Genomic DNA, 57,671 nt, shown 5'->3' on the forward strand with positions numbered 1-57,671 from the left:
CATCGGAACATTGCCATAGGGTCTTTGATATGGATGATAATACATTTTCTTCAATCCCTTCACGATTTATCGTATTATCATATGCTACTGTTTTGGGAACGTCCCTAATCAAAATTGCAAATGACGGCGATTTCGCTCATTCTAAAAAACAAAAAGCCGAATCAAAGTTCAGCTTAAAAAAATGTTGTTGTTCAGATTGGTTCCTAAATTTAAAATGCCTTTCCGAAGGAGGTTTAAAGTGTTCTTTTCGGAACCAATTTGTTAATCTATATGATTCTTTGTTTGATTGCCGTGTACCTTTTTTTTTATTTTTCATAAAATACAGAGAGAACTTCGAATAGGAGGGTTAATGGATGACGAACGGCCAATTTAATCTAATCAATTCCAATTCAAATAACCGTGATGCTAATTCCTCTTCAAATAATGAAATTACTGTGGCAAAATTAGCTGTCCTTGGTGGATTACTAGCTACAATAGGTGATGGCATCTCTACACTGGCTGCAGTCCTTGCGCTAGAAGAATTGCAACAAACACAAAATAACAGTAACAATAACAACGATAGAATAAGTGAACTAGAAAAACAGATTAAATACTTAACAAAAGAAATCAATCAACAAAAAAATATGAGGAGATAGAAGAGTACGTTACTATTCCAATAGTAGTACCCCTCCGATCTCCTATAATTTACAATGCTATTGATGATGGAATTTAATCAAACTAACATTCTCTCCCAGAAGCGATGGGCAGCAATTGCCTCCACAAATTCCCCGATGTCAGTCCCTACGATTACTCCCGGTTTTCCTTTAAAATCATTTATCTCCAGCCATTTGATCCCTACACCCGTCGCACCAATCGGCTTATAGTGTGAGAATGCTTCATCAATGAAGTAGGCTGCATCCTTGTTAAACTTTTTATTTTTGACGCTTCCCCTTACCATATAGACAGCATCAAATAACACCGACTTTGCAGTTAAAAAGGTATGTTTAGCTCTTAACTTAACTCCATTTGTACCCTGCACGGTTCCAATATTTTCACTGATGATTTCCGGCATAAGACCTTCTGTCATTAGGCTGTCTAACACATATTTCACCTCTGGACCATTGAATCCATCGGTTAGTATTACAGCGACCTTCCGTGTTTTTGCAGTTTTTGGGGTGTTTTCTTGACTGAGAGCCGGGGAAGATTTTGTTATAGTCGAACCGTCCCCTTTTGGGGGATTGGCCCCGACATTTACTGCAAATGCGGTCGCTAATTCCAGACTCACATTGGCAAACATATCCACCACCTGCTGTTTTACCGATTCGCTTTTGACTTTCCCCAGTTCGAAGCTGAACGCTTCAATGATATGCATTTTTTCAGGTAAGCTCATGCTGTTCCAAAATAGGGTGGCCTGAGAAAAATGGTCTGCAAAACTCTCACTTCGTGCGCGAATTTTCCGACCTTCAACCTTTTCCTGATAGGAGGCATATCCCCCTTCGCCCTCACTTACAGGGGCAGGGGTGTCACCAGCCAAAGAGTTTCGATGATAACTCACTTTCCCGAGATTGATGGTCTGGCGATGGTAGCCCTCGCGTTGATTGTTATGGAACGGTACAACCGGTCTGTTAATTGGTATTTCATGAAAGTTAGGTCCGCCCAGACGGATTAATTGGGTATCTAAATATGAAAACAGGCGTCCCTGCAATAATGGATCATTGGTAAAATCGATTCCGGGTACAACATTGCCCAAATGAAACGCAACTTGTTCGGTTTCGGCAAAGAAATTGTCTACATTCCGATTTAGAGTCATCTTCCCAATAATAGTTACTGGAATGTCTTCTTCCGGCCAAAGCTTTGTTGCATCCAGTATGTCGAACCCGAGACTGAATTCGTCCTCTTCGGCAAGAATCTGAACGCCCAGTTCGTATTCCGGGAAAAACCCTTTTTCAATCGCACCCCATAAGTCATTACGGTGAAAATCTGGATCGATGCCTGCCAGTTTATGGGCCTCATCCCAGACGAGGGAATGCGTTCCTAATGCCGGCTTCCAATGGAATTTCACAAAATGGGCTTTCCCATGATCATTGACAAGGCGGAACGTATGGACGCCAAATCCTTCCATCATCCGGAAGCTTCGTGGAATGGCACGATCTGACATAATCCACATAATCATATGTGCAGATTCCTGGTTATTCGCGACAAAATCCCAAAACGTGTCGTGGGCAGTGGAGGCTTGCGGGATATCATTATCAGGCTCCGGTTTGAAGGCATGCACGACATCCGGGAATTTAATGGCATCCTGTATGAAAAAGACAGGGATATTATTTGCAACTAGATCATAGTTTCCTTCCTCCGTATAGAATTTAGTCGCAAACCCTCTGGCATCTCGAACCGTGTCCGCAGATCCGCGAGCTCCATTGACAGTAGAAAATCGGACAAATACGGGAGTCTTTTTGGATGTATCCTGCAGGAACTTCGCCCTTGTATACTTTTTCATGCTTTTGTATAACTGAAACTCCCCATGCACGGCAAAACCACGAGCATGAACGACCCGTTCTGGAATTCGCTCGTGGTCAAAGTGCGTTATCTTTTCGCGAAAATGAAAATCCTCCATTAGGGTCGGGCCCCGTTCACCCGCCTTTAGGGAAAATTCATCTTCTGACACTTTTAACCCTTGATTGGTTGTAAGTGTCTTGCCTTTATCATCAACCCGAAAAGAATCTAATTGCTCGTCTTTGCTGTTCTTCCTACTATCATTAAGCTCATCGGCCATCTAAATCCCTCCCCATTACTTAAAATGGTATGAGTTACCCTCGGGAATTATTCATAACGGTGTGTATCAGTAATAGAGCCAATCGGTATTTGGTATAGACCTTAGTATCTAACTTTTTATGTAATGAAAACTATAATGAATAGATATCAGTTATAAGGGATCTGGCCGTTGCTAGTTCCATTCTTACGTTTGTCGTATCCTCCTCTTTTGCGGCTGCAATAATGTTATTGATGCTTTCATTTAATCGCTCATATTCCCCTTCATCGCCGAGCAACTGTAATTTCCATTTGTTATCTTCATAAATACTTTTCAGTTGATCGGCCTGTAGTGTAATTTGTTCCCATTTCGGATGGTCCAATGCCTGTTCAAGCTGATCCATGTGGTCAAAAAAGAAATCTCCGCCAATTTTAGTAGCACATCCAGAAAGCAGGATGAATAGCGACATATAGATAATGGTTTTCTTTATCAATGATATTCCTCCCAACAGTGTGAATAATATTACCTATATTGCCCAATAATGGAGAAAGATTACATAATAAAAATGCCGATAGGGGAAATTTGTCATGCCCGAACTTGTAGTAATTTTGATTCGATCAATAATTGCATTTCTGTTGTTGTTAATTTTGACCCGAATTATGGGGAAAAAACAAATTTCTCAGCTCACTTTTTTCGATTATTGTGTGGGGATTACAATCGGATCCATTGCCGCAACCATGTCTGTCGATCAGAATGTCAAAGCACTAAACGGAGTTCTGTCATTAATTGTATGGGGACTTTTTCCAATCATCCTGGCATATGTGAGTTTGAAGTCTATGTGGTTTACAAAATTGATAGATGGTAAAGCAACGATAATGATAAAAAACGGTGAAATACTGGAAAAGAATTTGAAAAAGAATCTTTTTACCATGGATGAATTGATGCTATCACTCCGGGAAAAAGGGGCTTTTAAGGTTTCTGATGTGGAAATGGCCATCTTGGAGACGAACGGCCAGCTTAGTGTCATGCTGAAGACAGATCAACAGCCGGTTACACCTCATACATTAGGGATTCCCGTCGAGCAGGAACATGGGCCAACCATTCTAATTATGGATGGTCAATTGCTTGAAAAGGGATTGAAGGAACGCGGTTTTTCCAAAGAATGGTTACTAGGTGAGGTACAGAAGCAAGGGGCTGAGGGTTTCAAAGAGGTATTCCTTGCCCAGATAGATTCTCGTGGGAATGTATATGTAGATTTATATGAGAATAAAGAAAAACGTCATATAGCTGAAGAAAGGCCACTGCAGGGCGCAATCTTGAAAAAAATACAGGCTGATTTGGAAAGCTTTTCGCTGCAGACAGATAATCCAGAGGCCAAAAAGTTATATGCAGAGCAGGCAGCTAATCTTCAAAAGACAATCGATTCGATAATACCGTATTTGAAGTAACGGCTATCCTGATATCTACAAAAAAATTGTGGCCACAGAGTTTCGCAATACAATGCTTCTTGTTATCATTCCAATCTACTTTTATTTTACCATTAACATTCAGAATACCCTATAAAATCAGGTAAATAAATGATTGATGATTACTTATAATAAAACGCACACTAAATTGCGCACTTACTAAAAATGACTACCAAATCAGCATACAATTTGGTAGTCACTTTCACTCACATTTTTAATGTTTGCGATAGGTAACGGAATCCGTTGGTATTATTAACCATCCCTGAAACTCACTTCGGAAGCCACTCCCCATATCGCTTCATACTAATATTTTGCGTATATTCATCCAAATCCCTCAATTGTTTCACAACAGTAGCTACATCTAACCCTTCAACAATTTCATTGATCGCTGCGACACCAGATTTGGCATAGGCTTTACGCTCATCTGCTGTTTTCAGTAATGGTGTATATAAGTGGTCGGAAGCATGGTCAAAATAATAGCCAACCGCACCGGATTGTAGTGCATATTTTCCAAGGTCTGATGCTGGATTGTCCGCATTTGCCTTCATTACTTTTTCCACATCATAGCTAACCGAATTGGACTCTGGTACGTTAAGTGGAACATCTTCCAATCTGCCTAAAATGTCATAGGCACCTATTGCCATATCATTGAACTTCTCAAAGAAGTTAAACGATAAATCTTTCACAGTTCCAATCGTCACCATTAAGTCCATATAAAGAATAGGTGCTTTGGTTCGATCAAAAAAGTCGCGGATCATTGGACCAACTGTTAAATATGCTGGTCCATGTAAAGTAACATAAACTTGTCTCCTGAATCCTTGATTAAGTAGTGACTGTGCAATTCGATCTAAGTATGCTGCACCATCTTTTGTTGTCATTTGTACGGTCCCACGTCCAGTAGGAGTTGCTCCTGCAAAGAAATATGGGAGATTATGAAGAACCAGTCCATCCGCAGCTTCCGCCATTTTCAATGCAAACGCTTCTGCCAAAACCGTTTCTGAATCTAGTGGCAATGCGCCATGTGTTTCTGTTACGCCGACTGGAATAAAAATAAGATTATTTTTATCTAGATACGCTTCTACTTCCCCGTTTGTTAATTTCGATAAAAATCTTGTACGCATGTTTATCTCTCCTATCTATTTATTGCTAGAGGAAGCCTACGAATAGATTCCTCTAGCGTAAATGAATTATGATGACTTTCTTCTTAATTCTAGCTCCTCATACATCGCATTTGTCTTCTTACCGTTTAAGTTAAAGATGAACAATAAACCAATCAACATGAGTGCAAACGCGATAATTGGCAAGCCATTGTACATACGAAGAACACCTTCTGCCACTTCTTGTGATTGCGAAGTAGATCCAGTAGCATATCCTACCCAACCGAGGGAATAACTACCTAATGCAGATCCAACCCCCATACCGACTTTACGGGAGAAGGAATAAATCGAATAAAGCGTTCCGTCATATCGTTTTCCAGTTTGCATCTCTGTATAATCCAAAGCATCTGCTACAAGTGCCCAAACAATCATAACAAAAACACTATTCGCTAGCATGCCGATATTATAAACCGTAATATAAAGATAAACGTTTTCAATTGTTAACAAGGTTAGGAATGCCATTGCAATGATACTAAAAGTAGATGTTGCAATCACTAGATTACGCTTTCCAAATAATTTCACTAATTTTGGTAGGAAAAGGAACAAGATTAACATAATCCCTATTTGTACAAAGGAGTTAATCGTAAAGGCACTTGGACTACCAAAGTACTCTGCAAATACAATCGGTGCTAATTGGGTTACCCCATTGATAACAATTAACGAACCAACAGAAGCAACCATCATCCCGACTAATTGTCTATTTTTCAGTGCTGCTGTTAAAGCATCTTTAAATTTATAGTCTATTTTCTTACCAACTGGATTGTCATCTCTTACACGTTCCGTTGAAAGCTTCACCAGACCTGTGTAAGCAAGCAATGAACAAACCGCAAAGACAATCGAGATAATAAAGAATGCATCTGGAATTATTGCACCATTACTATCATAGATAAACATTGGTACGAAAGAAAGTGCCCCAATTCCAACAATCAATCCACCAACCGCACGTGCACGCGATAATTTTGTACGTTCAATTGGATCTTGCGTAATAACCGCTGCAAGTGATCCATAAGGAATCGAATCCGCAGTATAAGCGATGCCGTAAAATAAGTACACAAAGACTACCCAAACATGAGTCGCCGTTGTACCCCAACTTGATACATCTGCAAACGCTAACAATACTGCTGCAGCTAAGAACCATTTGGATATACTAATATATGGTAAGAACTTGTCCCCACTTTTACCGATTTTCCAGCGGTCTGGAATGCTTCCCATCATAACATCGGTAAACGCATCAAAGACTCTGGAAACTAAGAATAAGGTCCCCATGAAGTATGGACTAACTCCTAACACGGAGGTTGTAAATAATAGAAAGAAACCTCCTATATATAAATTAACAAAGCTACCTCCAATATCTCCTAAAGCGTAGCCTACTTGGTCTCGCACGCCAAACTTTCTCTGTTTCATCTTGAACCCTCCTGTTAATAGTTAATTTTTCTATCTACGCGTGTTTATTACTTTGTTTTGTATATAAAGTAATAAACATTTGATATGAAAGCGCTTAAAATCTATAAGACTATTATATTGTAAATGCTTACATAAGTTTTAATCTAAAATTACCTATTTTTATACTAAAATTGCATTTTAATATGAAAAGGAAACCAAGACGCAAAACAAACTATTCCTCCAAACTGTTTAAATGTGCTTTCCTGAAGGCTTTTGGCGTAACTCCTTCTTCTTTCTTAAACATTTTAGAAAAATACTGAGAGTTACTAAATCCAACCATGATAGCAATATCTGTCATCGAAAGATTTGAATGAATAAGCAGCTCTTTTGCTTCTTTTATTCGCTTTTGATTACGCAAATGGCTAATCGTAGTCCCCTTCTCTTTCTTAAACGCACGCATAAGGTGGGATGGGTGGACGTGTAAATCATGCGCCATCTCTTCTATCAAAAACTCTTCAGCAAAGTTGGCCTCAATATAGTGAATAGCTTTATCCACGATACTAGGATTCGTGATTTTGTCGTAACGAATGGAGGGGTCTGCATATTCATCAATCATGTTCAGATGGATCGTATCAAGTTTAGAAATTTGCTCGGTATGCTCAATCATAATTGCATACTTTTCCGAGATAAAGTGGGATTGCGCAGCGTTGAGCCCTCCTTTTTCAGCACAATAACTATAAAGGGAATTATGTGACAGTAGGAAATTCTTATAAGAACGAAGCATGTTCCCAGGTACGCGTTTAAAAATATTCAAGGAATCCTCTTTCAAGACCTTCAATATTTCCTGCTTATAGTAGTCTATTTTCTTTGTATCGCAAGTTAGAATTGCTTGAAGAAAAGCTTCTCTACTTTGATGATCCTGTTCAATTCTTTGATTCATGGGGCTGCTATTCACTTCCATAGATATATTCTCCCTGCTATATGGTTGTTTAAATAAAACGATCTTTAATTGTCTATACACATATTACAATAAAAACCCTAACTAGATGCATAGAAACATAATAACGGGAATATAAAAGAGAAAAATATTAAATAGCTATTGAAAAGCAATATGTATAGATGTTTTTAATAACGCATCTTGGCTTTTAAAAGGATGGGGATAAGGCCAATAGGGGAGTTCACCACCGTTTAATACTTTAAGGTGTGGGGGACTGCACTTGAAGCTGTTGTCGATATTTCCCAGGAAATGAAAAATATATTACCATTACTTGTCTAAATTTGGTGAAGCCTTGAGCTTACTAGTTGAAAAAGAGTCCCACCACGACATAATGCTGCCTCTTTATTTTCTTCTTGAATACGAATTTGGTTCAAATGTACTTTTAATTTATAGACTTCCTCTATATTGGATGGGGAAAGAAGCAGGTTAATTTTGTTATAAAATCCGTAACCAATTTAACTTGTTCACCTAATTCCCTGTTAAGCCGGGAAGCTAGTTGATGCACATATATATCTAGATATTGGAAATCAGTCCTTTCCTTAGAAACTTCTTGAAAATTGGTGCCAGTCCCCCACCGCTTTGGTGACCGTGTAGCAGTTGAACCAATCATTTATTGTGAGAATGTGAATACGGAGCTGGAAACTATAATCTTTGTGAGGTGGCAAATGCCGCCTTCTTAGGTTTAAAGTACAATTGGGGGCTTTGCCGAGTTTGTGGTTACAGAAGCATATCGATTGCATAAATTACCGGAAAGCGTGTCACTTGTAGAAGGTGCACTTGTTGAACCGACAGCAGTAGCGTACCACGCGGTTAAAAAGAGTGGACTTAAAGTAGGACAGACTGTAGCGATTTTTGGAGCAGGCCCAATCGGATTGTTAACTCTATTATCTGCTCAAGCAGCTGGAAAAATAGATGTTAAAAAAGTAATGACGAACAGGTAATAATGGATACTCTCATTGAAGATGTTCTTGAGTTATTACTTGTCCCCGCGGACCCACGATTAATACCCTACAATTTATTTTGGACTCACCAAAATCTTCGCCTGACTCTTATCTCCAATAATCCACTCTAGTTTAAAGTAATGGGCATTTAACTGGCGAATCATTTTATCTTTAACTTTCTTTATTGCCGTTCTATTTGTTAAAAAGTAGTTGAAGCTAGTTAAAAAATATTCTATCTTTCCAATCCAGCAATTCCAAATCCACCTGGACCAGCGTGGGTAGAGATCATCGCACCGGCTTGCATCCATTTAATATTTTCAAATCCATGTTCTTTTGCGATATTGGTCATTTTCTCTTTAATACTTTCATCAAGGCCGATGGAGTATATTAAATAAATACCTTCTTTATTTATATCGTATTGATTTAAATATTCATGTATTAGTTTTTCTGAAACCATGCTCATTTTTCCACGGTATTTTTTGGTAGAAACAAGTTTTCCATCTATTAATTCAATACGAGGCTTGATTTTTAACAGTGCACCTCCTAGATAAGCAAGATTACTTACCCTTCCACCCGCTTTTAAGAACTCTAAACTACCTGGAACAAAAGCTAGCTTCGATTTCGGAACGATGGATTCAATTTTTTCTACTAAGGATTCAGGTTCAATCGTAGATTCTCTCTCCAATAAGTCTACTGCATACATCACAACTGCAGCTAATCCTCCTGTTACATTTAACGCATCAATGAGGTAAATATCATTCATCTCTTCCGTTGCAATCATTGCATTTTGAAAAGAAGAAGATGCCTTCGAAGTATATCCAATATGTATAATGACACAACCTGGATCGTTCGCTTTTATTTGCTTAAAGAACTGCTCATATTCATGGACATTCGTTGCGGTTGTAGAAGGAATTTTTTTCGTTTGCTCATGGTATTTATATATTTCTTCTACCGGCAACGAACCGTCTAAATAATCTTTTCCGTCCATAATAACGTGCATCGGTACCACTTGAACCGCATGTTTCTCAACCACTTCAATTGGTAAATCTGCTCCGCTCTCCGTTGTTAAAATAATTCTATTCATTTATCTAACCCCTTTCGTTATAAAAATCCCTTTTTAAACAAACCTTCCAAATTATTCAATAACCTAACCCAATATTATCATAATTTTAAAAATATAGTTCAGACGATCGGAAATCTTGCACCATATTTTAGCAGCAGAACCAGATCAGACAAGAAGAACTCAGTGGATAACAGAAACGTCCACTCGAGTTCTTCTTGTTCTTTATTATTTATATCTAGAATGTGTTGTCTTCTTCGACTCTTTCAACTTTAATTTTTCCGTCATTTTTTCATTTCTTGCGGCTTTATAGAATGAAATAGCCATAAGCAGAATGACAAAGGAAAATGGAAATGCCGATATGATCAGCATGTTTTGTAGTCCTTGTGTCCCACCAAAATAAACGATAATCGCGGCCATAGCGGAGAGTATAATTCCCCACGTGATTTTCACGCTTCCTTTCGGCGAAACCGAACCTCTGGAGGTTAACATTCCTAATACAAATGTGGCAGAGTCCGCTGATGTAATAAAGAAGATCGCGATAACAAAAATGGTGATAAATGACATCAGTGCTCCCAATGGGTATTCCTGCAGTACACCAAACGTAGCTGTTTCAATTGCCAAGTCCGAAATAACCGCAATGCCATTTTGCTCAATATTCAGTGCGGACACCCCAAATACCGCAAAGAAAATAAAACAAATAATCGATGGAACGAACAATACACCAATCATGAACTCTTTAATCGTACGACCGCGTGAAATACGCGCAATAAAGATTCCTACAAATGGGGCCCAAGAAATCCACCATGCCCAATAGAAGATTGTCCAGGCATTAATCCAGCCTCGTGCCTCCTCATCTTGAGGTGCCAAGTTAAAACTCATCTCAAAGAAATTAGTGATATAGCTCCCAATTGTATCGACGAACATATTTAGAATATAGATGGTTGGTCCTACGAGAAAGAGCATTCCCAATAAAATAAAACCAAGACCCATATTTATATTACTTAAATATTTGATTCCTTTATGTATACCGCTCCACGCTGAAACAGTGAAGAGAACCGTGGCAATGATCAATACAATTAACTGCGTGCCGTAATTCCTAGGAATATCGAATAAGTAATTAAGTCCAGAATTAATTTGGGCGGAACCAAACCCAAGTGTTGCAGCAACTCCCATTACCGTTGCAAATACTGCCAGAACATCAATAAGCGTTCCAATCCAACCTTTCATTGCTTTTTCTCCAAACAATGGAACCAGTGTCGCACTGATCAATCCTGGATAGTCTTTATGGAATTTAAAATAAGCTAGAACGAGCGCTACAACAGCATAAATGGCCCATGCATGAACACCCCAATGAAAAAAAGAATATTGAAGGGAATCATTAATCGCTTTTGCGGACCCTGCTTCTGCATTGGGTGTATTCGTAAATGCGTGCGAAATTGGTTCCGCGGTGGTCCAAAATACCATCCCCATCCCCATACCAGCACTAAATAACATCGCAAACCAGCTCATTAAGTTAAATTCCGGTTTTTCACCATCCTTTCCCAGCCTTATATCTCCAAATCGAGAAAAAATTAAGTAGATACAAAATACCAATAAGACCACGACGAGTAATAAATAATACCAACCAAAATTATTTGAGAAAAAAGTCGTCACGGACTCTGATACGTTCTCCAAATTTACAGGTGCAATAGCGCCCCAAATAAGAATAATTAAACAAAGAGCAACACTCCATAAAAAAACGGGCGTAATGCTTTTCATGTCTTCCTCCTCCTTCTTGTAAAATGATTTCGTGTATCTAGTATGATACCCTTAAGGAGAGAGTGTAAACAAGAAATTGATTCTGCAGTTTTGATAGATATAGGTATTGAATAAAAAGGTAATATGGAAAAGGAATATGCTTAGGACACAGTCCCTACCTATTTTAAAGGCGTGGGGGACTGGCACTTAAACTATATTAAATTCATATATATATATTTTCTATTTCACTCAAATGATTCCATCAATTCATTGCCACGAACTAACATATTAGAAATAAATCCGTCCTCATTTATATTTACTTCACCAGTTACATTCACCACCTGTTCATCACTATCTTCTTTTTGATACTGTACCTCCAATGAAAATTTATAAATATTATCATTTACCTCGGATGTTTCCAAGTCGATACGATTGAGGTTTAGCTGATAACCATTTCGATACGCATTACTTAAAAACGTAAAACCGTATGAAGAAATATAGGAAGTATAGCTCTCTTCTATAAAATAAGGCTTGAATTTCTCTGATGTATACGAATTTAATTCTTCGAATGCTGACTCAATATCTTCCATCTCATCTTCATCACTATGAATGTCATTCCATATTTCTATCAATTTCTGTTCTGGTCCTGTGAATGAGTGCTCCAATACTGTTTCTATGGTAGCAATATTTTCATCCAGTGGTTCAGTCTCCGTATTTGGAGAACAACTTGCGACGAACAAAACAAGGCCCACCAAGAGGATAACAATAAATCTGGAAATAACTTTCTTCATAATTATTTGCCCCCTTATAATTAAGTATGGTCCAGGGGGACAGGAACCTTGGACCACTTGTAAGGATAGTTATTTAATTATAAACATGAACAATGGGTGCATTACCATATTACAGAAAAAAATATATTGAAAGCTACATTTTCATAGAAATAGGTGTTCTTGATGTTGGATTGAATTGAATTGAATTTGATGGAAAAGAAAAAGTGAAATCTACAGAGATTAAACTATTATTTTCCTAGAAAACTTGGTTGACAGGCAATGGCCCGGGGTTCCTGTCCCCATGGTCCTTTGTCGTGCCTAATTTATAATAATTAGGTACTACGCCAAAGTACTTTTTGAATATTTTTAAGAAATAACTTTTATTCTCAAATCCTAACATATAAGCTATCGTTTCAATCGATTTATTTGTGCTCACAATGATTTCCTTCGCTCGTTCCATTTTGGTTCGATTGACAAAATCAATGAAATTCTCATTCGTATCTTTCTTATACATTCTACTAAAATAACTTGGATTCATATGGAGATATACTGCGACATCTCCTAATGTTATTTTTTTATCCAAGTTCATCAATACATACTTCTGCGCTCTTAGAATCTCGGGTCTTGTTGATACACCTTGACCTTCTTCTAGCTTTCTCATCATGCTTTTCAGATTCGCAATAAACAAGTATTCGAGCTGTTCAATTGTTTCCGTATCACTTATTTTTTTGTTAATAATAGAAAGGATACTAGATTCATCATTTATCATAGAGTGTGTCATTCTCTCCATATCTAGTATTAAATGAGCTGTCCAGCTTTTAACTAGTTGTGGGTCGTATTGTTTGACTTTAAAAATTCCCATCCATCCTTTAATTGCATCTTCTAAGGCACCTTCATTCCCTTGTACAATGAATAGTTTAATTTCCTCTGAGGCGTCTGTATAGTCCACAAAAATGTTCTCCACTGTAAAAGGTTCTTTTCCTATTCTTCCTATAGACCCATGATTCATATAAAATCTTTGATCGATATTATTCGTCAAGAACTTCAGTTCACTAGAAAGCTCATAAGGAAATACTGTGATACTTCCAGTAATGGTGGTTAAGCTAACTTTCAAAAACCGTTTTAATATAGCATTTATTTCCTTAATGGAATGACGAACCACTTCTAGTGAAAGGCTTTCGTTCTTTGTTTCAGGGAAATATAATATAAAAAACATAGAATCTTTGTAAGCTACAGTAAAACTATTTCCTGCTTTGTTTAATACTTCACTAATCAAGTTGTCTATTGCAAACTTAAGTAAACTCGATGAAGTAAAATAAGATTTTTGTCTTTGATAATGATCAATAAAACATAGAACAGGAACGCAATTTTTTTGATAAAATTCATCTTTATGTTGATGGAACCAATCTTTTATATCCTTTTCGTTTCCATTCAATAAAACCTCTAGCGTCCGGTTTCTTAAAGATTTTATATTTTCTCTTATCATCCAGTTTGTTTCTTGAGACGACTGTTTTACTTTATCCAGTTTTTCTTTTAATCTCGTTAATAACTTGATCATGTTATCGATATCTATACTTTCTTTTAAAATATAATCAAAGGAATGTAGTCTGATAGCTTCTTGCGCCATTGAAAAATCATCATGACACGTTAAGAAAACCGACTCAAAGTTGTGATTTATCTCCCTTACATTTTTAATAAGCTCAATCCCATTCATAAATGGCATACCGATATCTGTAATAATAACATCTGGGGCACCTTCTTCTTGTACAATATGGAATGCCTTTTCTCCATCCTGGCATAAAGAAGTAACATGAAATCCTAATTCAGCCCAAGGTATCGCTTGATTAAGAAATTCTAATACCGGATAATCGTCATCAACAAGCATCACTTTATACATTCCATGATCCCCCCTAAAGTTTAGGTATATATAATGTAATCGTAGTTCCTTCCAAATGTTGACTGTCTATATTCATTTGGAATCTCTCACCATAAATCAATAACATACGCTGATAGACATTCGTTATTCCAATTCCAGTAAATGAAGATTTGTTTCGATCAATCTTATTCGTAGGATTTGCAACAGATAAACCCTTTTTCAATTCTTGTAATTGTACCGGAGGGATTCCTTTACCATCATCTTGTATCCGAATAGTAATAAAGTCATTCGCTTCCAGAACATGGATAGAAATTGTCCCCTTGTTTGCATCAAATCCATGGATAATCGCATTTTCTACTAGCGGTTGTAGAATAAATCTAGGAACATCTTCATCTAATAAATCTTTTTCTATATGTTTAACAATCTCTATATCCCCTTGACGTCTAAAATTCATTAGTTTCACGTAGTGCTCAATGGTTTCTATTTCTTTCTCTAAAGGTATAAATTCATTATTTCTATTTATCGTCATTCGTAACAAATGAGCAAGAGATTGAATTAAATTAGCCGTTTCTTTATCCCCTTTTAAAAAAATCTTTAATCGAATGGAATTTAAAATGTTAAATAAGAAGTGGGGATTAATTTGTGCTAAAAGCATTTCAAGTTCTGCTTTATGCTTACTATCCTCTTCTTTTTTAATTCTTTTTATCATTTCCTCCACCTTATCAATCATCATGTCTAACGAAGTACCTAATTGCTTTACGTCGCCTTTCCCTCTTATTTCAGAGCGAATATTAAAATTACCATTTTCTACTTCTCCCATAACATAGCTTAATCTAGAAATAGGCTTTGTTAATTCATTTACAATGAGAATTAGTATTATTAAGAAAATAGCGAAGAAAGATAATTGCCATAGAAAACGGGTATTTGTAATGGTAGAAACATCTCCGATAGCGCTCTCATAAGGAATCATACTGACTAGTATCCAGTTGGAATAGCTTAGTGGGTAATCCACCAACAAATATTTTTGTTGATCTAGTTCCTCGATAGAGTACTTATTATCCTTTAAATGATTAGGATTAGGAAAGGGCTTCTGAATAAAGTCTTTATTTTGATGAGATATAATCACTCCATCTGAATTTACTAACATAAATTGCTGTCCCTTAAATGTTGTTTGTTCAAATAGCGAGGATAATTCTTCTTCACTCATACTAATAATAGCGCTTGCATTTTCCTCATGTGTTAATCTCACATTTCTTACAATCGAAATTAGATAAGGATTTCTTTCTTTGTCAGTTTCCGAATAATTGGAATGTGATCCAACCCATTTCGTTTCTAAATTAGTAGTAGCCAACTGCTTTTGAAACCAAGCTTTATTCATTAAGTTTTGATAATTAATGGAGTGATTTGAATAAACAAAACCATTATCTAAAACAATGGCAATATAAGAAGGGGCTAATAGATTCGTAATTCCTTCTAAATTTGTTTTTACTCTTATGTGATCTAGTGCATTTGATTCGGGAGTAGACCCATACTCATCATGACGATTTATATTATTCTTTAAAATGGAATGCAATTCATTATTAAATTGAACATAATTTGAAATATATAATAATTGATCCAATTGTTTTGTAATATTTTTATCTAAACTATGTAGCGTACTTTCAGTTTGGGCAACCGATTTCTCGATTTGTTCAATTTTAATTTGTTCATTTGTTAAAATGAGAGTAAGTATTGAAGGTATGAGTAAACAAACAACCGATGCAATCACTAGTCTATTTCTAAGTGACATTTCTCCAAATATACTAATAATTTTACTCATATGCTTACACCTCAGCTGCTCTTAAATTAAAATGATAGAGAGAAAGAATGCTACTTTCTCTCTATCATATCATAGTTGTAAGTCAAATTAATTACTATTTATTAGCATCAATAACGTCTTCTACAGAATTTTTTGCATTTTCCATTGTTGTATCTAAATCTTGTTCTCCTAGTAGATATCTCTCCGCTTCTGCATTATATGCATTATATACTTCTGTCATATAACCTGCTGGTAAAAATTGTTCAGTAGGTACTGAGTTTTCTATCGTGTATTGTAATGATTCAACATCCACAGCATCTGGATTAGAAGTAGTAGACGCTAGATTTGTTAATACTTCTTTTAAATCTGTCTCCGTCCAAGCAGGAATTGATTTATTTTGAACGAGCATTCCTTCCGTTGTCATCCATCTGATAAATTCGTAAGCCTCTTCTTTATGGTCAGAGTTATTACCAATAGACATGACGTCTGCTGAAGAGAATGCATAAGAGGGATCTCCTTCATTGTTTTTAGGCCATGGAGCCCAAGCGATAGGAAATTCCGGATTAAATCCACCCCACTCTGTAACCATGTAACTTGAGATTGGAGTCATACTTGCTTGTTCACTGAAAAATTGCTGTCTATAGTTTAATTGTTGAGAAATGATGTTTGCATATGGTTCAGAAGATTTATCTTCTTGTTCCAGTTCATAGCGCAATTTTAATGATTCAGCGATTGTTGGATCATCCATATTAGATGAACCATCGGCTTTGATTAGTAAATTTTCATCTGCTTTACCTAGTACTTTCAATACGTGGTAAAACGTAGACCAAGTGTGTAAGTATGAACCATAACGATCATTCGTTGTTAACTCATTAGCATAATCTTTATATTCTTCCCAAGTCCATTCTGTTGGAACTTCTAAACCTGCATCATCTAAATGGTTTTTATTTAACATAATTAAATAGGTATTATATTTAGATGGTAGACCATAGTAAGACCCATCTGATGAAGCTGATGAAGCAGCCATATTATATACTTCTTCAACATTAATCCCTTCATTTTCTAGGTAAGTGTCAATAGGTTCAATCATACCTGCTGAAACCCTTTTTGATAGATGCTCAGAAGAAGAAGTCATTAATACATCTATCTTTTCTCCAGCAGCTGCATCCAAGTCTAATTTTTGTAGATAATCATCTGAAGACATATTTTCTACTAATACCTTTAAATCAATCTTTATGTCTGGATGTGCTTCCTCAAATGCTTTAATGGTCTCTTCCCAGTTTCCATTTTCTTCATTAATCCACGTGTAGAATTTCAACGTTGTCTTTCCATCTTCTTCTTCTCCACTTGTTGATTCGCCTCCATTGCCACAAGCGGCCAGAAAAGCAACCATCATTGCAATTATAAATAATATTAGCTTTTTACGTATCATTTCTATCTCTCCCTTTTATATGTTTTTTACCCTTTCACACTACCCATTGAAATGCCTTCAATAACTTGTTTTTGCCCTACGATAAACACAATTAATAATGGTACAATCGCAGATACTGCTGCGGCCATCATTAAGGAGTATACGGATCCATGTGCATCCGCAAACTGCTGGATTCCGATTTGAATCGTGTAAAGAGATTCGGATCGTAAGAAGATTAACGGATTTTGATAATCATTCCAAGTCCAAATAAATCTTAAAATAGCATAGGTTGCAATTGCCGGTTGGACCAATGGAAGTGCTATACTAAAGAAGGTTCTAAAGTGACCTGCTCCATCCATTTTTGCAGATTCAATAATTTCATCATTTATACTCATAAAAAATTGTCTTAACATAAACGTTCCAAATGCACTAAAACTATTAAGTAGGATTAACCCAAGATGTGAATCGATTAACCCAGCAGTGGAGTATAGTAAATATTGTGGTACTATGATTGCTTGTGGCGGAATCATATATGTAGCTAACACCACTAGGAAAAGTAAATCTCTTCCTTTAAATTTCAATTTTGCAAACGCGTAACCTGCCATACAGGAAAACGTTACAGATACAAAAGTAGTTAATACCGCTACTTTAATCGAGTTCCAATAATAAAGACCGAACGAATTATCACCTAACCATACACTGGAATAGTTTTGTATAGCATTCCATGTAGATGGAATCCATTCAATCGGAAAACTTAATACATCTTTCTCAATTTTAAATGATGCAGATAGCATCCAGAAAAATGGTAATAGGAAAATAATCCCAACGATTCCCATGATAACCGTAGTAATGACTTTAGATGGTTCTAATTTCTTTAGCACAATGCTCCCTCCTTTCGAAATTTTAATAGTTAACCCATTTCTTCTGTCCAAGCCATTGAATAAGAGTAAAGCCAATTAATAGTAAGAATAGAATTACAGCTATTGCTGAAGCATAACCTGTTTTCAATTGTTCGAAAGCTTGTTGGTATAAGTAAAGTACTGGTATATTCGTAGAGTTTGCTGGTCCACCATTTGTTAGTACTTTTACTAAGTCAAAGACCTTAAACGTATGAACAAGACCTTGAATGAGTAGTAAAAAAGTAGTTGGTGTAACTAATGGTACAGTAATTTTTCTAAATTGATACCAGGTAGAAGCCCCATCTATTTCTGCTGCTTCATATAATTCTTTAGGTATATTTTGTAATGCTGCAATATAAAGGATTAATTGGAATCCTATTTGTGTCCAAATCATGATGATCATAACAGATGGTAACGCCCAATTAATATCCGCAATCCATAATGGCGGATTCTCAATTCCTAAAGATAGTAGGATTTGGTTGACAGGTCCAGCTGTTGGATGGAATAACACTTGAAAAACTAATGCAATTGCGACAGTACTTGAGATATACGGCATAAAGTATATTACTTTAAATGTGTCCTTCATATAAACTTTCTTGTTTATAATAACCGCTAAAAGTAAAGACGCGAATAACCCAATTGGTACGACTAATAATAGAAGAAAGTTATTTGCAAGCCCTTTCAAAAATACTGTATCTGATAATAGCGCCGTAAAGTTAGCTAATCCGACAAAATTCGCACCATCCAGACCAGTAACGAAGTTCCAATCTGTCATGCTTAAGAAGAAAGATGCAACAATCGGGAATAGAACTAGAATTGTACTCCCTATTAACATAGGTCCAATAAACATATAGCCTGATAGTGTATCTTTCCATTTTGCAACTTTAGATTTCTTTTCTTTTTCTCTACTAGGTTTATAGTTTTTTGGCGGCTCATAATTATCGTTTTTGTCTAATTCACTAAGTTGTTCCATAAACCTTCACCCCCTTATCTTAAATTCATTATAGTTTTAAGCGCTTTCACTAACAATAAAATATTTTTACGTAATTGAAATTATTTTTACATCTTTTAAACATTTATTGATTAACAGTAATAACACTTAGTATAATTAATATAAATAAAAGAGATTATACCTTATTTCACTACTAGGAAGATTTTCTCTTAATGAGGTGGGATAAATATGTATACGAATGGATTTATGGGCTTCTTCTATAAATTTTCTGATTGGTTTGTAAAACTAGCATATATTAATATTTTATGGATTCTATTTTCTTTGTTTGGACTAATTGTAATCGGTTTCTTCCCAGCGACATTCGCTATGTTTTCTGTTATTAGACGAGTATTAAATAAAGAAGACCTTTCCATTTTTAAAGCTTTTTTGAAGTCATATACTGGAGATTTTCTGAAAAGTAATTTAATCGGATGGTTCATCATACTTGTCTTCTCTATTCTTTATTTTGATCTTACTATAATAGAAGCAACAGAAAACGACTTCTTCCAATTTTTCCAATATCCATTACTAATTATTGGATTTTTGTTTTTTGCTACGGTGTTGTATGTTATACCAACATATATTCATTATGATTTGAAACTATTTGAACTATTTAAGAATTCGTTTGTCATTATGATTGTTAACCCATTAAATACGATTACAATGATTTCTACTATTTTTGTTATTTATTTTGTATCTTATATGATTCCAGGAATCATCCCATTCTTTAGTGGTAGCTTACTAACACTATTCCTAATGATGGCAGCATTAAGATCCTTTCAAAAAATAGAAGATAGTAAAGATCGTTTGGAAACTAAAGCATAGGCTCGGAGTAGATCCAGGGGGATAGGTCCAGGGGGACAGGAACCTTGGACCACTTTTTGTTTGAGTTTCTTTTGTTTTGATGAACAACAAGCATTCTTTTGTAAGTTAAGCACTCTTCCCTGTTGTGGCCTGGGGTTCCTGTCCCATGGTCCATTTGAAAGAAAAAAAAGCCTAATTCCTCCCTACCTTTAGTGAGAATTTGGGCTTATGATCTGCAACAACCACGCTAATGAACAATCTATTTAGTATTTACCAACAAAATATTCTGTCTCGCTTAAATTGACATATCAAATGATAAGAACTCATGCAGTTTTTGTTTATGCTTGTCGAGTATAATCTGTTCGGGCTTGATGCCCTGCTCACGCAGTACTTCAATGTTCTGCATGAGGAATTCGTCGCTGCCGACAACATAGAAGAGTCCATCCTTGTCTGCAGCAAGATTTTTCACTTCTTCATAGTAGTCTTTACGGTTATCTGTGAACTGTGATGTGAACTTCTTGTCAGGTGCGGATTCAAATATATTCGTGAATAAGAAATCTTTTGATGAGTCGATGTTCAGGGAATGAATTTGATTGACGTTATCGGCACGTTCGAAATAATCAAGTACAAGCGGTCTGAAAGTTGCCAGGCCAACACCTGATGACAGCAGGTAAACATTCTTGTCTTCTCTTTTAAGCGGCACATTCGAATGCGTTTTAAATATTGCAACTTCATTACCGACTTCAAGGTTTCTTAAAACCGTTTTAAACTCAGAGCACTGCTCTCTGATGCGTGTTGTGATACCGATTGAATTTGATTGCGGTAACGTGGAGATTGACATATGACGAATCAGGCCGCGGTTTGGTTTATCTCCGGCATTAAAACCTTCAAGTGCCATGTGGGTGTGGGAACCTTCTTCCCATGTAAAGTCTTTCGGACAGTCGAGCAGGTACGTTTTAACCTCAGGCGTTTCTTCAATAATCTTATTTATTTTAGTCCAGTATATTTGCATGATATATTCTCCTTAAACAATTATTATGTTTCGTTACTATCTAATATACAATAATTGATAATAATTCTCAATTAAATGGACTGATTATTTCAGATAATTTATGCTGAAGGTGGTCCACGGGGACAGGAAACTTGGACCATTTTTAATTTTGGACGTTTTTATAAAACTATAAAAATAATATTTTTCAGCTTTGTAAGGATAGTTATATTTATTTATAAATATGAACAACGGGATCGTATTACCATTTTACAGAAAAAAACAAATTGAAAACTACATTTTCATAAGAATGTATGTTCTTGATTTCTTTTGGAATCTATATTATATTATTGGTGAAATGCGGGATGGTGAATTGAATTTAATTGTAGAGAAAAATCCAGAGGGAGAATGTATATAAGTTTAAATCGATGAGGTGATTCATATGGCTAGAAAACCGAGAAAGAGAAGTTATAGTGGAATCTATCACATTATGTTAAGAGGAGTTAATAGACAAACGATATTTGAGGACAATGAAGATAAGTCCAGACTATTGAACACGATAAAGCGATTTAAAGAGAAAGATAAATTCTTAGTACACAGTTATTGTTTGATGGACAATCATATTCACTTGTTAATAAAAGAGAAGGAAGAGACTGTTTCTACGATCATTCAAAAAATCAGCGCAAGTTATGTTTATTGGTATAACAATAAATATGAACGTTGTGGTCATTTATTTTTAGAAAACTTGGCATCCGCCAAGCCTTTTCGGCGAATGCCTTAGTTGCACTTATGCAAGTAAGAAAGTTTATACTTTTTTACTTGCCGAGAAAGATTTAAAAGTGAAAATGTGGAAACGATTCCCTACTTCATAACCGTTCTTCGCTATATCCACCAAAATCCTGTGAAAGCAGGATTAGCACCTCATGTTTTAGACTGTAGATGGACGAGTATACATGAGTATATCACCAAACCCCGCTTCATAGATATTGACTTTGGACTTGAATTGTTTTCCCCGGACAGACCGAAAGCTATCGAGCTATTCACCGAATATATGCATCGATCAAATGATGATAAATGTTTGGATGATCATATAAGCATAAAATTGCCTGATAACGAAATTAGAAGTTATCTAGCTGCATTAGGAGTTCCAAACAGTAGCCTGTTGCAACAAATGGAAAGGAACGAGCGAAATGAAATTCTAGTTCAACTAAAAACATTACAAGGAGTGTCCCATAGACAAATTGCTAGAGTAACAGGAATATCTAAAAGCGTGATTACACGGGCGCATTAAGTTTTAGCGATGGCACGGGGTTCCTGTCCCCATGGACCTCTCTTTTATTGTAATCTATGCATTATATTCAAGCAATGATTGAACCGCATACACATCATAAAGTTATACATCACTCTTAAAGTGTATACAGGTTATGGGCGCAGTTCTGCCCTTAGTAATTTGAATATTCTCAGAGTATAAAAGCCGTATAAAAAGGCTCAGGGTCTATAACGACTGAGCCTTCCTAAATAAGTATTCCATACATTTCTTCCTATACCTTCATAACATCTCTTCGATCTTGATTATCCATTATTTTGTGATCAAAGATATGACCGTTTTCCAGGATAATTGCTGGACGTAATATATCATTTTTCTTTTCCTGACCTGTCATGATAATTGGTAAATACTTCGCTACCTCCGCACTAATTGATTTGGAGGCCGTTTTGTAAAAGATGCTAGGGGTATGATCCACCGCATAATGAAGCACACCGTCCACTTGATATGTCGGCTCTTCAATCGTTGTTGGTCTGCTCGTTTCAATTCCCATTCCCTCATCACAGCTGATATCGATAATCATTGCATCCTGTTTCATTTTCTTTAAATCTTCTTTATAAATAATATGGTCTGTGCGGCTCACATCCCATGTAATTGCATTTACAAGCACATCGTACTTTCCTGCTTCTTTTTGGAATAAATCCTCTGTACGCTTGTCATAAACAGTTACCTCTGCACCTAGTCCAATTAGTATTTTATATGCGCCACGTGCCACATTTCCTCTGCCTAAAACGGCAACCTTTGTATCATACGGCATTTTCCCATAACAGCTGAACGCATGCATGATCGCAGCTTCTCCGGCAATCTCATTATTTCTAAAAAACACATGTCTTCCTTCTTCATTCATATCTTCCCAAGCAATGCCGGTCAATCGTTTTGATAAAAAGGTATCGGTTAGTTTCTCATTTTGTACTGCATGAATCCAACCAAATACAATTTGCCCGTCTTGAAGGTCTTCAATATAGCCAGCATCCCCAGCTTTCGGGTCACAGATGATGTCTTGCTCTAAAACTTTCTCCCTGCTAACAACTTGGACGCCTAGTTTGATTAACCTCTCATCAGATACAGCAAACGATGCACCATACCCTTTTTCAAAATATAACTTGTCCTTATGATTCATTTTAGCAATATTTTGAAATATCATTGCCTGTCTATGTTCATTTTCTTTACTATTTAGTGGAAAACCTACTGTTCTAATCAAATAAATCCCTCCAATTATTTTCAAAGCAAAAATCAATTAAGATGAAAATGATTGCAGTTCTTACATTTAATTAAATCCTCCCATCATGAAAATGCACCCTTGTTTGCCGAGTCAAGCAAAGATAATACCGTGAAGTTCATTTTATTGCAGAAACCAAGCTATCGGAAGCTTGTATGAAAGATTTTAGCAATGAAATAAAGAATTGACGGAATAGAGTGAAAATAACCCTCTTGTTTAGTATAACACACTTATTGCTTTTCTGTTTTTTGTATCATACTAGTAATCAGACTGTCCGGTAGCTTTGTCGTGTTTTTGAAAAGACAATATTTTATTGCAGTCGGGGCTTATGATTCGGCATTAAAATAATATAAATGTGATTACATTTTGGGTTCACAATAATTATTAGAATTTCCCAAAAATTTTATAACAAATACAATGTAGGATGATCAAATAACTCGTTTCAGCTCAACATGACGGCTTTCATTCCGAATTTTAATTAATCAGTTGTAATTGCATAATAGCAATTCTCCTATTTGGTGCTTTGGCACTTATAAGTAAACGTTTCACGCAGTATAATCTTTCACAAACCTTTAGTATACAGCTACTTTGGTACTATAATTACTTATTTTGAATCAAGGTCTATCATCACGATAGACCCGATTCTAATAATCTATTCCGTTTATTGAAGTCTGGTGATCACAAGATGAGCTGAAACAGGTCTTGTTCCCCCAGCCAAAGGAGTGATCGTCAATGCTGTGGAGTTACCAGCAGGGTTTCGTACAGTGAGAATTGAATTGACGCTTGTTGTCTCGACGATTGCCATTTCTACTATCTGAGAAGTACCGGTTGCCCTTCCAACTACTGTATATTCTAAGTCCACACCGTTAAGTGTTAAAATAAGCTGTCCTGCTTCAGTGACACTCACTTGAAACAACACCTGATAAAAACCGATATCAGGTAAGTTGAATGATGAAGGACCTGTACGGGCAATTCCTGTTCCACTATTTGGTCCATCTTGAGGGAAATCTACATCTGTACCTGGTGCTACGGTATCTGAATTATCAGGTGGCATTAACGCAAAGAAGTCTGCAAATGCTAATACTCCTCCTGGAGGGCCTTGTATTCCTTGCGCTCCGGCTGGGCCTGGCTCTCCTTGTGCTCCCGCTGGGCCTGGTTCTCCCGCTTCTCCTTGCGCTCCGGCTGGGCCTGCTTCTCCTGCTTCTCCTTGCGCTCCCGCTGGGCCTGCTTCTCCCGCTTCACCTTGCGCTCCGGCTGGGCCTGCTTCTCCTGCTTCTCCTTGCGCTCCGGTTGGGCCTGGTTCTCCCGCTTCACCTTGCGCTCCGGTTGGGCCTGCTTCTCCTTGCGCTCCGGCTGGGCCTGCTTCTCCCGCTTCTCCTTGCGCTCCGGTTGGGCCTGCTTCTCCTTGCGCTCCGGTTGGGCCTGGTTCTCCCGCTTCACCTTGCGCTCCCGCTGGGCCTGCTTCTCCTGCTTCTCCTTGCGCACCGGTTGGACCTGGTTCTCCCGCTTCACCTTGCGCTCCGGTTGGGCCTGCTTCTCCTTGCGCTCCCGCTGGGCCTGCTTCTCCTGCTTCTCCTGCTTCTCCTTGCGCTCCGGCTGGGCCTGCTTCTCCCGCTTCACCTTGCGCTCCCGCTGGGCCTGCTTCTCCTGCTTCTCCTTGCGCTCCGGCTGGGCCTGGTTCTCCCGCTTCACCTTGCGCTCCGGCTGGGCCTGCTTCTCCTTGCGCTCCGGTTGGGCCTGGTTCTCCCGCTTCACCTTGCGCTCCCGCTGGGCCTGCTTCTCCTGCTTCTCCTTGCGCACCGGTTGGACCTGGTTCTCCCTCTTCACCTTGCGCTCCGGTTGGGCCTGGTTCTCCCGCTTCTCCTTGCGCTCCCGCTGGGCCCGGTTCTCCTGCTTCTCCTTGCGCTCCGGTTGGGCCTGCTTCTCCTTGCGCTCCTGCTGGGCCTGCTTCTCCTGCTTCTCCTTGCGCTCCGGTTGGGCCTGCTTCTCCTTGCGCTCCTGCTGGGCCTGGTTCTCCCGCTTCACCTTGCGCTCCGGTTGGGCCTGCTTCTCCTGCTTCTCCTTGCGCTCCCGCTGGGCCTGCTTCTCCCGCTTCACCTTGCGCTCCCGCTGGGCCTGCTTCTCCCGCTTCACCTTGCGCTCCCGCTGGGCCTGCTTCTCCTGCTTCACCTTGCGCTCCGGTTGGGCCTGGTTCTCCCGCTTCACCTTGCGCTCCCGCTGGGCCCGGTTCTCCTGCTTCTCCTTGCGCTCCTGTTGGGCCTGGTTCTCCTGCTTCTCCTTGCGCTCCCGCTGGGCCTGGTTCTCCCGCTTCACCTTGCGCTCCCGCTGGGCCTGGTTCTCCCGCTTCACCTTGCGCTCCCGCTGGGCCTGGTTCTCCCGCTTCACCTTGCGCTCCCGCTGGGCCTGGTTCTCCCGCTTCACCTTGCGCTCCGGTTGGACCTGGTTCTCCCGCTTCACCTTGCGCTCCCGCTGGGCCTGGTTCTCCCGCTTCTCCTTGCGCTCCGGCTGGGCCTGCTTCTCCTGCTTCTCCTTGCGCTCCGGCTGGGCCGACCGGGCCTTCTGGACCGATTGCTCCTTGTGCTCCGGCTGGGCCTGATTCTCCCGCTTCACCTTTCGCTCCGCCAGGACCTTTGGGACCGATTTTCCCCTGTGGTCCCGCTGGGCCTGGATGTCCTCGCGGACCTCGTTCACCCTTTGGACCTCTAGAACAGTCACAATAACAACAACAAGGAATTTCGCAACAATGACGACAATAATCGTTATATTTTTTATATATACTCATAACTAAAAGCTCCTTTTTCTGAGATACTATATTTATATTTAGATCAAAGCATTCTGCTTGTGCAGGTGTCTTTTGCTTAGCACTTTAAAGAATTTCCAAAAAAGGTATGAATATGGAACTTTATTTAATCGGTCAAGAAAACTCCTAAATTCAAGTTAATATTTAGTTAATGCTGTACATTAAAGAATTACATTACGCTTCAAGATATGGACGAATATCATTCCGATATTGAAAAGACTTGTCTCAAGCAAAAATGGCTCCTATGGGAGCCACAATAGAAACCTGGAATACACCTATTAAACTTACGATGTGGCTGCGTCCTGAACTTTTTGAATTAGAATCTATGGGTTCAGATGTTCCGTCGGAAAACCGCAAATTTGCAAATTATATTTTTGGGGATAAATTAACCAAAGAAGGAAACTTGAGAAAATATGAAAAAAGGAATTAATCTAAGGAAGAACTTGCGGAGAAAGGGAGAATATTTTGGACTACATTCATCACAAGAAAATGTGAAGGACTAAAGGATTACCAACATTAGTAAGCCCAAGAAAAAAATCATAAATGGTTGGTACTCAAGATTTCCGTAATCGGTCCATAAGCAGTAAATAATATAGTTATTACACTCCCTATATGGGTGACTGCGCCAGAACTATCACACTAGTTCCAGCATGAGTCGCGCAACTTTTCGAGGCTATTGCACAGCTCTGCTCAAGCCTTCACTGAAATATAGTTCTTCTACCAAAAACATGACCAGAGGCAAAGCCACTAGTCATGTTTTTATAATAATTAACCTAATTCAATATCTTCCACAATACGTTCTACCAAGCGAGCACTCTTCTTCTCTATAAGATCACCGCCAGTGGATGTAAATGCATTCTGTGAAATGATCTCATCCATTGCTGCATGTACAGATGCGACATTGACAGGTTCAATTGGCTTGTCCAAGGAATACGTTACAATTTTGCCATCTTGATTTGTAAATTTCATTTCTAATTTTTTCATAGTTCCACTCCTTTCAATTTAATAAATCTAGATTATTAACCTTCCCGAATGTCCGAGTTGTCCTTACGATTAATGGTGTAAAGTGGGCGTTCTTGTAGTTCTACTAAAGCTGTTGAAATTGCGTAAAGCTGATCTGCCGTTGCATCGGTTTTTACGTTATTGAAACTCTTGAACTTGAAGATGGGTGAGCCTGATTCAGAATCAATTCCATCTTGAAGTACCAACTGCAACGTGGACTTTGTCATATCTGCTACTGCCATGTTTCTCACCTCCCTTTCACAATTACAATCGAAATGAGATTGGATTAGGGGGTATGAAGTGGAGAAACATTTTTAATTTTTATTGCAACTTTAAGAGAAGATATTTCATAAAATTGTTACCTGTCCTAACCATTACATCAGCTCACATGACTGGGATTTTGGATTTCAAACCCTTAAACCGCCCGGCTTACGGGCCATTATCTAACTGTCTACGCTTCAGGGCAAGAGTCGTCCCTTGCCCTTAATTTACAAATATAAAAACGCATAAAATCAAATTTTAAACTTGATTTCATGCGGTTTAAATTCAACAAGTAATACGATTCAATGGGTCACTTTACACTAGTACCTACTTCACTAACCTACCAGCTACTAAAAAAACGCCGCCACTTATTGTGTAAAGCACCAGATTGAATTTTTCTCCAAAAGCTTGTTACTGTATATATCGAATTCCATGAATAAGCTAATTAGTTGAAAAATAATATTAATAAGTTTCTCAGTTTAATTGATTAAAATTCGAAGGGATGTTGGGAATTATCAATCGGAGGTCCATGGGGACCGAAAACGTGGACCATTTTTAATTCTGGACGTTTTAATAAAACTATAAAAATAATATTTTTCAGCTTTGTAAGGATAGTTATTTAATTATAAATATGAACAATGGGGTTGCATTACCATTTTACAGAAAAAAATAAATTGAAAACTACATTTTTATAGGAATGTATGTTCTTGATTTCTTCTGGAATCTATATTATATTATTGGTGAAATACAGGATGGTGCCGGATTGTGAATTGAATTTAATTGAATAGAAAAAGTCAGAGGGGGAATGTATATCAGTTAAAATCGATGAGTTGATTCATATGGCTAGAAAACCGAGAAAGAGAATCCATCCAGCTATTCACCGAATATATGCAGCAATCAAATGATGATAAATGTTTGGATGATCATATAAGCGTAAGGTTGCCTGATAACGAAATTAGAAGTTATCTAGCTGCGTTAGGAGTTCCAAACAGTAGCCTGTTGCAACAAATGGAAATGAACGAGCGAAATGAAATTCTTGTTAAACTAAAAACATTACAAGGAGTGACCCATAGGCAAATTGCTAGAGTAACAGGAATATCCAAAAGCGTGATTACACGGGCGCATTAAGTTTTAGCGATGGTCCGGGGTTCCTGTCCCCATGGACCTTTGAGGAAGGCTACGATGAGAGAGTAGTTGATTTAAAAGAGCCACTATATGCGAATTGTGTTATTAATGGCATTGATCACCCAAAACTAGATGAATGGAAAAAAGAACTATTAGAAAAAGATGCTTATAGGGAAGAACAACGGAAGAAAACAACCAGACAAGATGTTAAACGATTGAGAATCGGACGGAATGATCCCTGCCCTTGTGGGAGTGGTAAAAAATTTAAGAAGTGCTGTGGGAAGTGATTGACATAGAAATATATGAATTCTTTTGGTAGTGCCTAGCCTTTCTTTTTGTAGTTGCTGGTTCCAGGCAAAAGGCCGAAAACCTTATGGCATTCGGCTCTTCCATCTTTTTTATCAAGCGATTAACCAGCTGCAAAAACCCACAGTTTGATGGTTTACTTTATTACTGTCAGGGCTAGCCCAATAATAATCTTTCTAGGTCCAGTGGTTGAACATATTCCCCATCTTTATAAACTCTCATATTCCCACCAGAAATTTCATCAATTAAGATAATTTGATTATCGGCATTTCTACCAAATTCCAACTTTATATCATACAGTTCCATTTCCTTTTTTCCCAACTCATCTTTCACAACATGGGAAATATCCTTCGTAAGATTCTTTAGAATGGAATACTCTTCTTTGGTTAAAATTCCTAGCATATGTAATGCATCACGGCCGATTGGTGGATCCTGCCGTTCGTCATCTTTTAAAGTTACTTCAACAAATGCATCCAGTCGTTGACCCTCTTCTGCATATTTTCCATATCTTCTCAAGAAGCTCCCTACCGCACGGAAACGGCAAATTACTTCTAAGCCTTGGCCAAATACAGTTGCCGGCACCACTTTCATTTCTTGTTTCTCGATATCTGCATCAACAAAATGTGTTGGTATATTTTGCTCTTTTAACTTCTCAAAGAAAAACTGAGTTAGTTTTAATCCAGCTTTGCCAGCACCTTCAATGGAAAGCCCAACTGTATTTGCACCTGGATCAAATACACCGTCTTCACCGGTCACATCATCCTTAAATTTTAATAAATAGTTTCCATCTTCTAATTCATATACATTTTTTGTTTTACCAGCATATAAAAGCTTCATTTCATGCACCTCTTGGAAGAATTTATTAGAAAAAATTGCACCCATAGTATTTCATCATATGAGTCTATTTACAATCTATTCAGTTATTATTACATATTCTATTAGGACTGTCACTGGTATTCTTCGACTTATATATATTTATCACATTTAGACCCATTCCTTACTATAATGTTGTTGACTCACGTAAGTCAGACATCAGCGGTCGTTTATCTTGCCTTGCATCCACGACGCATGATAATTAATAAAGCAGAACGATTCGGATTTCCAGCTCCTAAGCTAAGTGTTTAAGTTCCCAGTTAATCTCACCAAATTCTTGATCCCGCCTTTCACGTTGAGTTACAGCAGGTGCAATTAATTGGAGATAGTCGATGATTACAAGTTGATTTCCTTTTGGTTGTTCGTGTATTTGTTTCTTTATTTCAGCACGAATTTCGGCAATCGTGTTGAAAGGGGCAATGACCCTTTTTACCTGGTTTCATTTCCTCTTCAATAGTAGCTTTTGAGTTGGCCCGGGGTTCCTGTCCCCATGGTCCTTTTTTACCCCTTTACTAACTTTGTTCGTATTTTGTTGGATATATATTCAACGATTAAAATAAGCACAACTAAACCTATTAAAATCGAACCAACCTCTGACCAACGATAAGAGTTCATTGCAAAAATTAGTGGAGCGCCAATACCGCCTGCTCCAACTAACCCAAGAACAGCTGCATCCCGCAAATTCATATCAAATCGATAAATTATAATAGATAGAAATAATGCTGAAAGCTGTGGAAGGATACCATAGCGAATTTTTTCCATAACCGTACAACCAAGGGATTCCATCGATTCAAGAATTGATGTATCCAAGTCTTCTATAACATCTACATACAATTTAGCTAACATTCCTATACTTGTAAGAGACATTGTTAATACACCTGCAAACGGTCCTTGACCTGTTACACGGATAAACATTAGTCCATAAACAATGGCAGGGATAGTCCGAATGAAAATCAACCCTAAGCGGACGATAAATGCAACAGGCTTAGGCACAATATTAGAAGCAGACAAAAAAGCAAGTGGAATTGCCAGAAATGCCCCTACGATGGTACCTAAGAAGGCAATTGCCATTGTTTCAATGAGTAAATAAGGTACACCATTCGTAAAATTAAATAACAATTCTACATCTGGTTGAACGAGACCTAAAAGAATATTTTTTGCGATTGTAAGTCCATTTGTAGCTAATTGATCAAATTGGATGGCAGACATCGACCAACCAAATAGGATGATCAAAATCAATCCTGTGATTAGTTGCGAGAAGCGACGATTTGGTTCTAGAATATACTGTTTATCTATAGCATTCATTTGTAATCTCCTACGTTAATTTCTTTCGGTAATACTCACTAATAGATTCAATCATATAGACGATGACGACTAACATAAGTAAAATCATACCTAAGTTGGAATAGTTTCTCCATCCAATGCTTTCATTTAATAGTAGTCCGATACCACCTGCTCCAACATATCCTAGAATTGCTGCATAACGAACGTTACCTTCAAAACAAAATAGGGAGGTCGATAAATAGTTTGGCAGTATTTGTGGGAAAACAGCAAAACGAAAGGATTGAATTGTTGTTAAGCCCATGGAATGCATTGCTTCATATGCATCCAAATTGGCATTTTCTATCTGTTCGTATAATAATTTTCCAATATATGCGATAGTAAATAAGTAAATAGCAATTGTTCCGGCCAATGTTCCTAAACCAAAAATATATGTAGCAATAAGAGCGACGATAAGTGTAGGAAGAGTACGCAATAAACTCAAAATAAATTTAATTGTTGATGACATCCATTTTGATTTCGTAATATTATTTGCCGCAAGCATCGCTAACGGTAATGCAGTAATCGCACCTAAAAGTGAACCGAGAAGTGACATTTTGATTGTGTCTAATAAAGGCTTCCAAACTTGCGGAAAATAGGCCCATGTTGGTGGGATCATCTCCTGGATTATCACAAAGAACTGACCTATTCGGCTTATCAGAACTTGAAGGTCAAACCCTGTAATTTGAATAGATACATAGGCACATCCAAATAAGATTAATAGAACAAGGGGTGTCAATGATCGCTTTTCTACGACAGTTTTCCCGTTTGGAAGCGTGATTTTCCTAGTTGGTAACAGCTTCGCTAACATCCGCTGTATTACCCCCTTTATCAATTGATCCTTGATAAATCTGTTCTAAAATCTCATCTGTTATATCTTTTGAACGTCCATCATATACAATTTCCCCGTCATGTATGCCAATAACACGAGTCGCATAGTCAAGTGCTAATTCTACATGATGAATATTCATAATAACTGTCATACTAAGTTCTTGATTAATTCGCTTGAAGTCTTCCATTACTTGATTCGCTGTTAATGGATCAAGTGATGCCACTGGTTCATCAGCTAAAATAATTTGTGGATCTTGAGCAAGTGTACGTGCGAGTGCTACACGTTGCTGTTGCCCACCTGATAATTGATCGACCCGTATGTATGCTTTGTCTAAAATTCCAACTTTATCGAGTGCCATTAAGGCTTGTTTTTTCTCTTGTTCAGTGAAAATGCCTAATATTTTCCTCCATAAAGGCATTTGAGGTACAAATGATACGAGAACATTGTTTATCACCGAAATACGAGTAACTAAGTTAAAAGACTGAAAAATCATCCCGATATTGCGACGTAATTGACGAATTCCATTTCCTTTTAACGTACTTATTTCGACATTATCTACGGTTAAAGAACCTGCTGTGATATCATGCATTCGATTTATACAACGTAATAATGTGGACTTACCAGCACCCGATAGTCCAATGATTGCTACATATTCTCCTTGTTTAATTTGAAGATTAATATTTTTTAATGCCAATAAACCATTGGGATATTGTTTTTGAACTTGTTTAAATTCAATCATGATAATACTCCAATCTCAGAAAAAATGAGAACATTGAATAACGTTCTCATTTTTACTTTTTCTATTAATATTCCTTTTCACTTAGTTTGATCCTATTTGCTGTACGACTTCTTGAGCTTTTCGTTCGTTGTCGTAATCTGCGTCTGTTGCTTCTTTATAACCTTCATGACTGTAGATTGATATTACTTCTTTTCCTTCTTCGGATTCTCCTAGATTAATAAATGCTGTTTTTAATGCTGCTTTCAAGTCGTCATCCATAATTTCGGAGTTTTTACTAACACTAATCGTGTCGTTATAGATAGCTGGCATAACCCCAATGAGATCTGTTTCTTCCCAAATATCTGATTCACGACCATATTCAGAAGTCCAAGTATCTTCAAAGTCACGACGTGCATCTGCATACGTTACCAACACATCTGTTTGTCCCGAAGCTAAACGAGCAAATGAACTACCGTATGAATCAGCTTGTACGACTTTAGATAAGTCAGTAATTGTTTTATCAAAGTTTTCCTGTAACCATAATGCAGGGTAAATATAACCTGCTGGAGAAGATGATGACATTACATTCCAAGTAGCATTATCTAAATCTTCGAAGTTCAACTCTTCGCCATTATTCACTTTTTCTGCTAGAGCTTTCCCGTTTTCTGATGGACCTGCAATTAATAATGCTCGATAAGAAGTTGTTTGTTCGTCCGTTGGTTCTGTTGGCTCATTTTTATTCCAATCTGCAGGATCATCAGAATCATTGCTTAAACCTGCTCGCGTTGAAGTTAAAATGACTTCAGCCCCGTCATCATACAACACATATGTACCCCCGGGAATAAAACCGATATCCGTTGTTCCTGCTGATAACGCTTCTCCCACTGCTTCATAATTTGTTCCTACAGTGATTTCAATTTCACCAACATCGTAGCCTTGACCTGAAAGTTCTTCTTTTAATAAGTCTTTCAATGGTTCTGTAGCAGTAATAATTTCTTCTGGCTCACGCGAAGGTACAAATCCAATTGACAATCTCTTAATAGATTCATTTTGTGTTGAATTATCAGAGTCAGAGCTTTCAGATGTAGATGCGCTTTCAGTTTCCTGATTTCCACATGCAGCTAAGAAAATGCAAAATAGAATTGCTGTAGCAAATAAAATGATTTTTTTCATATAACTATCCTCCTAATTATTTATTACTAATTCACCATAACAGAATAATATTAATTAACTGTAAATTCGTTGTAAACTTCTAGTTTATTTCGGAAATTGCTAACAATTTATATATAGGAGGACCATGGGGAGGAAGTACAAGGTCTCATTATTGAAAATGTACATGGATTAACTAATATGACACATAAAGGGTATAGTAGAAAATTCCATAGCAGATGAGGTTTTAGAGAATATATATAAAGTATAAATCAATAAAACATGGTAAATTAGTTTTTGAATTACAATATTAAAAAGCCTAATTTTTCAACATTTAAATGTAGAAATTAGGCTTTTCTTGTTGTTCCCATAAAAGCGCCCAATTTTGGGTAGAACTTTTATTGAAAATCTAATAACCTTCTTGACCCGAACAGAATATTAAAGGTTGTTGACTTTTGATATCGACAGGAGGATAAGAGCAAAATCCAAATATGTATCATGCTTCGGTATTTTTTATCCAGCTAGAGAAAAACAATTATATTTAAATTTTGACCTAAAAATAATAAAAGCTTTGCAATTATAAAATGCTTGCAAAGCTTTGTAAAAATCTCTTATTCTAAGTTCGCAACAAGTCGACCAGTTACTTCATGGCGTTCTAAACGTTCTAAACCATCTGCAATCTCTTCAAATGAAATTTCAGAAATAGTTGGATTTAAATGACCCTCTGACATCAACTGTAAGATAGCAGCGATGTCCTCTACTGTACCACCAACGCTACCTTTTAATTGAACAGATTTTAAAATTAAGTTACTTGTGTTAATGTTAGATTGTAATTTCCCCATACCTACAAGGACGACAGTACCGCCAACGGCTACGGTATCAATTGCATCTGCTGTAGTAGTACCAAATCCAGCATAGTCAACAATTAGTTCAGGTGCATATTCAGCAAGCTCTTTTACATCTTCAACGACTACTTTACAACCAATTTCTTTTGCAAGTTCACGAGCAGGTGCGCTTACCTCTGCTGCATATACTTCACAACCAGCAACAACTGCTGCACGTGCTGCCATTTGTCCTAAACCACCAATACCGATAATACCGACTTTCATTCCAGCCTTTGCTCCACCTTTTTGGAACATAGCATGATAGGAAGTCATTCCAGCATCTGTACTTGCGGCTGCTTGTGCAAATGATACGTTTTCAGGAATTGGAACCAAATCAACAGCGGGTACAAGTACTTTGTTTGCATAGCCACCATCACGACCGTTACCAGGGCCCAAACCATCTTTACCTACTGGGCAAACAGCTACTCGTTGACCTAATTTATAATCTGTAACACCATCGCCTACTTCACTAATGACACCAGCGATTTCATGACCTAAAATAATCGGTACTTTTGCTAAAATATTCATCCATCCAGGATCACGTAAAGTTGCGACGTCAGAGTGACATAAACCTGCAGATTTCACATCAATAATAACAGTACCTGGTGTTGCTACTGGATCTGATTTTTCAACTAAAGTAAGGGGTTCATTCGTTCCTGTAAATTGCCAACCATTCATTATTATTCCTCCTATGTAAACTAATATCTTTTACGATTAATCTATTCAAGTTAACCTTAATTCTATTTTTATAAATAATCAAACAAAAACTTTTATTTTTTTGTATTTTAAGAGAGCAGTCTATCATTCATAGAAAATTGGTGCCAGTCCCCCACCGCTTTACATTATTAAAGCGATAGGGGACTGGCACTTAAATCGAAACTCGTGCTTAAATTTACCTAAAAACAAATGGAGCAAGGCACCTGTGTTCACGGTCAATAGGGAAAATGCTAAGTTTATTGCATTCTTGTACTTAATGACTTGAAATTAGTATTTTGGATAATTCTTACACATGTCTTCGTTCCATTAAATGAATACCTACACCCATAAATATTACTCCCATTAACAATAAAATACTAATCGGCATAAGCAGCTGATCAAGCGGTGTGTTGTAAATGACAAGTCCATTTAATGCTTCCATCCCATAGGTTAATGGATTTATTTTTGATAGAGCTAACAGGAATTCCGATTGAACGATCTCAATTGGCCAGAAAGCACCACCAATCATCGCCATACTCACGGATACAATTGGTAATGCTGCATTGAATTGCTGCGTATTTTTCACAAGGGCTGTAAGGAAAATCGCTAAAGAAACAATTGCAAAGACATATGGGATCATGAGCAGCAGTATTTGCAGAAATTTCCCTTGAAAATCCATTCCTACAATAAAACGGAATACAGTGAATATGATTACGACCTGTAAATATCCCTCGAAAAAGCTGTAAATTAAATTCGCGATATACATTTCCCACTTCTTCATTGGAGAAAGTATCATTCGATCCCAGACGCCAGCTTTTTTTTCAATTAAAATAGGCAGTACATTATAGCAGATGGTATAAATAACAAAAAACAGTGTAAAGCCAAATAGGGAATGTAAACCGTTATCATATATAAATGTCTCTGAACTATGGAAACTTTGATTGGTTATTTTAAACACCGGTTCTTCCTTTGCTTGTTGAAATGCTGCTAGCAATTCTTCTTTCTCTTCCTCTGTTTGGGCATCAGATACCGCAAGTAAATTTTCTCCTTGAATTTTATCTGTATAAATTCCTGCTACTGTTTGCTCCATTAATTTCACATTTGAAGAATCAATGCCAACGATCATTTCGTAGCCATCTTCTTCAATGTTCACACCGGCTTCTGCATTCCCACGACGAATCGTTTCTTCAAGCTCCTCTTTTTTCATCCACTTAAAGTTATATACTTCATTTTCCGCCAGAGCTGTGCCAATCGTATCTGTCTGTAATGCTTCATCGCCGTAAACTGGAACAGTGACTTTCTCATTATCTGCACCAAAGTTCCCGATAATGAGTGCAAAGATAATCGACATTCCTGTAAATAAAGCAAACAACCAAGGATTGCGGATAAAGCTTGTAAATCTAGCTAGTATAATTCCTCTCATGCTGCAGCACCTCTTTTCGGAAAGGTGAGCACACCTATACTAATTGCTGTAAGAGCAAAACAACTGATAAAGATTAAATGATTGGTATTTTCCATTATAGTTTCTCCACGAATGATACTTAAATATGCTGACATGACAGCACCATTTGGTGTTAGGTCACCAAGCTTTTGTATAAATGCGGAGTTTTCACCAATTGGGAAGAAACTTCCACCAAGAAAAGCAAAAATCGTAACAACGACGCCAGAGAAAAAACTGATGATCCGCTCCGAATGGATACGATAACTTATCGCAGTAAGTAATGTTGTCAGTCCTCCTACTGCTAGTGCAAAAAAGAATGTAATGATAAAAAAGGCAGCAAAATCTGGCCACGTCACATCAAATACAACGTAGGCAAAGGCAAAAACAACTAGCGATTGGAAAAATGCAAAGAGCATTCCTGTTAATAAAACACTGATAAAATAAACCCATCTAGAAATATCCGCAAGTATCATTCGATCAAAAATATGGTCTTGTTTTTCCCTAAATGCGATGCTGGCAAGTGTTGGCGCCATAAAAAGCACGTTCATAACGACCATCCCAATCGTATAATATGCTTTCGAATTGACCGGGTTATGCTGATTAATCGAAGAAACCTCCTGCTTAAAATCCGTTGAAAGTAACTTTAATCGCTCTGGATCAATGCCATTACGACCAAGAAAACTGCCTACCGTATATTCTTCCTGATACGCTGTGACAATTTGTTCCACCATATTGCCAGCAATTTCTGCCCCTTCATTATGATAAACAGTCATTTCTGGAGTCCTACCTTCATCAAGAAAAAGCTGACTAAGTAATTCATAGGTGAAGCCTTCTGGAAATTCGATAATTGCTGCATAAGAGTCATCCTCTGTAACCTCTGTCAATTCATTTGGACTTACTTTCTCAAGTATAATCAATTCTTCTAATTCTTTACTTTGTAAAATATCGATTAATGTTGCAGCCGGTTGAACGGTAGCTGCCGTACTACTTAATTCTTCAATCACTTCTTCTGGAAGATCACTATATTCAAGTTCTGCTATAAATTGTGATACTTGCTCTGACTCTGCTTCATTCTCTATCACTGCTAGTTTAAATTGCAGATCTATTTCGCCACCATCCATGAAATTTCCTAAAGCTGTACCGAGAATCGCAATTAACAAAATCGGTAAGCCTAAAAGTAGGAGCAGCTCCATCGGGTTTCGCAGCAATAATAATGCTTGTTTTTTTATCATTTGCAAAATCATTTCCGAGTCCCCCTAATCTCTTAATGCTCTTCCAGTTAAATGAAGAAAGACATCTTCAAGTGTGACATTTTTCACATCAACTGCATTCAAACTCACATTTGTCTCTTCTGCAAGCTTTGCAAGTTTCGTAAAAACATTAACCTCACGAGAAACAACGAAAGTAATTTCCTTTTCTTCCACATTCATTTGATGAATAACAGGATTTTCCTTTAACTTTTCGATAAATGCATCATTCCAATGATCTGCTTTTACTGAAATTGTATTTTCTGAAGATAGTATTCGTTTAATTTCATCCTTCGTTCCAGAAGCAATGAGACTCCCTTTATCCATAATGTAAATACGGTCACATAGAAATTCGACCTCTTCCATGTAGTGACTCGTGTAAAGGACCGTCATCTGGCGTTCTTGATTCAGTCGCTTGACCGTTTGTAAAATATAATGACGTGACTGTGGATCAATCCCAACGGTTGGCTCATCCATAACAAGTATTTCTGGATCATGAAGCATGGCAACTCCAATATTCAGTCGTCTTTTCATACCACCTGAAAATGTTTTAACAATGTCTTTCCTTCTATCACTTAAACCAATTTGTTCCAAGACCTCTTGCACTTTCCTATTTAATTTTTCACCTTTTAAACGATAGATTCTTCCAAAGAACTTCATGTTCTCTTCTGCTGTTAAATCTTCGTATAAAGCGATTTCCTGTGGTACAATGCCAATAATTTTCCGTAAAGCCACTGGATTTTTAATGATGCTCTTTTGCTGATATTTCACATCTCCGCTAGTTGGTTCTACAAGTGATGATAATATGGAAATTGCCGTTGATTTCCCTGCACCATTCGGGCCAAGCAGACCAACAATTTCACCTTTTTCAATAAACATATTCATACTTTTTACAGCAGCATTCTGTTTGAACTTTTTCGAAATATCGATAAGCTCGAGCATGTGACCACCTCCTTAAGCTAGTTTATATGGAATTCAGAAAATTAGGAACTGCCTTAGGTCACGAACTTAACATGACCTCCGTCACTTTTTGGATTCAATTAATTATGTAATATCATGCTTCACTGCATAGATGGCTAGCTGTGTGCGATCACGCAAATCTATTTTCTGCAGAATAGTTGTAATATGATTTTTTACCGTACCTACAGATAAATATAACGCACCAGCAATTTCTTTATTTGTCTTTCCTTCACCGACAAGCTTTGTAATCATTACTTCTCTTTCTGTCAGTTCAATCGCAAGTACGGGTGTTGGTTTATCTGCTTTTTGCAACAGTCGTGGCATTACTTTCGCTGCAACTTCATCATCAAGTGTCAGCCCACCCTTCATGGCACTATATACGGCTTCAATTAATTTATTCGGCTCTGAAGTTTTTAATAGAAAGGCACTTGCTCCTTGTTTTAAAGCTTGATAGGCATATTCATCATCATTAAAGGTTGTTAAAATAAGGATTTTAATGGCTGGAAATTGCTCGCGAATAATTCTAGTTGCTTCAATCCCATTCATTTTCGGCATACGAACATCCATCATAATCACATCAAAAGGATGCTTCTTCACTATTTCTACTGCTTCTAAACCATTGGATGCTTCATGAGTAACAAGGATCTTCTCGTCTTGTTCCAGAATTACCTTCAATCCCTGTCTAACAATCGCTTGGTCTTCTACTAAAAGCACGCGCCACATATTACCCCTCCTCTTTCGGAATTATCCCTGAAATAATAAATTGATCCTCTGATTGAGAGATGCTTAATTGTCCATTCATCTCTTCCACACGTTCACGCATATTTTTCAAACCAAACCCAATAACAAAAGGCTTCGGATCACGTAATGGATTACTTATTTCAAAATAGATATCCCCTATCGCAGATTTTCCTAATGTTATATGGGCATCTCGCGTTTCTCCATGGCGCATAATATTCGTTAGTGCTTCTTGAATCACACGATAAAGGACAACGCTCATCTTATTTGTTACAGGAATAGACAACACACCCTGCTTTATCGTGAATTGAACTAATAAATGACTCTCTGATTCTAGCTTGCGTATGAGGTGAACGACTGTTGTAATCCCTTCACTTTCCTTTGCTTTAAGTGTTTTTACTGCTAATCTCGTGTCCTCAAGACTATCTTTCGCAATCTGTTTCAATTCATCATATGCATTGCTTTGCTCTTGTATCGATAACACTTCTAATCTCATAATTAACGCCGTAAGACGATGTCCGACAGAATCATGAATATCCCTGGCAATTCTAGTTCTTTCCTCTAAACGCGCATGATCCTCTGCTGCAAGATGTAGTCGCTTTAATGTACGATATTCTCCAAGCAACTGCTCATAAATTTCATATTGTTCACGACGTTCATTTAAGCTCTGATTTAATGCAAATGCTAAAAAGGCTATAAAAGCATAAAAAACCATATTTTCGATCGTTAACAAATCCCTCAGATAGCTTAGAAGAAGAAAGAGAAAAACCACTTCAATAAGTAGGATGATAAGCTTTTTCTTTGTTAGGCGGAAGCTTGCATCTATTACAATATATAAAAGAAGAAGAACGGTAAGTGAAATTTCCTCTACGAAAAATAATCCATGTATTCCCGTTAATAAGAGTAATCCACTATATTTCCACAACAAAGCTTTCGGTATAGTCAGTAAAAAATAAATACCGAAAGCTATTGCAAAGATTATAATACTAATAGGTATTCGTACGCTCTCGGTTAATATATTAAATGCCCAAAGGAAGCTAAATAGGCTTATACGCAACCAAAAAATCTTCATACTACTCCCGCTTTCTTTTTATCGAAATTTTCAATTCTCTTTTATTATAACGTATTAATGACAGAGTGGAATATTATGTCATGGACTATTTAACACAAAGAAAAAGCCATTACAGCTGCATGTGCAATGACTCTGTTTCATTGTCGAGGTATGGGTGCTCTCTTATAATGGAACAAGATTGAATAGAACACTGGACAGGTTTAAGGTGACCCCCTGTTCCTTGCACGTATTCCAAACAATAATAAAGCTGTAACATACAATTATTATTCTTAATACTTATATGTTACAGTTCCTTAACACAGTGACTAACCCTTTATTCCTAAATTTAAATATTGGTTTTAATGTTTTTAATCAGTTCTTAAACGGATCATACATCTAATGCGAAAGATTGTTCAGAGTCGAATAGGAAATCTGCAATAGAGAAATAGCTTTATATAAACTTCTTATATTTTTTATAAACTAATTAATATGCCCTTACATTAGTTATATTTCTTTCATATCTTATTGTGTGTATACACTAATAGGAGAGTGTTAAATGAATATTAATTCTCGTAATAAATGGCGTTTTGAAGAACCTTCACCTCCCGATCAAGGCGGTGGTGGGGCTCCAGTTCCTTCACCTCCAGGTCAGGGCGGTGGTTGGATTCCTGTTCCTTTACCTCCAAGTCAAGGCGGTGGTTGGATTCCTGTTCCTTTACCTCCAGGTCAGGGCGGTGGTTGGACTCCGGCTCCATTACCTCCAGGTCAAGGCGGTAGTTGGATTCCTGTTCCTTTACCTCCAGGTCAGGGCGGTGGTTGGACTCCAGCTCCATTACCTCCAGGTCAAGGCGGTGGTTGGCTACCTTGGTAATATTTAAATAAATAAAACTGCCTAAATGGCAGTTTTTGTTCTGTTAGAGATGGTCGACTGTTGTTCCTTCATAATAAAAATAAAGGATATTTATAAAATTTAGTTCTTCTTTAGACATTTGATATGCTCCCCATTGACTTAAACCAATTCCATGTCCGAAACCACTTCCAACTATATTGAATGAACTTGAATAAGAATTTACATTCTCGATATTTAAACTTTTTAAATTATTGTATCCAAGTAAACCACGAAATTCATCTAGCTTATCTTTAATAATAATCCGATGTTGTTTAATTTTCCCTGACTCCATAACAAATCCAGTTGTATTCTTTTCCAAATAGTGAATTTCCATCTGACCTTGTAATATTTCATTCTTATTGGCATATTTAGCAACATCAAAATTTATACTATCAACTGTTACAATTTTTATTTCACTTCCTGATGCTCTTATTTTTGACTTTAAAGATTCTGTTATAATAGAATCTTTCTCATGGGTTTGATTCCACCATTTATTTGGTTTACGCAAATCTACTTCCTGGAGATTGACCTGTTGTTTATATAAAGTTAAATTCCAATTTAAGTGTTTACCGACTCTTAGACTAAAAGGGTCTTGTTTTTTTATAAGGTATGGATAGTCTTTGCTGTTACCCCATGAATTCGATACAGTTAACATTAACCCACCATTAGTTGATGAATAATATGTTTCTGCTGGAGAATTTCCATAAACTAATATCATACCTATTGTTTCATCTACTGCTTTATTTGTATACATAAAGTTTGGATAGTACCCTCCATATACCTGATGCCTAGTTGTATCCGTTAAAATAGAACTCCCAAATATAGAAGCGTACGTTCTAGCAGCAATTGCCTGTGCCTTTAATGCATCAAACCCTTTATAAGAAGGATTCCCCCAAGAATTACTCATTTCTAATGGGACTACTCCTTTAACGTAGTTCTCAATGTCAACCTCATTTATCGGTCTAACATAGCCATTTTCTTCACTAAACGTCATTCTACCTAGGTATAATTTATCTCCTATTTTCAAAATACCTTTTGTTTTTGTATCTAACGGATCCAAAGTTATTATACTATTAATATAGAATACCCTCTGATAATTCCCCATTAATAACTGATTTCCTTTAACCGTGATAAAATAGGTTTCTTTCTTTAATTTTCTTCCTTCAAGAAGAAATTCACCTAACAGTTCAATTAATATTAATGTTTGGTATCCAACAAAATTTACTAATTTTACTTTTATCAAGTGACCATCTCCTATTTTGTTGTCATTTAGGAAATCTCAAAGAAATGAAATTAACTTTTATGTACCTTATATGTTATTTGCTTTCTTTAATAATTATGATAATTTGGGATAACATGTTGATAATGCCACCCTTGATCCAAATGTGATCCATGGGGAAAGGAAAAGTGGACCATTCTTGAATATTAAGAAGATTGAGATTAAGTTTTATTGGTCCACGGGGACAGGTCCATTGTAACATAACCATCCCCCTGCATTATTAGGTGGCGAAAGTGGCTCATTGGAGGTTGACAGGGACACACTTGATGTAACCCCCATCTCTATATAGTATTAAAGCGATGGGGACTGACACTAAAATTCCTCAATACATCTTATAACGCTTTCCGTTGCTCGCTCCCCGGCTGGGGGCATTTCATTCTCTCCGGCAACGCATGAATCGATTCAATCAATTGATTCAGCTTTCCTTCAACACGATGGAGTTAGTAAGGTGTAACCGCGATTGGAAAGCCGACTCCTGTCATGAATGGTATCCAGGTTTCCATGTAAATTTCCTCCTTCTTCTTATCAAAACATGACCAGAGGCAAAGCCACTAGTCATCTTTTTTATAATGCATCTCCATTATCCCTGAAGCCCTTTAACTTAATTAACCTAATTCAATATCCTCCACAATACTTTCTACCAAGCGAGCGCTCTTCTTCTCAACAAGGTCGCCACCAGTAGAAGTAAATGCATTCTGTGCTATGATCTCATCCATAGCTGCATGTACAGATGCGACATTGACAGGTTCCACAGAGTTTTTTCATGGTTAGCCCTCCTTTCTATTTACTAATCTTTAGATTATTACCCTTCTCGAATGTCCGAATTGTCTTTACGATTAATGGTGTAAAGTGGGCGTTTTTGTAGTTCTACTAAAGCTATTGCAATTGCGTAAAGTTGGTCTGCCGTTGCATCCGTTTTAACGTTATTGAAGCTTTTAGACTTAAAGATTGGTGAACCTGATTCAGAATCAATCCCATCTTGAAGTACCAACTGCAACGTGGATTTTGTCATATCTAAAGAGAAGGAAAAAATATGGAAGTCATTACAGTGCATGCAGATAGAGTGCGGTATTTTTATCGAAAAAATTCCCGTATTAGATGCTATTTCTATTGGTCCCGATATGTTTGATTGACATACTCCAAATGAGCATGTCAGTATACGGTCTATGTTAAATAATTGGGAGTATTTTCTATCTGTATTAAAAGTGATGAAGTAGATTTCGTGCCTGTTGGGTGGTAGTGTGAAGAAGCCTTTGTGGTAGACGAAATGTAATCTAAAACACCCTGTCTGTTTGCGTTTTCAAACAGCAGGGTTGTTTGCTTATTTCTTTTTCATTTGTTCCTGTGCCATCCTCACCATTTCTTTCACCATGTTTCCTCCGATCGGACCACCAACTTTCCCTGCTTGTTCGGAGGTGAGGTGTCCATTGTAACCTTCCTTCATCGGGACTGCTTGCTCTTTTGCTACCTCGTATTTGACCGCACCTGGATTCTCCTTGTCGATCGTATACCCTTTCGCTTTCATGACGCTTCCTTTAAACTCGCTTAACTCATTTTTTCCCATAACATTCGCCTCCTTATGTATAGGTTTTCCTGAATGCTTACGATTACGCAAGCAAATTTGCAGATGTCTGGAATCACCTGCAATATAAATAAGATATTCGAATGCCAAAAAGTCTAATTTAACCATTGACCGTTTAAATACAACAAAACTGACGTATGTCAATTCATACGTCAGTTGGTCTGTCATTTAATTAATATGCACCTTAAAACGGAACCTTTACTCACCTGAACCCTCTTTTTCTTCGACGATTACTTCTCCAACCATTCCTTCTTTTTCATGGAACCGACATATAAGTTCATATGTACCGGTCTCGTCCGGTTTTACGGTGATGGTTTTCTGTTCTCCTGGCTGGAGTTCGACATCAATATCAAGCTTTTCCACGGTGAAGGTATGTTCCTTCTGCCCTACATTTTTCAGTAGCAGCTCTGTCGCTTCTCCATTGGCAATCGTAATAGCGTTTGGGTTAAAGTAATCATCGTGCAACTCGACCACCATCTCATTGGTCGTATCTGCAGGTTCTCTTTCGACTTCGGTTGTTGCAAATACATGTAATGGCACTGAAATAGACATAGCGATTATCATCGCAAGTCCAGCTAACGATTTTTTGATAGACATATTATCTCTCCTTCCTTACACTATTTTCTTCAAGTCTGTTTAAATTATCACGCTAAATTTATTTTTGGAGAACCAAGAATGATTAGGTGCTAGATAAATTGAACGATAATAAAGAACCCATATCGTTTTTTAAAAATGTTCAATTTCTGTTACAAATTTATATTCTTACACATGTCTTCTTTCCATCAAATGAATACCGACACCCATGAATATTACTTCCATTAACAATAAGATACTACAACGGGTGTTGTAAATGACAAGTCCATTCAATGCTTCCATCCCATATGTTAATGGATTAATTTTTGATAGAGCTAAAAGGTCGTAATAATCCAATTAACAGGCAAAATTCCTACTTTTTCAACAATTATATGGAATCCTTTTTATATTTGTGCTATTCTTATAAAAATCTAATTAAATGGCACTGCAGGTTTATGAAGCAGGAGCCTGTGCTTTTTCGATTTTTCACCACATTTCAAAACTAGAGGGGGAATAGTAAGATGAGAAAAAGAACCGTTTTTGCACTTATTTCTGCACTATTTGTAGTATGTATGTTAGCAGCTTGTGGACAAGAGGCATCGAATGATGCATCAGGCGGAACAGATTCGGATGCCGAGCAGACTTCGGTTGAAATTGGCATGTTGAAATTAACGAGCTCAGCACCGCTATTTATTGCTATTGAAAAGGGCTTCTTTGAAGAGGAAGGTATTGATGCACAGGTTAGCTGGTTTGAAGCGGCACAGCCTATCGCAGTAGCAACAGCTGGTGGCGATGTGAATGTTGGCGCAACTGGTATTACAGCAAGTTTGTACAATATGGTTGCAGGTGGCGAAGAACTCGTTATTGTTGCGGATAAAGGAAGAGAACAGCAAGGCTATTCCTCCTCCGCATTATTAGTACATAGTGACTCAGATATCGAAACAGTTGAGGACTTAAAGGATAAGAAAATTGGAATTACCCAAACGGGATCAACCTTCCATTATATGGCTGGCAGATTACTAGAAGAGCATGGGCTAACCTCAGCGGACGTTGAGCTTGTACCTGTCAACAGTATTCCTGGTCTAATGGAAACATTGCAGAGCAAGCAAGTGGATGCCGTTTTATTAAACGAACCGAATATTACGAGGGTATTAGATGAAGGGTATGGCAAGGTAATTACACAAGTAGGCGATGTGATCGACTATCAAACCTCGGGGATATTTTTCTCTAAAGCCTTTGCTGAAGATACAGACACAGCGACTAAATTCCTGAAAGCATATGCAAAAGCAACGCAATACTATTATGATGCTGTTCTCACAAAGGAAAATGGTGAGATTGTACCAGGGGAAAACTATGATGAGGTTGTAGGGATTATTGCAGAATACACGGACCAAGAACCAGCTATTATCGAACGAGGTCTACCATACATGGATCGTGATGGTCAACTGCTTGCAGAGGATATCCAAATTCAAATTGATTGGTATGCAAAGGAAGATCTTATCGGAGCACCGGTTGATGCAGAGGAAATTGTGAACACAGACCTTCTCGACCAAGCACTAAAAGAATTGGAGTAGTGAACAACTATGAGCATCGTCATTGAGAATGTTGGGAAAACATTTATTGATTCGAAAAAGAATGAAGTAACGGCATTAAAAAATATAAATTTCGCCATTCAACAAGAGGAATTTGTTGTCCTTGTTGGCCCTAGTGGATGCGGGAAATCAACCCTACTGAACATTGTAGGCGGTCTATTGTCCCCAACAAGTGGCAGTGTTTATTTTGAAGGGATCGAAGAAAATCCGGATCTAGGGATTGTGTTTCAGGAAATCGCTCTCTTTCCATGGCGCACGGTTTTTGAAAATGTCGTCTATGGATTGCAGGAAAAAGGCATCTCCAAGAAAGAACAACAAAAAATCGGCAATCACTATATTGATATGGTCGGATTAAGTGATTTTAAAGACGCGTATCCAAAGCAATTGTCAGGTGGTATGAAACAGCGGGCTGGCATTGCTAGAGCGCTAGCAGTAGAGCCAGATCTATTATTAATGGATGAACCTTTCTCCGCATTGGATGCCCAGACCCGGACACTCATGCAGGAAGAGTTACTAACCATTTGGAATCGGACGAAATTAAGCACACTTTATGTAACACACAACATTGAAGAAGCGGTTTATTTAGCTGATCGCGTTATTGTATTATCGCGACATCCAGGTCAAATCAAACAGATTATTAACATTGATTTACCCAAAACCGGCAGAAATGATGAAAAATACCGTCTACAATCAAGCAAGTATGCAGATGAAATCTGGCAGCTCATCCGGCACGATGCTGAAGAAGCATTAAAGGAGTGATAGTAAATGGAAAAACAAAAACATGTCATTACAAACCGCGTTGCCTTTCTTGATAAAAAAGTTCCATTCTACACTTCCTTTCTAGGCATAGCTGGTATCCTAATTTTATGGGAAATTGTATCCCGCATCGGAATCGTTTCCCCATTATTTCTACCTGCTCCATCTACCATTATTATTACGGGTTGGGATATGCTCGTAAGTGGAGAGATATATGGGAACCTAACTGCAAGTCTCTATCGAATTGTTCTTGGCTATGCCATCGGAGCCGCTTTCGGTATTTTAGTCGGACTTATTCTCGGATTCTTTAGAGTGGCAGACGCGATCGGAACACCGATTGTTTATTCGATTTATCCTATTCCGAAAATCGCTTTACTGCCTTTATTTATCCTCTGGTTAGGAATTGGTGAATTATCAAAGGTTACAATTATCGCATTGGGTGTTTTCTTTCCAGTCGTTATTAATACCTTTTCTGGTGTAAAAAGCGTTGATCCCATGCTTGTAAAAGCTGCGGTAACCTTTGGGTCCAATCGAATTAATGTAATTCGTAAGGTAATTCTACCTGGCTCCCTGCCAATGATATTTGCGGGGTTAAAGCTTGCAGCAGGGACATCACTACTTTTACTTGTATCAGCTGAAATGATTGCTGCCCAGGAAGGAATTGGTTCCATGGTGCTGCATTATGGAAACTTAATGATTACATCGAAGCTTATGGTCGGGGTGCTTATCCTGTCCCTCCTTGGCTTACTCTTTAATCGAGCTTTAAGGTGGTTGGAACATAAGTTGATACCGTGGAAAGAATAAGCAAAGAAATTGTTAAATAGCACTATGCTTTCGTAGCTACTACCAAAAGGATTAGTCTTGTTTTGTACAACAAGCGGCTAATCCTTTTGTTATTGAACCAATGTATAAAGCTTATTTAATTTAACGAAAATTCCTTCCTTATATTATACGGTAATCGATTGCATTTAGTTTCGAGCGATGATAAAAATAAGTGTATAAGTTTAGGAACAAACTATTCTATCAATGTTCCCCTATAGATAAGGGACTACGATGCATCTTCCTGCCAACCTACCCCCACATCCCCAAACCACCCATACTCCTTCTCAAACGCCAGTTCCACCGTTCCAGTCGGCCCGTTCCGGTGTTTGGAAATAATGACTTCCATCCGATTATTCTTAGAATCCCGCTCATAATAATCCTCCCGATACAGACCGCTTCCGCTCTTGTTTAGAACCCTTTTGTTTTTCAAATTCCCGTGACATATCTAATTGCGATTTTTTCTTAAATCATGATAACGATTATATTCCTTCACTATAGGTTCATAGATTTTACAAAACGATTCTTTTGTATCAAATATAAACGAATGACAATAAAAAAAATCCCCCGCATGATGATTCAAGGGATTTTTCGTATATCGATAAAGCAGATTTATAAAAATTATGTAAAAAATTGATTGGCATATGCTAATAAGCTTTCCTTTATGCCTCTAAAATCTAAGCTTAAATCAAGAGATACAACAAAAATTTGTTTACCTTTAATATGATAAATATGGTTAGGTTGGTTTAATGCGGTTGTTTTCGCATAAAGTAACATACCTGCAACCGTTTCATCCGGCTCTTTTTTCCAATTGTTTATATATGTAAATATTTGATAGAGGTTACTGGATTTTTGTTTTGCAGCTCCACCTTCAAATCTTGTTACCATATTCTCAGAATAAAATTTTGCATCCACAATCAATGTTTTTTTATCTTTTCGAAGTACAAGGTCTGTTTGCATAATCGGTAATGCATCTGTGAACTCATCATCAACACTCCATTGAATTTGTGGATGGGATACACCATATTTCGTTTCGCGTTTGAAAAATGCATAGATAAACTTTTCATATAAAGATGATAATCTTTGTTCGTCTTGAGCCTCTTTCGCCATTTGAGATGTAGAGCTTTCATCAAATAATAACTGCTCATAAAGATATCTACACACGTCTACAATAAATTGATAGCGAATGTTTTGGCGGTTATATCTAACGTTTTTCCATAGTTTTAAATCTATCTCTACATCTGATACCTCTGTAAAATAAGGCAGCATACCGTATAACAATCTACGTATTTTTTTACTTATTTTATTTGAGCGCGACAGGTAAACTAGCGTCGCTTTAATAATTTGATTCAACAATATATTTTCAGAGAACTCATCATAAATCACTGCAACTTTCTTAGTTACTAATGCATTTTTCTTTATCGTAGAGTTGATATCAATTTTCCCCTTAATAACATTGGAAGTCTCTTCAACACTTATATAATCTTTACTTAATCCTCCGCGAATCAAAACAGGTATACCAACCGATAATATTTCTGAGTAAAGCTCTTTGACGTTCTCATAGCTTTCTGTCCCAATTTGTTTATACTCGGAAAGATTTAACGTTTGATATGTATAGGAAAGCATATAGTATATATTACGAATTGGAATATTATTATTTCTCTCCATCGTAACAACCTCTTAGTCGTTCAGCCCAATCGTTTGCCTTATGTTCATCATCAAACCAATACTCGAATAACTGTGGAATAATTTCATATTCGATTACTTCCTCTACACGATTTGCAGTATCTACTTTATAAGCATCACCTACAAAGTAGCTATGTCCAATTTGAAATCCAGTCCCTAACTCTTCAACAATTTGATTATTTAAACTTTTGATTTCATCAATAATACGGTTTAAAACTTCTGGATTATTAAATTCATTTACATACGACTTAAATGCTTCATTTTGGAAAGCTGGTTTAATTTCAAAAAACGAAAATCTTCTTCTAAGTGCGTAGTCTAATAAAGCTAAGCTTCTATCTGCCGTATTCATCATTCCAATGATATATAAATTCGCTGGTACAGAAAACTTATCATTAGAATAAAGGAGATTTATTTGCTGGTCTCGCTTATCCGCTTCAATAAGCATCATTAATTCCCCAAATATTTTACTCATATTCCCACGATTAATTTCATCAATAATAAAGAAGTAGTCTCGTTCTGGATCTCGTGCTGCTTTTCTAGCAAACTTCACAAACGGACCTTGTTTCAGCTCAAACCCATCCCCTTCAGCTTTTGGACGGAACCCTTCAATGAAGTCTTCATAACTATAACTTTGGTGGAACTGAACCATATGGATACGCGTGTCATCTTTTTCTTCCATCATAACGTACGCTAAACGTTTGGAAATAAATGTTTTACCTACACCCGGTGCACCTTTTAAAATCAGATTCTTCTTATTTTCAAGTAGAGAAATTAGACGTACAAGCTCTTTCTTCTCGATAAAAACCTCCGAAAGAAATTCATCCATTGTAAAGGATTCATTTTCTTGTACAGTAGGCTTGGATTCAATAAAACGAATGTAGTAGTCAATTGAACTTCCTGATACGCCTTTATATTTTTTGTAGGATTCATCTGATACAACGACATCTCTCAACCTTTTTAGTTGCTCAGTATCTGTTTCACCAAAAATTGAAGTATCAAAATGGTGCTCTATATCCTTTAACGCGCTTACTTTTTGCTTAACGGTTTTATCATCCAAGCTAACTCCTGTATCAGTAACTTGATTGGATAACCAAATTCGAAATTCATTTACTTCAGCAGTTTTTGGATCAATAAAGTTTTCATTCATTACCTGATCAATTGCTTGAATAAGATTTGGATAAGGATTAAGACAAGTTAACGTTTTTTGAGCAAAAGTCTGAGGTAGTTCCCACTTTCCAACTTGAAGCCAATCTACTCTTCTTCTATGTTTATACTCTGATGCTTCAACATCGAAGTAGTAATCTCCCGTAACAACTCCGCGTGCGAGGATTTTTTTAATTCCTTCTTTCACATATACAACATCGCCTGTTTGAATTTCATGAAAGAAATCCCACACAGCCTTTGTATCATTGACAGGGCGCACACCATCTGCTCTTTGCTCAGTAATTTTTCGTTCAATAGCTTCCTTTGACTTATATTTTTTTAAATCTCCTAAATAGTCCCAACCAAGTGCAATCATATTTTCTGCATGGAACTGATCCCATAATCTCGAATATTCTCCTGGTGAAATTATCCAATAATTAATGCTGTTATCAATTTCATCTTCTTGATTTGCAATTTCCTTCTCTTTTTTAGGATAAATTAAAGTAGGATTTTCATCATAATATAAAAATATTAAATACGATCGCATTAAAACGCCCCAGTCAGGTATCCCACCTATATTATCAGGCTTACTTCTTACGCCGCGATTATATTCATCTTCTGCATATTTTTTTCTAAATTGAATTCTTGTCGTACCAAACTTTGCTGGATATCGAGGTGTACCTTTTCCAGTTACTAATCTCTCAATATCTTCATCACTTTGTTCCGTCATTTGTTGATAGATATACTTATATTCCGAATATGATTGATAATCAAAGAAGTTTTCCTTATAGCCATTAACTAAATCAAATTTTTCTAACAGGTGTCCTAGTTTTTCAAGATATGGCGTGTACCAAATACCTGTTTTTTCACCTAAATTTTCTGTAACCCAAGCTTTATATTTTTCTTTTTGATTATTCACAACATCATTCATAGCTTACCTCCACGAAATTTTAGGGTCAGACCCTTTTTCAACAATGACATCCAACTGAATCTAACTTACATAATATAGGAATAACAAAATCGTTCATCTATCAAGATTTATACAAAAAGACGTTTTGCTGTTTTTCCAATGAGGTTTGTGCTAAAACCATCTACAGTTCCACCAATAGCACCACCTACTAATGGGACTGCTTTTCCTAAATTAACGATTCCTTTTTGACCAAACTTCGTCACTAATCGAAATCCTACCGCTTTATTTATAGCCTTTATAACCTCAAATGGGACCCTTTTGACTAATTGGTTTCCCAAATTGACACCAAATTTGATCCCCGCTTGTTTCATTATTCCTGTAGCGGAGTGTCCTGTTAAAGCCACGTAAACGAAGGTCTGTATTTGATCCTCTTTTAAATCATAACCCCTCATATGAGCTATTGCTGCAATCATTCTAGTTTGTATGTATAAAACTGAACTAATATTGGCAGGTATTGCAACTGGTAGCGTAATAAAACCGCCTACTCCTGTTACAAATCCACTTGTCACAGATTTGGTATTTTGCCATTTAATAAGGCTGTTAATAGCATCTTCGGGTGTTGAATGCCTCGTTAAATAGCTATCAGCCAATTCATAAACTGTATCGGCTCCTGGCAAACCATTGAGTGCCTTTTCATATGCCCAATCTAATACTTGTACCATGTTTTCTTCCGTAAAGGGATTTTCAGCCATGTGTAGCACCTCCGCACATTATTTAGAGAGCTTTTAAAAGCCTTCATAATCTAACTATATGAATCATCATAGTTTTTGTAAAATCGCTGGCGATTATTTTTTTAAAATATAAATTTACTTTCAAAAGTTACCCCATGATTTGATTAATGAGATTAGTTTTTTGTCATTCTCATTGAATTGTGAATTACTTTACTGCAAACCTATTCAGTTAAATCTTCTCTCAAGAAACCAACTTCAATCAGTGGTGGACTGATTCTTAAAGCCTGACAACATAGATCCCATTTAATCCTTTACATTTCTATTTCACTAAATTGATATACTCTTTTTTCAATATATAAATAATTATAACACGTATAGTCGTCGGTAATAGCTCACCACGCTTGACTGTTAGATACGTCAAGTACGTTTTAGAAGATGCTTGGAAAGGTTTAGATTTCGGGATATCAAGGCAATGCATTAGCCCCCATCACTTTTAAATATTATAGTGATGGGGACTGAAATAGATCTTATAACGCTTTCCGTTGCTCGCTCCCCGGCTGGGGGCATTTCATTCTCTCCGGCAACGCATGAATCGATTCAATCAATTGATTCAGCTTTCCTTCGACACGGTGGAGTAAGTAAAATGTAACCGCGATTGGAAAGCCGACTTCTGTTATGAATGGTATCCAGGTTTCCATGTAAATTTCCTCCTTCTTCTTATCAAAACATGACCAGAGGCAAAGCCACTAGTCATGTTTTTTATAATGAATCTCCATTATCCCTGAAGCCCTTTAACTTAATTAACCTAATTCAATATCTTCCACAATACGTTCTACCAAGCGAGCACTTTTCTTCTCAACAAGGTCGCCACCAGTAGAAGTAAATGCATTCTGTGCAATGATCTCATCCATCGCTGCATGAACCGAAGCGACATTGACAGGTTCCACCGGCTTGTCCAGGGAATACGTTACAATTTTGCCATCCTCATTCGTAAACTTCATTTCCAATTTTTTCATGGTTAGCCCTCCTTTCTATTTAATAACTTTAGATTATTACCCTTCTCGAATGTCCGAATTGTCTTTACGATTAATGGTGTAAAGAGGACGCTCCTGCAGGTCTACTAAAGCTGTTGCAACTGCGTAAAGCTGATCTGCTGTCGCATCGGTTTTTACGTTATTGAAGCTCTTGAACTTGAAGATGGGTGAGCCTGATTCAGAATCAATCCCATCTTGTAGTACCAACTGCAACGTGGATTTTGTCATATCTGCTACTGCCATGTTTCTCACCTCCCTTTCACAATTACAATCGAAATGAAATCGGATTAGGGGGTGTGAAGTGGAAAATTTTTTATAAATTTTAGTTCCATATTAAGGGAAGAGGTTACAGAACTATGGGACAGACTTTCATTGGATCATTCACTTTTTTCACTTATATAAGTATCACGTTGTCCTCGAATCATGCGTATGTGGTTTAAAATCTTTTAATCTAACGACAGAATAGTTCTATTTTATAGCCACTAAGCAAACGTATATTTTCATATTATTAAAGGATATCGTCAGTCATTTTTATCTAACTAAGCCCTCTCCCCGTCTAAAAAGCTTTGCTTTTTAGATACCTTCACAACCACAATCGAAACGACATTGCATTTGGTGGCATAAAAAAATAAAAATTTATTCGCTAAAAAATGCCCCCTATTTCAATCTCGTATCGATTGTAGTTATAGAAATAGTCAATTACCAGTTTCAAAGCAAGCAAACCCATCAGGCATTCGCATACTCCCTCAACCTCCTTCCTACCTCCGCCATCTCCTTCGCCACATTCTTCTCCCCGTCATCACGCTCCTGCACCTTATGATTCCCCTGCCTAAACCAATCCGGCACAATCTCCCCAACAACCTGACCACCAGATTGATAAGCACCTGACCTACGTGTCGCTTTCTGCTCGTGACGACGCCGATACGCCACTTCCTCCGCACGAGCAGCTTCCACACTGCGAATCCCCTTCTTCGCCCAAGAATCAAGGATTGCTTTTACATATCCCCAGTTCGAACTCCCAAGTTCCAATGCTCGTTTCATGGCATATTGAACTAACGATTCACCAAGGTCATTGATCCAATGAATCATATCCTCGGCTACATAGGGACTGACCACGCCGAAATTTTCCTGGAAAAACCTAATCGCGTCTGTTGTGTTTGTTGTATTGTTTTGTTTCGTTTTGTTTTGTTTAAATAATGGGTCCACATTGCGGTCAACATTGTGGTCCAAACTGTGGTTCTTATTGTGGTCCATATTACGGTTCACACTATAGTCCACACTTCCGCCCATGCTTTCGTCCATCTCTACAATCTCTTCATTCCCCTGATCCATCATTCCATCTAATGAAACAATCTGATATACCGCGCTTCTGCTTTTCCTGTGACAATCCACACTACATGATTAAAATCATCACCTTTAGTAAAGGAGCACTATCCCATGAACGAAGTCAAATCCGATTATATTCCTAGTAGGAAAACAATGGCCTTGTTACCTTACAAAACTTTAGGGGACGCTAGCCTCGTAATCGAACATAACGGACAGTTCATCGTTCCAAAATCCCCTATCCAACTAATCAAAAAGTCTTGTTTAGTAAATCACTCCACGTATGATGGAAGGAGAGATGCTGTCGTACACCAAACCGGTTTCAAAAGAAAGACTCCAATCCCAATAAATCCAGGAAGAAATCTTTATTCATTCCCGACTCATTCTACGACAGATCCCCAGTGCAGTTGGTTGTTCTTCCATAGCATTGCAAAAATAAAACCAGCCTCTGGATTACCAAACCCACAACTCAGATCAATCATTACCTTTTATAATGGCCAGCAAATCCCTATGGACATTTCTTATCACACATTGAAAAAACAAATGGAGCGTACATTAGCCTGTATATTTGTGTTTTCTTCTGATGGCAAGGAGATTTTAGAAACGAGTTAAGAATGAATTTCAGTAGGATTTAAGAAGCTAAGTCACTGCAAGAAAGAAACAAAAACCAAATCGCGCATACAAGTATATCTCTAGATGATAGAAGAATGAATAGGCGCTTTTTGTTTTAACTAATAATTCCATTAATTACAAAAACTAACCTAGATAATATGAATTTGTCATGCTAATATTGATATTAAAAGTGGAGGTTATATTATGGATTTAAAACCAAATGTGTCTTTACCAGATGAACTACTAGATAAAATGCAATTAGAAACAACAATATTTTCACCTGCAAATGATGTTTTTGGAGTTGCTGCGCTTTCTGAGGAAGTAGGTCCTACTCTAATTTTAAGGTTATATCAATTAGTTGTGAATGAAGATAATGCATATCAGCCGGTACAGGAATTGGCTGCCTTTAGCTTTGGAAACCGGCTGGAACTGGAAAGTTTTCTGGATAGGCTTCCGGAGATAAGTGGGTTGGAAATGTTGATGCTTTTGAATCCGCTGCAAGGGGCTGGATCAGCTAATTAAGTTTATTAACGTTAATTTCATAAAAATGCGTATAGTAAAAAGCCTAGTTGTGCCCTTGCCACGAATCATACACCTATTATTGTCTGTGGATTCATCTTTCTATATGTAACTTCTTACAGTGCAATATAGTAAAGGTTATCTTTTAAAAATATCGGTTATGACTTTATTACTTAAAGTGGAGGATTGGCACCTGATTTCATAGTTTGCATTATTAAATACTTTTTAACCTCATTTACTTATGGTACGGTTCACCGTATCAATTTAAAGGTAGCAAAAAAGGTTAAAGTATGGTGGAATTTTTAGATGAAGACAAAGAAAAGGGATGAAGTAGTATTAACACCCCATCCCTTTTCTTGTGTACATACATCCGAATACATAATTAATCTATCAAATAATTGATCTTTATTTATAGTGTCTTATCTTCTATAAAGATAGCTCTAAAAGGGCTAGAATTCACTACATGAGAATTCAAATTATTATCTTTTATAATATATTCTAATACTTCAATTACATCTTCTGTAACACCTAATAATAATTCGAAGTTAAGAAGTATCTTATCATTTCTACTATATGTATAACTATTTCCTTTATAGTTTATCGGAAAAGTAATATTATAACCACCATGAACAGGAAAATAAATTCCATTATTATGAACAGAATTGCGAAGTAGAGAAATAAATACTAATAATTCCCTAGCTCTATTTTGTTGATCATTACTTAATCCAGTGCTTGGTAATATATAATTATTTAATATTTTATAAAGAGCAGGTATATTGTCGTTACCTAAACTAATATTTAATTGCCTTAATGTACTTTCAAAAGTTTGGAATATATCTAAGAAAAAACCACGTTTCAAGTCGCCCATAGAATTGCTATATACAGTATCCAAATCTCCATAAATAGGTATTTTTGAATCAAAAACTTTATTTCTATATTTCTTTTGCGAAAGTTTTTTATTTTGAAAATCACTGATCATCATATATGATACTCTTCTTGAATCCAATACTGTGGCAATTCTTCCAAAAAAAGTTACTCGGATATCTTTAATATTGAATCCAAAGTTTTCGATGATATGAATTTGAGTATCTAAAGATTTTAAAGAAAGTTTATGCATTCTATTTAACATATTTATATGCAACAATTTCATTTTGTTACTCTTTTTCCCAATTTTATAAGCTACCATTTCCTATCCCCTTATATTTATTATTTGCACTGAACTCTTCCATATCTTTAATATTTGCAAGAGTAAAGAGTCCAACAAAAAT

The 57,671-nt window shown here is 37.2% G+C and carries 61 protein-coding genes and 1 pseudogene (2 of these 62 only partly in view); 14 read left to right on the top strand and 48 right to left on the bottom strand.

The window, feature by feature from the left end; all coding sequences use genetic code 11:
• Window positions 1-45: the 5' end (the start) of a cupin domain-containing protein gene (locus ACFOUV_RS12930; protein WP_379497185.1), read on the bottom strand. It extends 765 nt beyond the left edge of the window; 45 of the gene's 810 nt are visible here — the first part of the coding sequence; the start codon lies at window positions 43-45; its stop codon lies off the left edge, out of view.
• A gap of 308 nt (window positions 46-353) precedes the next feature.
• Here ACFOUV_RS12930 and ACFOUV_RS12935 point away from each other — a divergent pair, with 308 nt between their 5' ends.
• Window positions 354-635 carry a multidrug ABC transporter ATPase gene (locus ACFOUV_RS12935; protein WP_379497186.1) on the top strand — a complete coding sequence of 94 codons (282 nt, stop codon included), beginning with the start codon at window positions 354-356 and terminating at the stop codon, window positions 633-635.
• A gap of 77 nt (window positions 636-712) precedes the next feature.
• Here ACFOUV_RS12935 and ACFOUV_RS12940 read toward each other — a convergent pair whose 3' ends face one another.
• Together ACFOUV_RS12940 and ACFOUV_RS12945 are read right to left on the bottom strand one after the other, a co-directional pair.
• Window positions 713-2,752 (bottom strand): catalase, encoded by a 2,040-nt coding sequence (locus tag ACFOUV_RS12940; RefSeq protein ID WP_379497187.1) that lies wholly within the window; start codon window positions 2,750-2,752, stop codon window positions 713-715.
• A gap of 130 nt (window positions 2,753-2,882) precedes the next feature.
• Window positions 2,883-3,221, bottom strand: a complete 339-nt coding sequence (locus ACFOUV_RS12945) for a DUF4363 family protein (RefSeq protein WP_379497188.1) — start codon at window positions 3,219-3,221, stop codon at window positions 2,883-2,885.
• A 94-nt stretch (window positions 3,222-3,315) separates the two neighbouring features.
• Here ACFOUV_RS12945 and ACFOUV_RS12950 point away from each other — a divergent pair, with 94 nt between their 5' ends.
• A complete protein-coding gene (locus ACFOUV_RS12950; protein WP_379497189.1) occupies window positions 3,316-4,176 on the top strand; it encodes a DUF421 domain-containing protein in 861 nt (286 codons plus the stop codon).
• Window positions 4,177-4,463: 287 nt separating this feature from the next.
• Here the strand turns inward: ACFOUV_RS12950 and ACFOUV_RS12955 are convergent, their stop codons facing one another.
• The 3 genes from ACFOUV_RS12955 to ACFOUV_RS12965 all read right to left on the bottom strand — a co-directional run bounded on the left by ACFOUV_RS12955 (window position 4,464) and on the right by ACFOUV_RS12965 (window position 7,695).
• Entirely contained in the window at window positions 4,464-5,315 is an 852-nt protein-coding gene (locus tag ACFOUV_RS12955) for a creatininase family protein (protein WP_379497190.1), read from the bottom strand.
• A gap of 66 nt (window positions 5,316-5,381) precedes the next feature.
• A complete protein-coding gene (locus tag ACFOUV_RS12960; RefSeq protein ID WP_379497191.1) occupies window positions 5,382-6,755 on the bottom strand; it encodes an MFS transporter in 1,374 nt (457 codons plus the stop codon).
• A 211-nt stretch (window positions 6,756-6,966) separates the two neighbouring features.
• On the bottom strand, window positions 6,967-7,695 hold the full coding sequence (locus ACFOUV_RS12965; RefSeq protein ID WP_379497192.1) for a helix-turn-helix transcriptional regulator: 729 nt from the start codon (window positions 7,693-7,695) through the stop codon (window positions 6,967-6,969).
• A 749-nt stretch (window positions 7,696-8,444) separates the two neighbouring features.
• On the opposite strand from ACFOUV_RS12965, the gene ACFOUV_RS12970 reads away from it, so the two are divergent.
• Window positions 8,445-8,672: a hypothetical protein gene (locus ACFOUV_RS12970; protein ID WP_379497193.1), complete on the top strand. Its 228-nt coding sequence runs from the start codon at window positions 8,445-8,447 to the stop codon at window positions 8,670-8,672.
• 232 nt (window positions 8,673-8,904) lie between these two features.
• Here ACFOUV_RS12970 and ACFOUV_RS12975 read toward each other — a convergent pair whose 3' ends face one another.
• The 8 genes from ACFOUV_RS12975 to ACFOUV_RS13010 form a co-directional block, all read right to left on the bottom strand.
• Window positions 8,905-9,756: a DegV family protein gene (locus ACFOUV_RS12975; RefSeq protein WP_379497194.1), complete on the bottom strand. Its 852-nt coding sequence runs from the start codon at window positions 9,754-9,756 to the stop codon at window positions 8,905-8,907.
• A 204-nt stretch (window positions 9,757-9,960) separates the two neighbouring features.
• The gene (locus ACFOUV_RS12980) at window positions 9,961-11,493 is read right to left on the bottom strand and encodes a glycine betaine uptake BCCT transporter (protein ID WP_379497195.1); all 1,533 of its coding nucleotides are present in this window, start codon (window positions 11,491-11,493) and stop codon (window positions 9,961-9,963) included.
• 224 nt (window positions 11,494-11,717) lie between these two features.
• Window positions 11,718-12,263: a hypothetical protein gene (locus tag ACFOUV_RS12985; RefSeq protein ID WP_379497196.1), complete on the bottom strand. Its 546-nt coding sequence runs from the start codon at window positions 12,261-12,263 to the stop codon at window positions 11,718-11,720.
• 235 nt (window positions 12,264-12,498) lie between these two features.
• The gene (locus tag ACFOUV_RS12990) at window positions 12,499-14,139 is read right to left on the bottom strand and encodes a response regulator transcription factor (protein ID WP_379497197.1); all 1,641 of its coding nucleotides are present in this window, start codon (window positions 14,137-14,139) and stop codon (window positions 12,499-12,501) included.
• Between the two features lie 13 nt (window positions 14,140-14,152).
• On the bottom strand, window positions 14,153-15,937 hold the full coding sequence (locus tag ACFOUV_RS12995; protein WP_379497198.1) for a sensor histidine kinase: 1,785 nt from the start codon (window positions 15,935-15,937) through the stop codon (window positions 14,153-14,155).
• A 94-nt stretch (window positions 15,938-16,031) separates the two neighbouring features.
• Window positions 16,032-17,348: an ABC transporter substrate-binding protein gene (locus ACFOUV_RS13000; RefSeq protein ID WP_379497199.1), complete on the bottom strand. Its 1,317-nt coding sequence runs from the start codon at window positions 17,346-17,348 to the stop codon at window positions 16,032-16,034.
• A gap of 26 nt (window positions 17,349-17,374) precedes the next feature.
• Window positions 17,375-18,208, bottom strand: a complete 834-nt coding sequence (locus tag ACFOUV_RS13005; protein ID WP_379497200.1) for a carbohydrate ABC transporter permease — start codon at window positions 18,206-18,208, stop codon at window positions 17,375-17,377.
• Between the two features lie 22 nt (window positions 18,209-18,230).
• Window positions 18,231-19,199 (bottom strand): carbohydrate ABC transporter permease, encoded by a 969-nt coding sequence (locus ACFOUV_RS13010; protein WP_379497201.1) that lies wholly within the window; start codon window positions 19,197-19,199, stop codon window positions 18,231-18,233.
• A 207-nt stretch (window positions 19,200-19,406) separates the two neighbouring features.
• Here ACFOUV_RS13010 and ACFOUV_RS13015 point away from each other — a divergent pair, with 207 nt between their 5' ends.
• Window positions 19,407-20,042 carry a YesL family protein gene (locus ACFOUV_RS13015; RefSeq protein WP_379497202.1) on the top strand — a complete coding sequence of 212 codons (636 nt, stop codon included), beginning with the start codon at window positions 19,407-19,409 and terminating at the stop codon, window positions 20,040-20,042.
• Window positions 20,043-20,316: 274 nt separating this feature from the next.
• Here ACFOUV_RS13015 and ACFOUV_RS13020 read toward each other — a convergent pair whose 3' ends face one another.
• On the bottom strand, window positions 20,317-21,033 hold the full coding sequence (locus tag ACFOUV_RS13020; RefSeq protein WP_379497203.1) for a dihydropteridine reductase: 717 nt from the start codon (window positions 21,031-21,033) through the stop codon (window positions 20,317-20,319).
• Window positions 21,034-21,451: 418 nt separating this feature from the next.
• Between ACFOUV_RS13020 and ACFOUV_RS13025 the strand changes: the two genes are divergently transcribed.
• Window positions 21,452-21,790 (top strand): transposase, encoded by a 339-nt coding sequence (locus ACFOUV_RS13025; RefSeq protein WP_379497204.1) that lies wholly within the window; start codon window positions 21,452-21,454, stop codon window positions 21,788-21,790.
• A 66-nt stretch (window positions 21,791-21,856) separates the two neighbouring features.
• Window positions 21,857-22,300 carry a hypothetical protein gene (locus ACFOUV_RS13030; protein WP_379497205.1) on the top strand — a complete coding sequence of 148 codons (444 nt, stop codon included), beginning with the start codon at window positions 21,857-21,859 and terminating at the stop codon, window positions 22,298-22,300.
• Between the two features lie 250 nt (window positions 22,301-22,550).
• Here ACFOUV_RS13030 and ACFOUV_RS13035 read toward each other — a convergent pair whose 3' ends face one another.
• The 4 genes from ACFOUV_RS13035 to ACFOUV_RS13050 form a co-directional block, all read right to left on the bottom strand.
• Window positions 22,551-23,534 carry a N(5)-(carboxyethyl)ornithine synthase gene (locus ACFOUV_RS13035; RefSeq protein ID WP_379497206.1) on the bottom strand — a complete coding sequence of 328 codons (984 nt, stop codon included), beginning with the start codon at window positions 23,532-23,534 and terminating at the stop codon, window positions 22,551-22,553.
• Window positions 23,535-24,213: 679 nt separating this feature from the next.
• Window positions 24,214-26,334, bottom strand: coding sequence for a collagen-like protein (locus ACFOUV_RS13040; RefSeq protein ID WP_379497207.1), 2,121 nt, complete (start codon window positions 26,332-26,334; stop codon window positions 24,214-24,216).
• Window positions 26,335-27,120: 786 nt separating this feature from the next.
• Window positions 27,121-27,336: a DUF2922 domain-containing protein gene (locus ACFOUV_RS13045; protein ID WP_379497208.1), complete on the bottom strand. Its 216-nt coding sequence runs from the start codon at window positions 27,334-27,336 to the stop codon at window positions 27,121-27,123.
• Between the two features lie 35 nt (window positions 27,337-27,371).
• On the bottom strand, window positions 27,372-27,596 hold the full coding sequence (locus ACFOUV_RS13050; RefSeq protein ID WP_379497209.1) for a DUF1659 domain-containing protein: 225 nt from the start codon (window positions 27,594-27,596) through the stop codon (window positions 27,372-27,374).
• Window positions 27,597-28,530: 934 nt separating this feature from the next.
• Between ACFOUV_RS13050 and ACFOUV_RS13055 the strand changes: the two genes are divergently transcribed.
• Both ACFOUV_RS13055 and ACFOUV_RS13060 read left to right on the top strand, forming a co-directional pair.
• Entirely contained in the window at window positions 28,531-28,743 is a 213-nt protein-coding gene (locus ACFOUV_RS13055; protein WP_379497210.1) for a hypothetical protein, read from the top strand.
• A gap of 212 nt (window positions 28,744-28,955) precedes the next feature.
• Complete coding sequence (locus ACFOUV_RS13060; protein ID WP_379497264.1) at window positions 28,956-29,027, top strand: SEC-C metal-binding domain-containing protein; 72 nt, start codon at window positions 28,956-28,958, stop codon at window positions 29,025-29,027.
• A gap of 175 nt (window positions 29,028-29,202) precedes the next feature.
• Here the strand turns inward: ACFOUV_RS13060 and ACFOUV_RS13065 are convergent, their stop codons facing one another.
• From ACFOUV_RS13065 to ACFOUV_RS13120, 12 genes are all read right to left on the bottom strand, one after another.
• Window positions 29,203-29,883, bottom strand: coding sequence for a phosphoribosylaminoimidazolesuccinocarboxamide synthase (locus ACFOUV_RS13065; protein ID WP_379497211.1), 681 nt, complete (start codon window positions 29,881-29,883; stop codon window positions 29,203-29,205).
• A 271-nt stretch (window positions 29,884-30,154) separates the two neighbouring features.
• Window positions 30,155-30,340: a DnaB-like helicase C-terminal domain-containing protein gene (locus ACFOUV_RS13070; RefSeq protein ID WP_379497265.1), complete on the bottom strand. Its 186-nt coding sequence runs from the start codon at window positions 30,338-30,340 to the stop codon at window positions 30,155-30,157.
• Between the two features lie 80 nt (window positions 30,341-30,420).
• Window positions 30,421-31,224 (bottom strand): phosphonate ABC transporter, permease protein PhnE, encoded by an 804-nt coding sequence (phnE, locus tag ACFOUV_RS13075; protein WP_379497212.1) that lies wholly within the window; start codon window positions 31,222-31,224, stop codon window positions 30,421-30,423.
• Between the two features lie 10 nt (window positions 31,225-31,234).
• Entirely contained in the window at window positions 31,235-32,050 is an 816-nt protein-coding gene (gene phnE / locus ACFOUV_RS13080) for a phosphonate ABC transporter, permease protein PhnE (RefSeq protein WP_379497213.1), read from the bottom strand.
• Window positions 32,025-32,810, bottom strand: a complete 786-nt coding sequence (phnC, locus tag ACFOUV_RS13085) for a phosphonate ABC transporter ATP-binding protein (RefSeq protein ID WP_379497214.1) — start codon at window positions 32,808-32,810, stop codon at window positions 32,025-32,027. Before phnC ends, phnE (ACFOUV_RS13080) begins: the two co-directional genes overlap by 26 nt.
• Before the next feature lie 81 nt (window positions 32,811-32,891).
• On the bottom strand, window positions 32,892-33,962 hold the full coding sequence (locus ACFOUV_RS13090; RefSeq protein WP_379497215.1) for a phosphate/phosphite/phosphonate ABC transporter substrate-binding protein: 1,071 nt from the start codon (window positions 33,960-33,962) through the stop codon (window positions 32,892-32,894).
• Window positions 33,963-34,549: 587 nt separating this feature from the next.
• A complete protein-coding gene (locus ACFOUV_RS13095; protein ID WP_379497216.1) occupies window positions 34,550-35,500 on the bottom strand; it encodes a zinc-binding dehydrogenase in 951 nt (316 codons plus the stop codon).
• A 325-nt stretch (window positions 35,501-35,825) separates the two neighbouring features.
• Complete coding sequence (locus ACFOUV_RS13100) at window positions 35,826-36,941, bottom strand: ABC transporter permease (RefSeq protein WP_379497217.1); 1,116 nt, start codon at window positions 36,939-36,941, stop codon at window positions 35,826-35,828.
• Window positions 36,938-38,203, bottom strand: a complete 1,266-nt coding sequence (locus tag ACFOUV_RS13105) for an ABC transporter permease (RefSeq protein ID WP_379497218.1) — start codon at window positions 38,201-38,203, stop codon at window positions 36,938-36,940. The genes ACFOUV_RS13100 and ACFOUV_RS13105 overlap by 4 nt, the downstream gene beginning before the upstream one ends.
• Before the next feature lie 12 nt (window positions 38,204-38,215).
• Complete coding sequence (locus tag ACFOUV_RS13110; protein ID WP_379497219.1) at window positions 38,216-39,148, bottom strand: ABC transporter ATP-binding protein; 933 nt, start codon at window positions 39,146-39,148, stop codon at window positions 38,216-38,218.
• Window positions 39,149-39,250: 102 nt separating this feature from the next.
• Window positions 39,251-39,889: a response regulator transcription factor gene (locus ACFOUV_RS13115; protein ID WP_379497220.1), complete on the bottom strand. Its 639-nt coding sequence runs from the start codon at window positions 39,887-39,889 to the stop codon at window positions 39,251-39,253.
• A 1-nt stretch (window position 39,890) separates the two neighbouring features.
• On the bottom strand, window positions 39,891-40,976 hold the full coding sequence (locus ACFOUV_RS13120; protein ID WP_379497221.1) for a sensor histidine kinase: 1,086 nt from the start codon (window positions 40,974-40,976) through the stop codon (window positions 39,891-39,893).
• Window positions 40,977-41,511: 535 nt separating this feature from the next.
• On the opposite strand from ACFOUV_RS13120, the gene ACFOUV_RS13125 reads away from it, so the two are divergent.
• Window positions 41,512-41,826 (top strand): hypothetical protein, encoded by a 315-nt coding sequence (locus ACFOUV_RS13125; protein ID WP_379497222.1) that lies wholly within the window; start codon window positions 41,512-41,514, stop codon window positions 41,824-41,826.
• A gap of 43 nt (window positions 41,827-41,869) precedes the next feature.
• On the opposite strand, the gene ACFOUV_RS13130 is transcribed toward ACFOUV_RS13125, so the two are convergent.
• The 7 genes and pseudogenes from ACFOUV_RS13130 to ACFOUV_RS13160 all read right to left on the bottom strand — a co-directional run bounded on the left by ACFOUV_RS13130 (window position 41,870) and on the right by ACFOUV_RS13160 (window position 45,635).
• The gene (locus ACFOUV_RS13130; RefSeq protein WP_379497223.1) at window positions 41,870-43,087 is read right to left on the bottom strand and encodes a SpoIID/LytB domain-containing protein; all 1,218 of its coding nucleotides are present in this window, start codon (window positions 43,085-43,087) and stop codon (window positions 41,870-41,872) included.
• Between the two features lie 368 nt (window positions 43,088-43,455).
• Window positions 43,456-43,626 (bottom strand): annotated as a pseudogene (locus tag ACFOUV_RS13135) (YvrJ family protein).
• 102 nt (window positions 43,627-43,728) lie between these two features.
• A complete protein-coding gene (locus ACFOUV_RS13140; RefSeq protein WP_379497224.1) occupies window positions 43,729-43,875 on the bottom strand; it encodes a DUF2922 domain-containing protein in 147 nt (48 codons plus the stop codon).
• Between the two features lie 50 nt (window positions 43,876-43,925).
• A complete protein-coding gene (locus ACFOUV_RS13145; RefSeq protein ID WP_449290038.1) occupies window positions 43,926-44,177 on the bottom strand; it encodes a DUF1659 domain-containing protein in 252 nt (83 codons plus the stop codon).
• 267 nt (window positions 44,178-44,444) lie between these two features.
• On the bottom strand, window positions 44,445-44,687 hold the full coding sequence (locus ACFOUV_RS13150) for an alpha/beta-type small acid-soluble spore protein (RefSeq protein ID WP_379497266.1): 243 nt from the start codon (window positions 44,685-44,687) through the stop codon (window positions 44,445-44,447).
• A 216-nt stretch (window positions 44,688-44,903) separates the two neighbouring features.
• Window positions 44,904-45,302 (bottom strand): cupredoxin domain-containing protein, encoded by a 399-nt coding sequence (locus ACFOUV_RS13155; RefSeq protein ID WP_379497226.1) that lies wholly within the window; start codon window positions 45,300-45,302, stop codon window positions 44,904-44,906.
• Window positions 45,303-45,467: 165 nt separating this feature from the next.
• Window positions 45,468-45,635, bottom strand: coding sequence for a hypothetical protein (locus tag ACFOUV_RS13160; RefSeq protein WP_379497227.1), 168 nt, complete (start codon window positions 45,633-45,635; stop codon window positions 45,468-45,470).
• 164 nt (window positions 45,636-45,799) lie between these two features.
• Between ACFOUV_RS13160 and ACFOUV_RS13165 the strand changes: the two genes are divergently transcribed.
• The 3 genes from ACFOUV_RS13165 to ACFOUV_RS13175 are packed head-to-tail and all read left to right on the top strand — an operon-like array spanning window position 45,800 to window position 48,430.
• Window positions 45,800-46,852 (top strand): ABC transporter substrate-binding protein, encoded by a 1,053-nt coding sequence (locus ACFOUV_RS13165; protein ID WP_379497228.1) that lies wholly within the window; start codon window positions 45,800-45,802, stop codon window positions 46,850-46,852.
• A gap of 9 nt (window positions 46,853-46,861) precedes the next feature.
• The gene (locus ACFOUV_RS13170; protein WP_379497229.1) at window positions 46,862-47,629 is read left to right on the top strand and encodes an ABC transporter ATP-binding protein; all 768 of its coding nucleotides are present in this window, start codon (window positions 46,862-46,864) and stop codon (window positions 47,627-47,629) included.
• Window positions 47,630-47,635: 6 nt separating this feature from the next.
• Window positions 47,636-48,430: an ABC transporter permease gene (locus ACFOUV_RS13175; protein ID WP_379497230.1), complete on the top strand. Its 795-nt coding sequence runs from the start codon at window positions 47,636-47,638 to the stop codon at window positions 48,428-48,430.
• 244 nt (window positions 48,431-48,674) lie between these two features.
• Here the strand turns inward: ACFOUV_RS13175 and ACFOUV_RS13180 are convergent, their stop codons facing one another.
• From ACFOUV_RS13180 to ACFOUV_RS13215, 8 genes are all read right to left on the bottom strand, one after another.
• Window positions 48,675-48,878 (bottom strand): DnaB-like helicase C-terminal domain-containing protein, encoded by a 204-nt coding sequence (locus ACFOUV_RS13180; RefSeq protein ID WP_379497231.1) that lies wholly within the window; start codon window positions 48,876-48,878, stop codon window positions 48,675-48,677.
• 188 nt (window positions 48,879-49,066) lie between these two features.
• Window positions 49,067-50,113, bottom strand: a complete 1,047-nt coding sequence (locus tag ACFOUV_RS13185; RefSeq protein ID WP_379497232.1) for a 5-methylcytosine restriction system specificity protein McrC — start codon at window positions 50,111-50,113, stop codon at window positions 49,067-49,069.
• Entirely contained in the window at window positions 50,100-52,205 is a 2,106-nt protein-coding gene (locus ACFOUV_RS13190) for an AAA family ATPase (protein WP_379497233.1), read from the bottom strand. Before ACFOUV_RS13190 ends, ACFOUV_RS13185 begins: the two co-directional genes overlap by 14 nt.
• 107 nt (window positions 52,206-52,312) lie before the next feature.
• Window positions 52,313-52,936: an EcsC family protein gene (locus ACFOUV_RS13195; RefSeq protein WP_379497234.1), complete on the bottom strand. Its 624-nt coding sequence runs from the start codon at window positions 52,934-52,936 to the stop codon at window positions 52,313-52,315.
• Between the two features lie 506 nt (window positions 52,937-53,442).
• Window positions 53,443-53,613: a YvrJ family protein gene (locus tag ACFOUV_RS13200; protein WP_379497235.1), complete on the bottom strand. Its 171-nt coding sequence runs from the start codon at window positions 53,611-53,613 to the stop codon at window positions 53,443-53,445.
• 102 nt (window positions 53,614-53,715) lie between these two features.
• Window positions 53,716-53,931 carry a DUF2922 domain-containing protein gene (locus ACFOUV_RS13205; protein ID WP_379497236.1) on the bottom strand — a complete coding sequence of 72 codons (216 nt, stop codon included), beginning with the start codon at window positions 53,929-53,931 and terminating at the stop codon, window positions 53,716-53,718.
• Window positions 53,932-53,967: 36 nt separating this feature from the next.
• Window positions 53,968-54,192, bottom strand: a complete 225-nt coding sequence (locus ACFOUV_RS13210) for a DUF1659 domain-containing protein (protein WP_379497237.1) — start codon at window positions 54,190-54,192, stop codon at window positions 53,968-53,970.
• Window positions 54,193-54,675: 483 nt separating this feature from the next.
• A complete protein-coding gene (locus ACFOUV_RS13215) occupies window positions 54,676-55,284 on the bottom strand; it encodes a DnaD domain-containing protein (RefSeq protein ID WP_379497238.1) in 609 nt (202 codons plus the stop codon).
• Between the two features lie 102 nt (window positions 55,285-55,386).
• Here ACFOUV_RS13215 and ACFOUV_RS13220 point away from each other — a divergent pair, with 102 nt between their 5' ends.
• Complete coding sequence (locus tag ACFOUV_RS13220) at window positions 55,387-55,884, top strand: competence protein ComK (RefSeq protein WP_379497239.1); 498 nt, start codon at window positions 55,387-55,389, stop codon at window positions 55,882-55,884.
• A gap of 204 nt (window positions 55,885-56,088) precedes the next feature.
• Window positions 56,089-56,406, top strand: coding sequence for a hypothetical protein (locus ACFOUV_RS13225; RefSeq protein ID WP_379497240.1), 318 nt, complete (start codon window positions 56,089-56,091; stop codon window positions 56,404-56,406).
• A 406-nt stretch (window positions 56,407-56,812) separates the two neighbouring features.
• Here ACFOUV_RS13225 and ACFOUV_RS13230 read toward each other — a convergent pair whose 3' ends face one another.
• Window positions 56,813-57,589: a hypothetical protein gene (locus tag ACFOUV_RS13230; RefSeq protein ID WP_379497241.1), complete on the bottom strand. Its 777-nt coding sequence runs from the start codon at window positions 57,587-57,589 to the stop codon at window positions 56,813-56,815.
• Window positions 57,576-57,671, bottom strand: partial view of a hypothetical protein gene (locus ACFOUV_RS13235; protein WP_379497242.1) — the final stretch only. 96 nt of this gene lie beyond the right edge of the window; 96 of the gene's 192 nt are visible here — the last part of the coding sequence; the start codon falls outside the window, past its right edge — the gene reads right to left on this strand; the stop codon is at window positions 57,576-57,578. The genes ACFOUV_RS13230 and ACFOUV_RS13235 overlap by 14 nt, the downstream gene beginning before the upstream one ends.

The sequence above is a fragment of the Oceanobacillus longus genome, assembly GCF_042650085.1.
Classification (GTDB): Bacteria; Bacillota; Bacilli; order Bacillales; family Amphibacillaceae; genus Oceanobacillus; species Oceanobacillus longus.

What these genes read in the sequence shown, in the direction of transcription:
- ACFOUV_RS13015 (WP_379497202.1), top strand. Translation starts at nt 19,407, where the DNA reads ATGTATACGAATGGATTTATGGGCTTCTTCTATAAATTTTCTGATTGG.
- ACFOUV_RS12980 (WP_379497195.1), bottom strand. Translation starts at nt 11,493, where the DNA reads ATGAAAAGCATTACGCCCGTTTTTTTATGGAGTGTTGCTCTTTGTTTA.
- ACFOUV_RS13230 (WP_379497241.1), bottom strand. Translation starts at nt 57,589, where the DNA reads ATGGTAGCTTATAAAATTGGGAAAAAGAGTAACAAAATGAAATTGTTG.
- ACFOUV_RS13200 (WP_379497235.1), bottom strand. Translation starts at nt 53,613, where the DNA reads ATGGAAACCTGGATACCATTCATAACAGAAGTCGGCTTTCCAATCGCG.
- phnC (WP_379497214.1), bottom strand. Translation starts at nt 32,810, where the DNA reads ATGATTGAATTTAAACAAGTTCAAAAACAATATCCCAATGGTTTATTG.
- ACFOUV_RS12940 (WP_379497187.1), bottom strand. Translation starts at nt 2,752, where the DNA reads ATGGCCGATGAGCTTAATGATAGTAGGAAGAACAGCAAAGACGAGCAA.
- ACFOUV_RS13010 (WP_379497201.1), bottom strand. Translation starts at nt 19,199, where the DNA reads ATGGAACAACTTAGTGAATTAGACAAAAACGATAATTATGAGCCGCCA.
- ACFOUV_RS13120 (WP_379497221.1), bottom strand. Translation starts at nt 40,976, where the DNA reads ATGAAGATTTTTTGGTTGCGTATAAGCCTATTTAGCTTCCTTTGGGCA.
- phnE (WP_379497213.1), bottom strand. Translation starts at nt 32,050, where the DNA reads ATGTTAGCGAAGCTGTTACCAACTAGGAAAATCACGCTTCCAAACGGG.
- ACFOUV_RS13185 (WP_379497232.1), bottom strand. Translation starts at nt 50,113, where the DNA reads ATGGAGAGAAATAATAATATTCCAATTCGTAATATATACTATATGCTT.
- ACFOUV_RS13190 (WP_379497233.1), bottom strand. Translation starts at nt 52,205, where the DNA reads ATGAATGATGTTGTGAATAATCAAAAAGAAAAATATAAAGCTTGGGTT.
- ACFOUV_RS13165 (WP_379497228.1), top strand. Translation starts at nt 45,800, where the DNA reads ATGAGAAAAAGAACCGTTTTTGCACTTATTTCTGCACTATTTGTAGTA.
- ACFOUV_RS13045 (WP_379497208.1), bottom strand. Translation starts at nt 27,336, where the DNA reads ATGAAAAAATTAGAAATGAAATTTACAAATCAAGATGGCAAAATTGTA.
- ACFOUV_RS12985 (WP_379497196.1), bottom strand. Translation starts at nt 12,263, where the DNA reads ATGAAGAAAGTTATTTCCAGATTTATTGTTATCCTCTTGGTGGGCCTT.
- ACFOUV_RS12990 (WP_379497197.1), bottom strand. Translation starts at nt 14,139, where the DNA reads ATGTATAAAGTGATGCTTGTTGATGACGATTATCCGGTATTAGAATTT.
- ACFOUV_RS13110 (WP_379497219.1), bottom strand. Translation starts at nt 39,148, where the DNA reads ATGCTCGAGCTTATCGATATTTCGAAAAAGTTCAAACAGAATGCTGCT.
- ACFOUV_RS13195 (WP_379497234.1), bottom strand. Translation starts at nt 52,936, where the DNA reads ATGGCTGAAAATCCCTTTACGGAAGAAAACATGGTACAAGTATTAGAT.
- ACFOUV_RS13145 (WP_449290038.1), bottom strand. Translation starts at nt 44,177, where the DNA reads ATGCACTGTAATGACTTCCATATTTTTTCCTTCTCTTTAGATATGACA.
- ACFOUV_RS13205 (WP_379497236.1), bottom strand. Translation starts at nt 53,931, where the DNA reads ATGAAAAAATTGGAAATGAAGTTTACGAATGAGGATGGCAAAATTGTA.
- phnE (WP_379497212.1), bottom strand. Translation starts at nt 31,224, where the DNA reads ATGAATGCTATAGATAAACAGTATATTCTAGAACCAAATCGTCGCTTC.
- ACFOUV_RS13050 (WP_379497209.1), bottom strand. Translation starts at nt 27,596, where the DNA reads ATGGCAGTAGCAGATATGACAAAGTCCACGTTGCAGTTGGTACTTCAA.
- ACFOUV_RS13105 (WP_379497218.1), bottom strand. Translation starts at nt 38,203, where the DNA reads ATGATTTTGCAAATGATAAAAAAACAAGCATTATTATTGCTGCGAAAC.
- ACFOUV_RS13020 (WP_379497203.1), bottom strand. Translation starts at nt 21,033, where the DNA reads ATGCAAATATACTGGACTAAAATAAATAAGATTATTGAAGAAACGCCT.
- ACFOUV_RS13215 (WP_379497238.1), bottom strand. Translation starts at nt 55,284, where the DNA reads ATGATGGATCAGGGGAATGAAGAGATTGTAGAGATGGACGAAAGCATG.
- ACFOUV_RS13025 (WP_379497204.1), top strand. Translation starts at nt 21,452, where the DNA reads ATGGCTAGAAAACCGAGAAAGAGAAGTTATAGTGGAATCTATCACATT.
- ACFOUV_RS13225 (WP_379497240.1), top strand. Translation starts at nt 56,089, where the DNA reads ATGGATTTAAAACCAAATGTGTCTTTACCAGATGAACTACTAGATAAA.
- ACFOUV_RS13040 (WP_379497207.1), bottom strand. Translation starts at nt 26,334, where the DNA reads ATGAGTATATATAAAAAATATAACGATTATTGTCGTCATTGTTGCGAA.
- ACFOUV_RS12965 (WP_379497192.1), bottom strand. Translation starts at nt 7,695, where the DNA reads ATGGAAGTGAATAGCAGCCCCATGAATCAAAGAATTGAACAGGATCAT.
- ACFOUV_RS13000 (WP_379497199.1), bottom strand. Translation starts at nt 17,348, where the DNA reads ATGATACGTAAAAAGCTAATATTATTTATAATTGCAATGATGGTTGCT.
- ACFOUV_RS12960 (WP_379497191.1), bottom strand. Translation starts at nt 6,755, where the DNA reads ATGAAACAGAGAAAGTTTGGCGTGCGAGACCAAGTAGGCTACGCTTTA.
- ACFOUV_RS12975 (WP_379497194.1), bottom strand. Translation starts at nt 9,756, where the DNA reads ATGAATAGAATTATTTTAACAACGGAGAGCGGAGCAGATTTACCAATT.
- ACFOUV_RS13150 (WP_379497266.1), bottom strand. Translation starts at nt 44,687, where the DNA reads ATGGGAAAAAATGAGTTAAGCGAGTTTAAAGGAAGCGTCATGAAAGCG.
- ACFOUV_RS12995 (WP_379497198.1), bottom strand. Translation starts at nt 15,937, where the DNA reads ATGAGTAAAATTATTAGTATATTTGGAGAAATGTCACTTAGAAATAGA.
- ACFOUV_RS13220 (WP_379497239.1), top strand. Translation starts at nt 55,387, where the DNA reads ATGAACGAAGTCAAATCCGATTATATTCCTAGTAGGAAAACAATGGCC.
- ACFOUV_RS12935 (WP_379497186.1), top strand. Translation starts at nt 354, where the DNA reads ATGACGAACGGCCAATTTAATCTAATCAATTCCAATTCAAATAACCGT.
- ACFOUV_RS13090 (WP_379497215.1), bottom strand. Translation starts at nt 33,962, where the DNA reads ATGAAAAAAATCATTTTATTTGCTACAGCAATTCTATTTTGCATTTTC.
- ACFOUV_RS13100 (WP_379497217.1), bottom strand. Translation starts at nt 36,941, where the DNA reads ATGAGAGGAATTATACTAGCTAGATTTACAAGCTTTATCCGCAATCCT.
- ACFOUV_RS13170 (WP_379497229.1), top strand. Translation starts at nt 46,862, where the DNA reads ATGAGCATCGTCATTGAGAATGTTGGGAAAACATTTATTGATTCGAAA.
- ACFOUV_RS13115 (WP_379497220.1), bottom strand. Translation starts at nt 39,889, where the DNA reads ATGTGGCGCGTGCTTTTAGTAGAAGACCAAGCGATTGTTAGACAGGGA.
- ACFOUV_RS13065 (WP_379497211.1), bottom strand. Translation starts at nt 29,883, where the DNA reads ATGAAGCTTTTATATGCTGGTAAAACAAAAAATGTATATGAATTAGAA.
- ACFOUV_RS12955 (WP_379497190.1), bottom strand. Translation starts at nt 5,315, where the DNA reads ATGCGTACAAGATTTTTATCGAAATTAACAAACGGGGAAGTAGAAGCG.
- ACFOUV_RS13210 (WP_379497237.1), bottom strand. Translation starts at nt 54,192, where the DNA reads ATGGCAGTAGCAGATATGACAAAATCCACGTTGCAGTTGGTACTACAA.
- ACFOUV_RS13125 (WP_379497222.1), top strand. Translation starts at nt 41,512, where the DNA reads ATGAATATTAATTCTCGTAATAAATGGCGTTTTGAAGAACCTTCACCT.
- ACFOUV_RS13155 (WP_379497226.1), bottom strand. Translation starts at nt 45,302, where the DNA reads ATGTCTATCAAAAAATCGTTAGCTGGACTTGCGATGATAATCGCTATG.
- ACFOUV_RS12950 (WP_379497189.1), top strand. Translation starts at nt 3,316, where the DNA reads ATGCCCGAACTTGTAGTAATTTTGATTCGATCAATAATTGCATTTCTG.
- ACFOUV_RS13095 (WP_379497216.1), bottom strand. Translation starts at nt 35,500, where the DNA reads ATGAATGGTTGGCAATTTACAGGAACGAATGAACCCCTTACTTTAGTT.
- ACFOUV_RS13175 (WP_379497230.1), top strand. Translation starts at nt 47,636, where the DNA reads ATGGAAAAACAAAAACATGTCATTACAAACCGCGTTGCCTTTCTTGAT.